Source organism: Serratia sp. szju (genome assembly GCF_044594185.1).
Lineage (GTDB): Bacteria > Pseudomonadota > Gammaproteobacteria > Enterobacterales > Enterobacteriaceae > Serratia > Serratia bockelmannii.
Genome location: NZ_CP172576.1, coordinates 2515173 through 2571623, shown reverse-complemented (window position 1 = coordinate 2571623; position 56451 = coordinate 2515173). Strand labels below are relative to the sequence as shown.

Annotated in this window: 56 protein-coding genes (2 of these 56 running past the window's edge); 14 read left to right on the top strand and 42 right to left on the bottom strand. The window is 61.0% G+C overall.

Going from position 1 to position 56451, the window contains the following annotated elements:
- The 7 genes in view from RE418_RS12080 to RE418_RS12050 are tightly spaced (at most 40 nt apart) and all read left to right on the top strand, a layout consistent with a single transcriptional unit that may run on beyond the window.
- A protein-coding gene (locus tag RE418_RS12080) for a PD-(D/E)XK nuclease-like domain-containing protein (RefSeq protein ID WP_399676239.1) crosses the window boundary here: on the top strand, positions 1 to 173 show its 3' portion. It extends 649 nt beyond the left edge of the window; the window shows 173 of its 822 coding nt (coding positions 650-822); its start codon lies beyond the left edge, outside the window; its stop codon occupies positions 171 to 173.
- The gene (locus RE418_RS12075; protein ID WP_399676237.1) at positions 170 to 1048 is read left to right on the top strand and encodes a RecT family recombinase; all 879 of its coding nucleotides are present in this window, start codon (positions 170 to 172) and stop codon (positions 1046 to 1048) included. Before RE418_RS12080 ends, RE418_RS12075 begins: the two co-directional genes overlap by 4 nt.
- Before the next feature lie 40 nt (positions 1049 to 1088).
- On the top strand, positions 1089 to 1340 hold the full coding sequence (locus RE418_RS12070) for an AlpA family phage regulatory protein (protein WP_313795386.1): 252 nt from the start codon (positions 1089 to 1091) through the stop codon (positions 1338 to 1340).
- Positions 1337 to 1465 (top strand): hypothetical protein, encoded by a 129-nt coding sequence (locus tag RE418_RS12065; RefSeq protein WP_313795387.1) that lies wholly within the window; start codon positions 1337 to 1339, stop codon positions 1463 to 1465. Before RE418_RS12070 ends, RE418_RS12065 begins: the two co-directional genes overlap by 4 nt.
- Positions 1458 to 1775, top strand: coding sequence for a hypothetical protein (locus RE418_RS12060; protein ID WP_313795388.1), 318 nt, complete (start codon positions 1458 to 1460; stop codon positions 1773 to 1775). Before RE418_RS12065 ends, RE418_RS12060 begins: the two co-directional genes overlap by 8 nt.
- Positions 1772 to 2425, top strand: coding sequence for an MT-A70 family methyltransferase (locus RE418_RS12055; protein WP_313795389.1), 654 nt, complete (start codon positions 1772 to 1774; stop codon positions 2423 to 2425). Before RE418_RS12060 ends, RE418_RS12055 begins: the two co-directional genes overlap by 4 nt.
- Positions 2422 to 2706, top strand: a complete 285-nt coding sequence (locus RE418_RS12050; RefSeq protein ID WP_313795390.1) for a hypothetical protein — start codon at positions 2422 to 2424, stop codon at positions 2704 to 2706. The genes RE418_RS12055 and RE418_RS12050 overlap by 4 nt, the downstream gene beginning before the upstream one ends.
- 3 nt (positions 2707 to 2709) lie before the next feature.
- Here RE418_RS12050 and RE418_RS12045 read toward each other — a convergent pair whose 3' ends face one another.
- From RE418_RS12045 to guaB, 3 genes are all read right to left on the bottom strand, one after another.
- Positions 2710 to 3912, bottom strand: a complete 1203-nt coding sequence (locus RE418_RS12045; RefSeq protein ID WP_313795391.1) for a tyrosine-type recombinase/integrase — start codon at positions 3910 to 3912, stop codon at positions 2710 to 2712.
- A gap of 224 nt (positions 3913 to 4136) precedes the next feature.
- Positions 4137 to 5714, bottom strand: a complete 1578-nt coding sequence (gene guaA / locus RE418_RS12040; RefSeq protein WP_197828170.1) for a glutamine-hydrolyzing GMP synthase — start codon at positions 5712 to 5714, stop codon at positions 4137 to 4139.
- A gap of 103 nt (positions 5715 to 5817) precedes the next feature.
- Positions 5818 to 7281, bottom strand: coding sequence for an IMP dehydrogenase (gene guaB / locus RE418_RS12035; RefSeq protein ID WP_004941460.1), 1464 nt, complete (start codon positions 7279 to 7281; stop codon positions 5818 to 5820).
- A 170-nt stretch (positions 7282 to 7451) separates the two neighbouring features.
- Between guaB and xseA the strand changes: the two genes are divergently transcribed.
- A complete protein-coding gene (gene xseA, locus RE418_RS12030) occupies positions 7452 to 8828 on the top strand; it encodes an exodeoxyribonuclease VII large subunit (RefSeq protein ID WP_055312720.1) in 1377 nt (458 codons plus the stop codon).
- 5 nt (positions 8829 to 8833) lie between these two features.
- Here xseA and RE418_RS12025 read toward each other — a convergent pair whose 3' ends face one another.
- A complete protein-coding gene (locus RE418_RS12025; protein WP_399676233.1) occupies positions 8834 to 11200 on the bottom strand; it encodes a TIM-barrel domain-containing protein in 2367 nt (788 codons plus the stop codon).
- Positions 11201 to 11211: 11 nt separating this feature from the next.
- Positions 11212 to 12522: an MFS transporter gene (locus RE418_RS12020; RefSeq protein ID WP_060434365.1), complete on the bottom strand. Its 1311-nt coding sequence runs from the start codon at positions 12520 to 12522 to the stop codon at positions 11212 to 11214.
- Positions 12523 to 12881: 359 nt separating this feature from the next.
- On the opposite strand from RE418_RS12020, the gene RE418_RS12015 reads away from it, so the two are divergent.
- From RE418_RS12015 to RE418_RS12005, 3 genes are all read left to right on the top strand, one after another.
- The gene (locus tag RE418_RS12015; RefSeq protein ID WP_089181215.1) at positions 12882 to 13964 is read left to right on the top strand and encodes a LacI family DNA-binding transcriptional regulator; all 1083 of its coding nucleotides are present in this window, start codon (positions 12882 to 12884) and stop codon (positions 13962 to 13964) included.
- A gap of 62 nt (positions 13965 to 14026) precedes the next feature.
- The gene (locus tag RE418_RS12010) at positions 14027 to 15052 is read left to right on the top strand and encodes a M4 family metallopeptidase (RefSeq protein ID WP_033644087.1); all 1026 of its coding nucleotides are present in this window, start codon (positions 14027 to 14029) and stop codon (positions 15050 to 15052) included.
- A complete protein-coding gene (locus tag RE418_RS12005) occupies positions 15052 to 15393 on the top strand; it encodes a protealysin inhibitor emfourin (RefSeq protein WP_016929750.1) in 342 nt (113 codons plus the stop codon). The genes RE418_RS12010 and RE418_RS12005 overlap by 1 nt, the downstream gene beginning before the upstream one ends.
- Before the next feature lie 4 nt (positions 15394 to 15397).
- On the opposite strand, the gene RE418_RS12000 is transcribed toward RE418_RS12005, so the two are convergent.
- From RE418_RS12000 to trmJ, 22 genes are all read right to left on the bottom strand, one after another.
- The gene (locus RE418_RS12000) at positions 15398 to 15619 is read right to left on the bottom strand and encodes a zinc ribbon domain-containing protein (protein WP_004941446.1); all 222 of its coding nucleotides are present in this window, start codon (positions 15617 to 15619) and stop codon (positions 15398 to 15400) included.
- A gap of 13 nt (positions 15620 to 15632) precedes the next feature.
- Positions 15633 to 16589, bottom strand: a complete 957-nt coding sequence (locus RE418_RS11995) for an AEC family transporter (protein WP_033648913.1) — start codon at positions 16587 to 16589, stop codon at positions 15633 to 15635.
- A 99-nt stretch (positions 16590 to 16688) separates the two neighbouring features.
- Positions 16689 to 18179 carry a ribosome biogenesis GTPase Der gene (gene der, locus RE418_RS11990; protein WP_004941442.1) on the bottom strand — a complete coding sequence of 497 codons (1491 nt, stop codon included), beginning with the start codon at positions 18177 to 18179 and terminating at the stop codon, positions 16689 to 16691.
- A 255-nt stretch (positions 18180 to 18434) separates the two neighbouring features.
- Positions 18435 to 19616: an outer membrane protein assembly factor BamB gene (gene bamB / locus RE418_RS11985; protein WP_025303907.1), complete on the bottom strand. Its 1182-nt coding sequence runs from the start codon at positions 19614 to 19616 to the stop codon at positions 18435 to 18437.
- An 11-nt stretch (positions 19617 to 19627) separates the two neighbouring features.
- Complete coding sequence (locus tag RE418_RS11980) at positions 19628 to 20248, bottom strand: YfgM family protein (protein ID WP_049204897.1); 621 nt, start codon at positions 20246 to 20248, stop codon at positions 19628 to 19630.
- Positions 20249 to 20261: 13 nt separating this feature from the next.
- Positions 20262 to 21536 (bottom strand): histidine--tRNA ligase, encoded by a 1275-nt coding sequence (hisS, locus tag RE418_RS11975; RefSeq protein WP_089181216.1) that lies wholly within the window; start codon positions 21534 to 21536, stop codon positions 20262 to 20264.
- A gap of 139 nt (positions 21537 to 21675) precedes the next feature.
- A complete protein-coding gene (gene ispG / locus RE418_RS11970; RefSeq protein WP_016929756.1) occupies positions 21676 to 22797 on the bottom strand; it encodes a flavodoxin-dependent (E)-4-hydroxy-3-methylbut-2-enyl-diphosphate synthase in 1122 nt (373 codons plus the stop codon).
- Positions 22798 to 22842: 45 nt separating this feature from the next.
- Positions 22843 to 23817: a cytoskeleton protein RodZ gene (gene rodZ, locus RE418_RS11965; RefSeq protein WP_025303910.1), complete on the bottom strand. Its 975-nt coding sequence runs from the start codon at positions 23815 to 23817 to the stop codon at positions 22843 to 22845.
- Entirely contained in the window at positions 23807 to 24556 is a 750-nt protein-coding gene (pilW, locus tag RE418_RS11960; RefSeq protein ID WP_049209609.1) for a type IV pilus biogenesis/stability protein PilW, read from the bottom strand. The genes rodZ and pilW overlap by 11 nt, the downstream gene beginning before the upstream one ends.
- 98 nt (positions 24557 to 24654) lie before the next feature.
- The gene (locus tag RE418_RS11955) at positions 24655 to 25851 is read right to left on the bottom strand and encodes a bifunctional tRNA (adenosine(37)-C2)-methyltransferase TrmG/ribosomal RNA large subunit methyltransferase RlmN (RefSeq protein ID WP_004941426.1); all 1197 of its coding nucleotides are present in this window, start codon (positions 25849 to 25851) and stop codon (positions 24655 to 24657) included.
- Between the two features lie 236 nt (positions 25852 to 26087).
- Complete coding sequence (gene ndk / locus RE418_RS11950) at positions 26088 to 26513, bottom strand: nucleoside-diphosphate kinase (protein ID WP_004941424.1); 426 nt, start codon at positions 26511 to 26513, stop codon at positions 26088 to 26090.
- Between the two features lie 162 nt (positions 26514 to 26675).
- On the bottom strand, positions 26676 to 27506 hold the full coding sequence (sseB, locus tag RE418_RS11945) for an enhanced serine sensitivity protein SseB (RefSeq protein ID WP_089181693.1): 831 nt from the start codon (positions 27504 to 27506) through the stop codon (positions 26676 to 26678).
- 88 nt (positions 27507 to 27594) lie between these two features.
- On the bottom strand, positions 27595 to 28890 hold the full coding sequence (pepB, locus tag RE418_RS11940; protein WP_043138092.1) for an aminopeptidase PepB: 1296 nt from the start codon (positions 28888 to 28890) through the stop codon (positions 27595 to 27597).
- Between the two features lie 83 nt (positions 28891 to 28973).
- On the bottom strand, positions 28974 to 29174 hold the full coding sequence (gene iscX, locus RE418_RS11935) for a Fe-S cluster assembly protein IscX (RefSeq protein ID WP_006327336.1): 201 nt from the start codon (positions 29172 to 29174) through the stop codon (positions 28974 to 28976).
- A gap of 32 nt (positions 29175 to 29206) precedes the next feature.
- A complete protein-coding gene (fdx, locus tag RE418_RS11930; RefSeq protein WP_004941417.1) occupies positions 29207 to 29542 on the bottom strand; it encodes an ISC system 2Fe-2S type ferredoxin in 336 nt (111 codons plus the stop codon).
- A gap of 2 nt (positions 29543 to 29544) precedes the next feature.
- On the bottom strand, positions 29545 to 31395 hold the full coding sequence (gene hscA / locus RE418_RS11925; protein WP_089181218.1) for a Fe-S protein assembly chaperone HscA: 1851 nt from the start codon (positions 31393 to 31395) through the stop codon (positions 29545 to 29547).
- A 32-nt stretch (positions 31396 to 31427) separates the two neighbouring features.
- Positions 31428 to 31949 (bottom strand): co-chaperone HscB, encoded by a 522-nt coding sequence (gene hscB, locus RE418_RS11920; RefSeq protein WP_060439408.1) that lies wholly within the window; start codon positions 31947 to 31949, stop codon positions 31428 to 31430.
- A 62-nt stretch (positions 31950 to 32011) separates the two neighbouring features.
- The gene (gene iscA, locus RE418_RS11915; RefSeq protein ID WP_004941410.1) at positions 32012 to 32335 is read right to left on the bottom strand and encodes an iron-sulfur cluster assembly protein IscA; all 324 of its coding nucleotides are present in this window, start codon (positions 32333 to 32335) and stop codon (positions 32012 to 32014) included.
- 54 nt (positions 32336 to 32389) lie between these two features.
- A complete protein-coding gene (gene iscU, locus RE418_RS11910; protein ID WP_004941408.1) occupies positions 32390 to 32776 on the bottom strand; it encodes a Fe-S cluster assembly scaffold IscU in 387 nt (128 codons plus the stop codon).
- Positions 32777 to 32800: 24 nt separating this feature from the next.
- Positions 32801 to 34015 carry a cysteine desulfurase gene (gene iscS, locus RE418_RS11905; RefSeq protein ID WP_043138101.1) on the bottom strand — a complete coding sequence of 405 codons (1215 nt, stop codon included), beginning with the start codon at positions 34013 to 34015 and terminating at the stop codon, positions 32801 to 32803.
- A 54-nt stretch (positions 34016 to 34069) separates the two neighbouring features.
- Positions 34070 to 34564 (bottom strand): Fe-S cluster assembly transcriptional regulator IscR, encoded by a 495-nt coding sequence (gene iscR, locus RE418_RS11900; protein WP_004941404.1) that lies wholly within the window; start codon positions 34562 to 34564, stop codon positions 34070 to 34072.
- A 193-nt stretch (positions 34565 to 34757) separates the two neighbouring features.
- Positions 34758 to 35492 carry a tRNA (cytosine(32)/uridine(32)-2'-O)-methyltransferase TrmJ gene (trmJ, locus tag RE418_RS11895; protein WP_025303916.1) on the bottom strand — a complete coding sequence of 245 codons (735 nt, stop codon included), beginning with the start codon at positions 35490 to 35492 and terminating at the stop codon, positions 34758 to 34760.
- A gap of 119 nt (positions 35493 to 35611) precedes the next feature.
- On the opposite strand from trmJ, the gene suhB reads away from it, so the two are divergent.
- Entirely contained in the window at positions 35612 to 36415 is an 804-nt protein-coding gene (gene suhB / locus RE418_RS11890) for an inositol-1-monophosphatase (protein ID WP_025303917.1), read from the top strand.
- A 56-nt stretch (positions 36416 to 36471) separates the two neighbouring features.
- On the opposite strand, the gene RE418_RS11885 is transcribed toward suhB, so the two are convergent.
- A complete protein-coding gene (locus RE418_RS11885; protein WP_049204903.1) occupies positions 36472 to 37494 on the bottom strand; it encodes a nickel/cobalt transporter in 1023 nt (340 codons plus the stop codon).
- Entirely contained in the window at positions 37485 to 38120 is a 636-nt protein-coding gene (locus RE418_RS11880; protein WP_025303919.1) for a DUF1007 family protein, read from the bottom strand. Before RE418_RS11880 ends, RE418_RS11885 begins: the two co-directional genes overlap by 10 nt.
- A gap of 182 nt (positions 38121 to 38302) precedes the next feature.
- Between RE418_RS11880 and csiE the strand changes: the two genes are divergently transcribed.
- Entirely contained in the window at positions 38303 to 39568 is a 1266-nt protein-coding gene (csiE, locus tag RE418_RS11875) for a stationary phase inducible protein CsiE (protein WP_089181219.1), read from the top strand.
- On the opposite strand, the gene RE418_RS11870 is transcribed toward csiE, so the two are convergent.
- Together RE418_RS11870 and glyA are read right to left on the bottom strand one after the other, a co-directional pair.
- The gene (locus RE418_RS11870; RefSeq protein WP_025303921.1) at positions 39569 to 40714 is read right to left on the bottom strand and encodes a 3-phenylpropionate MFS transporter; all 1146 of its coding nucleotides are present in this window, start codon (positions 40712 to 40714) and stop codon (positions 39569 to 39571) included.
- 156 nt (positions 40715 to 40870) lie between these two features.
- Positions 40871 to 42124 (bottom strand): serine hydroxymethyltransferase, encoded by a 1254-nt coding sequence (gene glyA, locus RE418_RS11865; RefSeq protein WP_025303922.1) that lies wholly within the window; start codon positions 42122 to 42124, stop codon positions 40871 to 40873.
- A gap of 357 nt (positions 42125 to 42481) precedes the next feature.
- Here glyA and hmpA point away from each other — a divergent pair, with 357 nt between their 5' ends.
- The gene (gene hmpA / locus RE418_RS11860; RefSeq protein WP_043138113.1) at positions 42482 to 43672 is read left to right on the top strand and encodes an NO-inducible flavohemoprotein; all 1191 of its coding nucleotides are present in this window, start codon (positions 42482 to 42484) and stop codon (positions 43670 to 43672) included.
- 37 nt (positions 43673 to 43709) lie between these two features.
- Here the strand turns inward: hmpA and RE418_RS11855 are convergent, their stop codons facing one another.
- The 11 genes from RE418_RS11855 to RE418_RS11805 all read right to left on the bottom strand — a co-directional run.
- The gene (locus RE418_RS11855) at positions 43710 to 44894 is read right to left on the bottom strand and encodes a cytochrome c (RefSeq protein WP_089181222.1); all 1185 of its coding nucleotides are present in this window, start codon (positions 44892 to 44894) and stop codon (positions 43710 to 43712) included.
- Complete coding sequence (locus RE418_RS11850) at positions 44891 to 46801, bottom strand: FAD/NAD(P)-binding protein (RefSeq protein WP_043138121.1); 1911 nt, start codon at positions 46799 to 46801, stop codon at positions 44891 to 44893. Before RE418_RS11850 ends, RE418_RS11855 begins: the two co-directional genes overlap by 4 nt.
- Before the next feature lie 85 nt (positions 46802 to 46886).
- Positions 46887 to 48311, bottom strand: a complete 1425-nt coding sequence (gene patD, locus RE418_RS11845) for an aminobutyraldehyde dehydrogenase (protein ID WP_089181223.1) — start codon at positions 48309 to 48311, stop codon at positions 46887 to 46889.
- 35 nt (positions 48312 to 48346) lie between these two features.
- Entirely contained in the window at positions 48347 to 49153 is an 807-nt protein-coding gene (locus RE418_RS11840) for an ABC transporter permease (RefSeq protein ID WP_004941378.1), read from the bottom strand.
- Positions 49143 to 50087 (bottom strand): ABC transporter permease, encoded by a 945-nt coding sequence (locus RE418_RS11835; protein ID WP_025303927.1) that lies wholly within the window; start codon positions 50085 to 50087, stop codon positions 49143 to 49145. Before RE418_RS11835 ends, RE418_RS11840 begins: the two co-directional genes overlap by 11 nt.
- A gap of 1 nt (position 50088) precedes the next feature.
- Positions 50089 to 51117 (bottom strand): ABC transporter ATP-binding protein, encoded by a 1029-nt coding sequence (locus RE418_RS11830; protein WP_015378790.1) that lies wholly within the window; start codon positions 51115 to 51117, stop codon positions 50089 to 50091.
- Between the two features lie 53 nt (positions 51118 to 51170).
- Positions 51171 to 52325 carry a putative ABC transporter substrate-binding protein YdcS gene (ydcS, locus tag RE418_RS11825; RefSeq protein WP_025303928.1) on the bottom strand — a complete coding sequence of 385 codons (1155 nt, stop codon included), beginning with the start codon at positions 52323 to 52325 and terminating at the stop codon, positions 51171 to 51173.
- A gap of 73 nt (positions 52326 to 52398) precedes the next feature.
- Complete coding sequence (locus RE418_RS11820; RefSeq protein ID WP_049209560.1) at positions 52399 to 53862, bottom strand: gamma-aminobutyraldehyde dehydrogenase; 1464 nt, start codon at positions 53860 to 53862, stop codon at positions 52399 to 52401.
- Positions 53863 to 53977: 115 nt separating this feature from the next.
- Positions 53978 to 54901: a LysR substrate-binding domain-containing protein gene (locus tag RE418_RS11815; protein ID WP_015378793.1), complete on the bottom strand. Its 924-nt coding sequence runs from the start codon at positions 54899 to 54901 to the stop codon at positions 53978 to 53980.
- A 214-nt stretch (positions 54902 to 55115) separates the two neighbouring features.
- Positions 55116 to 55454 (bottom strand): nitrogen regulatory protein P-II, encoded by a 339-nt coding sequence (gene glnB / locus RE418_RS11810; RefSeq protein ID WP_004847623.1) that lies wholly within the window; start codon positions 55452 to 55454, stop codon positions 55116 to 55118.
- A gap of 11 nt (positions 55455 to 55465) precedes the next feature.
- Positions 55466 to 56451, bottom strand: partial view of an NAD+ synthase gene (locus RE418_RS11805; protein WP_025303930.1) — the 3' portion only. The gene runs 637 nt beyond the window's last position; only the last 986 of its 1623 coding nucleotides appear in the window; the start codon falls outside the window, past its right edge; it ends in the stop codon at positions 55466 to 55468.

The following is a 56451-nucleotide window of genomic DNA, read 5'->3' as shown; positions in this document are numbered from 1 at the left end:
GCCGCTACCCGGTACGCGTTTTTGAACTCGACGCAGCAGACGTAGACGAGGGTCACCGACTCTACCGCCGGGATCTTAATACCTATCACCAGTGCCGCATCACCGATGAATGGGGCGGCGTCGAAAAAATTCAACGCCCAGCATGGGCGCGCAAACAGGACCAATACGCATGAGCAACGAACTCTCTTTGACATCTCAACACAGCGCCACAGTAGGAACTGCAGCGGCCATATTCAGCCCGGAGGGGATGGATCGGCTTGTTCGCTTCGCCGAACTGATGGCGCAAAGCAAAGCCACCGTTCCGCAGCACCTGGCAGGGAAGCCAGCGGACTGCCTGGCAGTAACGATGCAAGCGGCGCAGTGGGGTATGAATCCATTTGCTGTAGCGCAGAAAACCCACGTAGTTAACGGATCGCTTGGCTATGAGGCGCAGCTTGTTAACGCAGTAGTCTCATCATCCAATCTTTTGGCCACCCGCCTTAATTACAAATGGGATGGCGACTGGTCGAAGGTAAACGGCAAAAATGATAAGTCTGCTGATCTGACGGTAACGGTATGGGCAACTTTACGCGGAGAAACCGAACCTCGCTACCTCACTATCAGCATGAAAGATGCCGGCGTGCGCAACTCACCGCTTTGGGAACACGATCCAAAGCAACAACTGGCATACCTGTGCACCAAACGCTGGTCACGCCTACATGCCCCCGATGTTCTTCTGGGTGTCTATACCCCGGACGAGCTTGAGGAAACCAAACCACGCGTTGAACGCGACGTCACCCCACCCGCCACCAGCGCCGCCGGCGTAAATAGCCTTATCAACGGCAAGAAGCCGGAAAAAGAGATCAAGGCAGTGAACCAAGATGATCGGTCGCCTGATGATCTGCTGGCTGCGTTTACCGAAGCGGCAAACAAAGCCGCAAGCGTGGAAGAACTGGACAAAGCCTATAAATACGGCGCACACGTTCTGGCACCGCATGAACAGCAGTTGCAGGCAGCCACCGACGTTTACAACATCCGTCGCGATGAGTTGAGCGAAATCCATATGTAACCAACAGCCGCGGGGCCACAGCCCCGCCAAAGGAGAAGCAATGAAAGCAGCAATTCGAAAAACACAACTCCTGGCGATGGTTCCCATGTCGGAGTCGCAGATCACCAAACTGGAAAAGGCAGGAGAGTTCCCGCAGCGCTTTGCACTGACCAACCGCACGGTAGCCTGGAACTTGGATGAAGTAGAAGCTTGGCTCGATAAGCAACAGGCCGAGAACACCGGCCGCACTCCGGATTATTCTCCCGACGTACACCAGCGCAAGCAACGGCCAGTACAGGAGCGCGCAGCATGAATATCAAACGTCACATGATGCGTAATGTGTGGGCCTATATGCTTGCTGGCCTGTTCTTGTTTTGGTTTCTGTCGATCGGCCTGACTGTGCTGATCGTTAAAATGGCGGAGGTGATTAGTGGATAATCAAAAGTTAACCAAGAAATTTATTGGCACCCCTGGCCCATGGAATATTTCATTCCATGGCTCTGAAAACTGCTGGGTAGTTGATAGTGAAAATGACCATGCGATTGCAAAGGTCACCTGCTACCGAAAAGATGGCGATACCCAGAGGGCAAATTTTAAGCTGATCGCCGCAGCACCTGACATTCTTATAGCACTACAAGATTTTTTATCTGTCGCAGAAAATGAATTAAGAGGGTTATCGGTGATTCAACCAGAAGTAAAGCAAGCTAAAGCGGCAATCAGCAAAGCTATTTGGGGGAATATCGAATGATATATGACCTCATAATGGCAGATCCGCCATGGCAGTACGGCAACAAGATCAGCAACGGCGCCGCAGGCAACCACTACAGCACGATGACGCTGCAGGACTTGAAGCGGCTTCCTGTCTGGTCAATCGCAGCAGAAAACAGCGTATTGGCAATGTGGTATACCGGTACGCATGCCGACCAAGCCAAGGAACTTGCAGCAGCTTGGGGATTCGACGTTAGGCAGATGTTCTTGTTTACCTGGGTGAAGTTCAACGAACTTGCAGAGCGTACCGTCAACGCCGCAATCGAAGATGGCCTGGTCGACTTTTACGACTTTCTCGATCTGCTAAACGGCGTCACAAGAATGAACCCGGGTAATTACAGTCGCGGCAACCAAGAATCAATGCTCGTTGCTGTTCGCGGCGCCGGCCTTGAACGACAGGATGCATCTGTGAAACAGGTTATCTACGCGCCGATTACTCAGCACAGTGCGAAACCATGGGAGGCGCGGCATCGTCTCGAGCGGTTATATGGTGACGTGTCACGAATTGAACTTTTCAGCAGAGGTGACGCGCCAGGCTGGCACCATTGGGGTAACGAATGCCCTCGGAATGACGTCGAACTGCTCCCCGGCGGATTCAGCATACCAGCAGCAGTGAGGATCGCATCATGAAACACAACCGTGATGATGTTATGCAGATCGTGAAAGACAACGAGAACATCGGCTATGCAAAGATAAAGGAACTGTACGAAATGGAGCACAAGCCAATCTCGCCACATGCCCTTAGCCGCGCGCTGGCGACGTTGGTTGACCACCAGCTCATTGAGCGGAAGCTCCACGGCAATCAGCCATGCACTTACGCATATTCCGGCGGAAAACGCCGGTTCTCGCAAAGTCCAAAAATAGCCATGTTCGATCAGTGCCTGGCATCAGTCAGCGCACGACAAAATTGATTTCTACTTTACCCGCTCCGCTTCAATCCACCCATCCACCATATTGGCCCATTTCTGCAGCATTTCCCGGCGCTGTTCGGCATACTCTGCTTTGTTGTATACCGCGCGCACGCCGCGCTGCTCATGGGCCAAACACTTCTCAATCCAATCCGTATTGAACCCCTCTTCATGCAACAGCGTGCTGGCAGTTCTGCGCAGATCGTGAACGGTGAAGTGCGCTATTTCTTTTCCTTCTTCCCTGATTTTTTCGTTTGTCGTATTGATCACCCGGTTAAGAGCCGAGTTAGACATAGATTTTCTTGGGTTATACCTGGCAGGCAAGATGAAATCGGAACCACACGCTGCCACTTGCAGTGCAACCATAATGTCGATCGCCTGCTGGGACAGATAAACAACATGCGGCCGCCCCGCCTTCATGCGTTCCGCTGGTATCGTCCAGCGCGCTGAAGAAAAATCAACCTCCTTCCAGGTGGCATCTGTTAGCTCCCCCTTGCGCACCATCGTGATCAGTATCAGCTTCAAAGCCAGCTTTAATGAAGATGCGGCGCCGGTAGAGTTTAGGGCGTTGAAGAACAACCCTATCTCATAAGGCTCCAGTGCGCGATCGCGCTCTTCAAATGTGGCAATGCTGGAGGCTTTGATATTTGCCGCTGGGTTTGGCACTGCGTGGCCACGGTCAATAGCATGGGTGAAAACAGCACTGACAATTTCCCGCACCTGGATCGCCGTCGCCCTGGCTCCGCGGTCGACTATCTTATCGCACAGTGTGCGGAGCATTGGCGTAGTGATTTCATGCAGAAGCTTTTTCCCCAGCGTTGGCAGGATGTCTCTGTCGATCACTGCCTGTTTCATCGCCCGAGTGCTATCCGCCAGGCGGACGTGTTTCATATAGGCGACGGTATAATCAGAGAAATTTTCCGCCCCCTTTATTTGCATGATACCGTCGCGCTTTGCTGCAGCCGGCGACTGGCCTGCATCCACCATCTTTTTGGCGGTATTGAGTTGCTCGCGTGCTTCAGCCAATGTGATACCGTCAGGGCCATACCGGCCGATCGTCAGCGTCTCACGCCGGCCATTAATTCGATAGTCATATCGGAAGGAGACTGATCCGCTTGGTTGCACGGCAACATAGAGGCCATCGCGATCGGTGACCTTGTATAATTTCTCTCTTGGCTTCAGGTTTTTAAGTTTTGTATCTGTGAGCATTCCGGTAACTCTCTGCTGTGATTTATACCGTCAATATTTACCAAAAAGGTGGCGAACGGATTAGGCCGAGAGTACAGCGAAAATGGATATACCGTCAAAGGTACCGTCAAAAATTGAATGCTTTCACGAATAGTAATTGATAGTCAGAAAGAGAAAACCCCCACACAGCTAAGCCGCATCGGGGGTTTTTAAATAATCACTGATAGTCAGTAATTAACTGTTCATCATTCCCACTCGATCGTCGCCGGCGGCTTGCCGCTGATGTCGTACACCACGCGGGAGATGCCGTCCACTTCGTTGATGATGCGGTTGGAGACGCGGCCGAGGAAGTCATACGGCAGGTGCGCCCAGTGCGCGGTCATGAAGTCGATGGTTTCTACCGCACGCAGGGAGACCACCCAGTCGTATTTGCGGCCGTCGCCCATCACGCCGACCGAACGCACCGGCAGGAATACGGTGAACGCCTGGCTGACTTTGTTGTACAGGTCGGCTTTGTGCAGCTCTTCGATGAAGATGGCATCGGCGCGGCGCAGCAGATCGCAGTACTCTTTCTTCACTTCGCCCAGCACGCGCACGCCCAGACCCGGGCCCGGGAACGGGTGACGGAACAGCATGTCGTACGGCAGGCCCAGCTCCAGGCCGATCTTGCGCACTTCGTCTTTGAACAGCTCTTTCAGCGGCTCGACCAGGCCCAGCTTCATCTCTTTCGGCAGGCCGCCCACGTTGTGGTGCGATTTGATCACGTGCGCTTTGCCGGTGGCGGAAGCGGCGGATTCGATCACGTCCGGGTAGATGGTGCCCTGTGCCAGCCATTTCACCTGCTCTTGCTTGCAGGCTTCTTCGTCGAACACTTCAACGAACACACGGCCGATGATTTTACGCTTGGCTTCCGGCTCGTCCACGCCCGCCAGTGCGGTCAGGAAGCGGTTTTCCGCCTCAACGTGCACGATGTTCAGGCCGAAGTGGTCGCCGAACATTTCCATCACCTGCTTGGCTTCGTTCAGGCGCAGCAGGCCGTTGTCGACGAACACGCAGGTCAGGCGTTTGCCGATGGCCCGGTGCAGCAGCATCGCGGTCACGGAGGAGTCGACGCCGCCGGACAGGCCGAGGATCACGTGGTCTTCACCCACCTGCTCGCGGATGCGCTCGACCGCATCTTCGATGATGGTGGCTGGCGTCCACAGGGCTTCACACTGGCAGATGTCCAGTACGAAGCGCTCCAGCATGCGCTGGCCCTGGCGGGTGTGGGTCACTTCCGGGTGGAACTGCACGCCGTAGAAGCGTTTTTCTTCGTTGGCCATAATAGCGAACGGGCAGGTATCGGTGCTGGCGATGGTCACGAAGTCGGACGGGATCGCGGTCACTTTGTCGCCGTGGCTCATCCACACGTCCAGCAGCGGTTTGCCGGCCGGGCTGATGGCGTCTTCGATGTCGCGCAGCAGCGCGCTCTCGTTGACGATTTCCACCTGCGCGTAGCCGAACTCGCGTTCGTTGGAGCCCTGCACATGGCCGCCCAGCTGCATCGCCATGGTCTGCATGCCGTAGCACACGCCCAGCACCGGCACGCCGGCGTTGAACACGTAGTCCGGGGCGCGCGGGCTGCCGGCTTCGGTGGTGCTTTCCGGGCCGCCGGACAGGATGATGCCGCTTGGGTTGAATTCGCGGATCTGCGCTTCGCTAACGTCCCAGGCCCACAGTTCGCAGTAAACGCCGATTTCGCGCACGCGGCGGGCGACCAGTTGGGTGTATTGCGAACCGAAGTCCAGTATGAGGATGCGATGCTTATGGATATTTTGTGTCATGTGAGGCGAATTCCAGCAACAAGAGAAAAAGAGCGAAAATGTATGTTTTCGGGATGGGGCTTGGCGCCCCACCCCGGCCTCTCACTCAGGAGAGGTTAAGGCATCAGCCCATGCGGTAGTTCGGCGACTCTTTGGTGATGGTCACGTCGTGCACGTGGCTTTCCTGAATGCCGGCGCCGCTGATGCGCACGAACTCCGCCTTGGTGCGCAGATCGTCGATAGTGGCGCAGCCGGTCAGGCCCATGCAGGAGCGCAGGCCGCCCATCTGCTGGTGCACGATGGCTTTCAGCATGCCTTTATAGGCCACGCGGCCTTCGATACCTTCCGGCACCAGTTTGTCGGCGGCGTTATCGGTCTGGAAGTAACGGTCGGAAGAGCCTTTGGACATCGCGCCCAGCGAACCCATGCCGCGGTAAGATTTGAACGAACGGCCCTGATACAGCTCGATTTCGCCCGGAGATTCTTCGGTGCCCGCCAGCATGGAGCCGACCATCACGCAGGATGCGCCTGCGGCGATCGCTTTGGCGATGTCGCCGGAGAAGCGGATGCCGCCGTCGGCGATAACCGGAATGCCAGTGCCTTCCAGCGCTTCCACCGCGTCGGCGATGGCGGTGATCTGCGGCACGCCCACGCCGGTCACGATACGGGTGGTGCAGATGGAGCCAGGGCCAATACCGACTTTCACCGCGCTCACGCCGGCCTCAGCCAGCGCTTTGGCGCCCGCTGCGGTCGCGACGTTGCCGCCGACGATCTGCAGATCCGGGTATTTGGCGCGGGTTTCGCGAATGCGCTGCAACACGCCTTCGGAGTGGCCGTGCGAGGAGTCGATCAGCAGAACGTCAACGCCCGCCGCCACCAGCGCGTCAACGCGCTCTTCGTTGCCGGCGCCGGCGCCGACCGCCGCGCCTACGCGCAGACGGCCGTGCTCGTCTTTACAGGCGTTCGGCTTACGTTCCGCTTTCTGGAAGTCTTTAACGGTGATCATGCCCAGCAGGTGGAAGCTGTCGTCCACCACCAGCGCTTTCTCTACGCGCTTTTCGTGCATCTTCTGCAGCACCACGTCGCGCGCTTCACCTTCTTTCACGGTGACCAGGCGATCTTTCGGCGTCATCACCGCAGTCACCGGCTGGGTCAGATCGGTCACGAAGCGCACGTCGCGGCCGGTGATGATGCCGACCAGCTCGTTGTCTTCGGTGACGACCGGATAACCGGCGAAGCCGTTGCGCGCGGTCAGCTCTTTCACTTCCTGCAGCGTGGTGGCCGGAGTAACGGTCTGCGGGTCGGTGACTACGCCGCTTTCATGTTTCTTCACGCGGCTGACTTCTTCAGCCTGGCGCTCGATGGACATGTTTTTGTGGATGAAGCCCAGGCCGCCTTCCTGCGCCAGCGCGATGGCCAGGCCGGATTCGGTAACGGTATCCATGGCTGCGGACAGCATAGGGATGTTCAGGCGGATGGTTTTGGTCAGTTGAGTGCCGAGCTCTGCGGTGTTAGGCAGAACCGTGGAGTGGGCTGGAACCAGGAGGACGTCGTCAAACGTCAGAGCTTCTTTAGCGATACGTAGCATGGGCAATATCTCACCAGGGTGGGCTGTGAAAAAGATAAAATATTGCCGCGGCATTATACAGAGCGGAATCGGTTGCCTCCAGCACTTTCTTACAAAAAGTCTTGATTACCTTTTTCAGCCATGTAGTATCGACCAATTAAGTGATTGTTTTGAAATTTGATCTGGGTCACATGTCGCTACCTGTTTCGCCTTCCATTTTTACCGTAAGCCGCCTGAATCAGACGGTTCGCCAACTGCTGGAAATGGAAATGGGGCAGATTTGGCTCTCCGCCGAGATCTCCAACCTCTCCCAGCCCGCCTCCGGCCACTGGTATTTCACGCTGAAGGACGACCGCGCCCAGGTGCGCTGCGCGATGTTCCGCAACAGCAACCGCCGCGTCACCTTCCGGCCGCAAAACGGCCAGCAGGTCCTGGTGCGCGCCAGCATCACGCTGTATGAACCGCGCGGCGACTACCAGCTGATCGCCGAGAGCATGCAGCCCGCCGGCGACGGCCTGCTGCAGCAACAGTTCGAGCAGCTGAAACAGCGCCTGAGCGCCGAAGGGCTGTTCGATCAGCAGTTCAAGCAGCCGCTGCCCGCCCCGGCCAAACGCGTCGGGGTGATCACCTCCGCCAGCGGCGCGGCGCTGCACGATATCCTGCAGGTGTTGCAGCGGCGCGATCCATCGCTGCCGATCGTCATCTACCCCACCTCGGTGCAGGGCGCGGAAGCGCCGATGCAAATCGTGCGCGCCATCGAGACCGCCAACCGCCGCGATGAATGCGACGTGCTGATCGTCGGCCGCGGCGGCGGTTCGCTGGAAGATCTGTGGAGCTTCAACGACGAACGCGTGGCGCGGGCGATCTTCGCCAGCCGCATTCCGATCGTCAGCGCCGTCGGCCATGAAACCGACGTCACCATCGCCGACTTCGTCGCCGATCTGCGCGCGCCGACCCCTTCCGCCGCCGCCGAACTGGTCAGCCGCAATCAGCTTGAGCTGTTGCGCCAGCTGCAGTCGCAGCAGCAGCGGCTGGAGATGGCGATGGATTACTATCTGGCGCAGCGCCAGCAGCAGTTCACCCGCATTCACCACCGTTTACAGCAGCAGCATCCGCATCTGCGCCTGGCGCGCCAGCAGACGCTGCTGTTCAAGCTGCAGCGCCGGATGGAAGACGGCATGCAGCAACAGCTGCGCCTGGCCGCCCGCCGCAGCGAACGCGCCCAGCAGCGGCTGGCGCAGGTGCAGCCGCAGGGCCGCATTCACCGCTACCAACAGCGCGTACAGCAGCAGGAATACCGTCTGCAGCAGGCGATGGAGCGGCAGCTCAACGCCTACCGCCAGCGCTTCGGCGTGGCCTGCAGCCAACTGGAAACCGTCAGCCCGTTGGCGACGCTGGCGCGCGGCTACAGCGTGACGCAAACTCCGCGCGGCGAGCTGCTGAAAACCACCAAGCAGGCGCAGGTCGGCGAACTGCTGAAAACCCGCCTGCAGGATGGCTGGGTGGAAAGCGAGGTGAAAACCATCACCGTCGCCAAAAAGCCGCGCAAGAAGCGCGCGGCCGAGTAACCCTCCTACTCCAGCGTAAAACGCTCGCCCGGTTCGCCGTTCACCCACAGCGCGCGCGTTTCACCTTCCGGCAGGCTGAGCGTCAGCGTGCGCCAAGCCGGGCGGAAACGCCCTTCCGTCGTGATATCCAGCATAATGCGCTGATTGTCGCAGCGCATTTCCCAGCGCAGCCACAGCGCATCGCCCTGCCGCCAGCCGTCGCTTTCACCGTCGTCCTCAAACAACAACCCACTGCTTGCGCCGCAGCCCTTGAGCGGAAACAGCCGCAGCTCGCGCCGATCGTCGGCGGCCACGTCCACATGCGCCAGCCGCTGCGACAGCGGCAGCGCCGCCCCGGCGCGCACCAGCAGCGGCAGACGCTCCAGCGGCGCCGCCAGCGTCACCGTCTGGCCGCCGCCGAACCACTGGCCGCTGTAGAAGCAGTACCAGCCTTCGCCGTTGTCCGGCAGATACACCGAACGGCGACGTTGCCCCGGCTCCACCACGCTGGCCACCAGCAGATCGCGGCCAATCAGAAAATCGTCGTTCTCGCCGAAGGTGCGCGCATCCTGTTCGTGATCGAGGAAGGTCGGGCGCAGCATCGGCTCGTCGTCCGCGCAGGCCTGCCATAGCAGGGTGTAGAAATACGGCAGCAGCCGGTAACGCAGATTGATCGCCTCGCGCACCGCCGGGGTGGCGGCCGGGTACATCCAGGGCTCGTTGACCGTGGCGTCGTCGTTCCAGGAGTGGATAGTGAAACGCGGATGCATCACGCCGTTTTGCACCCAGCGCACCAGCAGCTCCGCGTCCGGTTTGTCGCCGGAGAAGCCGCCGACGTCGTGGCCGAGGTTATACAGCCCGGACAGGCTCATGCCCAGCCCCATGCGGATGTTGTAGCGCAGCGTCTGCCAACTGGTGCGGTTGTCGCCGCTCCAGGTCTGCACATAGCGCTGCATGCCGGCGCAGCCGGAGCGCGAGATCAGGTACGGCCGCTTCTGCGGCGCGAAGCGCTGCTGGGCCTCCATCGAGGCGCGCATCATCAGCAATGGCATCACCGGGCGAATATGCTTGATGGCGATCGGCCGCCCGAAGCCGTGGCAGCGCGCTTCGCCGTCCCACACTTCGTATTCGTTGTTGTCGTTCCAGGTCGAGTCGATGCCCATCTCCAGCAGCTGCTGCGTGACGCCCTGCTGCCACCAGCGCACCGTCGCCGGGTTAGTGAAGTCGAGGTGCGATCCTTCGTCGTCCCAGAAGCTGGAGCGCTCCGGCGCGTCGCTTTGCGAATCGCGGATAAACAGCCCCTGCGCCGCCACCGCCTGATACTGCGGGTGATCCTGCAGCAGGCACGGCTTGATGTTGGCCGCCAGCCTGAGGCCGGCGTCGTGAAACGCCTGGCTGAGCAGCTTGGGCTGCGGCACCTTGTCGTAGTTCCAGTTGAACACGTAGCGCTTGTTGTTGATCGAGGTGTAGCCCGACGACAGCTGGAAGGAGTCGCAGGGTATGGCGTGTTGGCGGCACAGCGCGATGAACTGCTGCAGCTGCTGCTGGGCGTCCGGCGCGTCGGTGTAGTGCATGGTCGAACCGCTGTAGCCCAGGCTCCACTTCGGCCCGAAGTGGGTGCGGCCGGTCAGGCGCACGAAGGCCTTGGTGACGTCCAAAACCTTCGGCCCGAGGAACAGGTAGTAATCCAGATCGCCCGCTTCGGCCTGATAGCGGCGGTAGGCCGCGTGGTAGTTGTCTATCTCGTTGCCCAGATCCAGCCAGCAGCTGCTCAGGTTATCGTAGAACAGGCCGAAACTCGCCTCCGGCCCACGGGTGATGGTAAACGGAATGTGCTTGTACAGCGGATCGGTGCTGGTGGCGTTGTAGCCCATGGCGTCCAGATTGCGCATCTCAAAGCGGCGGCCGGTGCGTTCCAGATCGCCGGCTTTCTCCCCCAGGCCGTAATAGCGCTCATCGGCGAAACGCCGCTGGTAGTGCGCCACGCCGTCGCCGTGCGCATTGAGCAGGTAGGCGCTGGTTGGCCGATCCGCCGCCAGCGGCCGCCACTCGCCGTCGGCGGTGCAATACTCCCACGCCAGCCACAGCGGCTGATGCACCGTCACGCGCAGCAGCGGCGTGCTGACCACCAGCCGATCGCCCACCCGGCGCAGCTGATAGCCCGGCAGGCTGAAACCGGCGACGCTGAGCCGATCGCGCCCCTCCCAGGGCACATCCTCCTGCGGCGCAATGCTCCAGGTGCGATCCAGCGCCAGCCCGCCTTCGCGTTTGATCAACACGCGGAACAGACCGTCTTCCAGCACGTACAGGCAGAAACGGTGGCGTTCATCGACCAGCAACTCGACGTGGTCGGCATGCTGCGCCGCCAGCGTCCAATTTTTCAACGTTTTCATAAATATTCCACTTAGCTGTGTGAAGGGGTTTTCTTACCGCCGCGCTCGGCGATCAGGGCGACCAGGAACAGGGCGCCAATCAAATCGAAGAAGCCCATCGCAATAAACAGCGGGTTAAAGCCGAGGGTGTCGGATACCGCGCCGATCAGGAGCGTGAACAGGAAGCTGGCGATCCAGGCGCTGGAGCCGCGCATGCCGTTGACCGTCGCCATTTGGTTTTTATCGAACGATTCCACCACCAGGGCGCTGAGCATGCAGGAGATCACCTGATGGCCGAATCCGCCGATCGAGATCAGCGCGATCGCCACATAGGGATCTTGGGTGATCGCCACGAACGCCAGCGACACCATCAGGAAAGCGCCGGTCACCGAGCTGGCGACCACCGAGTTGACGCGGCTGCAGCCGAACCATTTGCGGTACAGGGTGGTGAGATAGCCGCTGGCGACGCTGCCGATATCCGCCGCCAGGAACGGCAGCCAGGCAAACATCGCGATCTGCTTCAGATCCATGCCGCGTTCGGTGGCCAGGTACAGCGGCACCCAGAAGCTGAAGACCGCCCAGGCCGGCTCGGCGAGAAAAGCCGGGATGGCGATGCCGTAGAATTTCTTGTTCTTGCACAGGCTGGCCAGCGAGGTGAGAAATGGCAGCTTCGGCAGTACCGGTTCGTTGTCTTCGCGGATCAGATCCAGCTCCTGCTGGCTGAGGTTCGGGTGCTGCTGCGGCGAGTGGTAGAACAGCCACCACAGCACGACCCAGATCAGCGCCAGCCCGCCCGAGAACAGGAACGCGCCCTGCCAGCCGAAGGAGACGTGAGCGATGACGATGATCGGCGGGGCCAGCATGGCGCCGATGGAGAAACCGACGCCCGCCCAGCCGGCAGCGATCGGCCGCTCCTTCTTCGGGAACCAATCGGAGATCGCCTTGGCGTTGGCCGGGGTGGCCGCCGCCTCCGCGCCTCCCATGAAGAAGCGCAGAATGGCCAGTTGCAGCCAGCTGCCGGCGCCGGCGTGCAACATGCATACCACCGCCCAAATGCCGGCGCAGATCAGAAAGCCCATCTTCAGGCCGATAACGTCGATCAGCCAGCCGCAGATCGGCTGAAACACCGTGTAGGCCAGCTGGAACGACGCCACCACCCAGGCATATTGCTCGGTGCTCATGTTCAGGCTGGTTTTCAGCTCCGGCGCCAAAATGCCCAGCGAGTTGCGGGTGATGTAGTTGACCGTGACGCCCAGCAAGAACAGCGCCAGCATCCACCAGCGCAGCGATTTGAACTTGCGCCGGCCGCTCTGCGCGACCGCCTGATTGATCTCCACACTCATCGGTTCTCTCCCCGCGGCCGCCGGCTACGGCGACGCGCGTTTTGGTAGGGTACGTTGCGCTATCAAACACGGGACGATGAAAACGGGTCGGCGCCGTATCATTGGCCGACAGACAATCACAACCCCATGATTTATTTTTTGTTTTCTTTTTCGCACACCGTTAAAATTGGACTGACAGGTCGCTAAAATTGGTGTGCCAATGCAGACTACTCAGCGAGAGCGCGCAGCGAAACGGGGTTTTTTGCAAAGATTTTCACAGGTGGGTAAAAAAATAGTCATAATGGGCATGAAAGCCGGTCAAGACGCTGAAAATCCGCGGTGAAAATATTCTCATGGACGAATTTGAAGGAGATCACAGAATGAACGGAAAGCTGAAAATTCAGGAGATCGCTCGCCAAACCGGGTTGTCGATCAGCACCGTTTCCCGCGTGCTGGCGGGCAAGGCCAACACCAGCGCCGAGGCGCGCCGCAAGGTGCTGGACTGTGCGCAGCAAAACGGCATTCTGCAGGGTATTTCCAGCGGCCGGCTGATGCTGAACAACGTGATGGTGTTCGCGCCGCAGCGCGCGTTCGACGTACGCACCGACATCTTCTACTACAAGGTCATTCAGGGTATCGCCGCCGCGCTGATGGAGCACGAGGTGCGCATCCGCTACTGCGGGCTGGAAGAGCAACACAGCGACGGCGTGCTGTTTCTGGAAAAGATGAGCGACCCGCACACCGAAGCGGCGCTGATCATCGGCATCGACGACGAGCATATCCACACCCTGGCCGCCGATCTGCACAAGCCCTGCGTGCTGATCAACTGCAGCGATCGGCAGATGCGGCTGGACAGCGTCTCGCCGGATCATCAGCTGATCGGCGACTATTCCGCCAGCTACCTGTTTCAGCAGGGGCACAGCCATATCCTCAACCTGCAGTGTCTGCGCCGCCACACCATGGAACTGCGGCTGGCGGGCATCCGACAGGCCTACGCCCGGCATCATTTGCCGTTCGACGACGGCCGCCATCTGATCACCACCTCGGGCTTCGGCGGCGAAGAGGCCGAGCAGGCGCTGACCACCTATCTCGATGGCCTCCACGGCCACTCTCCGCTGCCGACGGCGATCCTGGCCGGCGGCGACTACATGGCGGTCGGGGCGGTCAAGGCGCTCAACAAGCGGGGGCTGAGCGTGCCGGGCGACGTCTCGGTGATGAGCACCGACGGCTTCAACCTGGCGGAAATCCACGACGTGCCGCTGACCTCAGTGCAGGTGCCGCGCGACGAACTAGGTTACGAGGCGATCCAGCTGCTGCAGCGGCGCATGCTGCGCGCCGACGCGCCGCCGTGCAATCTGTTGCTGCACGGCCGGCTGGCGGTACGCGCCTCGGTGCGGCGCATCAGCCCGCACAAGACCGCGCCGGCGGTGAGCACGCATGACCACAGGCTTTATGACGAGTAGGCTACACTTAGGCTCAGTGCATTCATTCGATGAGGTAAATTTTTTGCCTAAGGAGAGCCACTATGCCAGCCCAGCGCATGCGTTCCGTCATTCCTCCCTACATGCTGCGCCGCATCATTGAACACGGTAACGCCCCGCAGCGCGACTGCGCGCTGCACACCCTGAACCACGTGCAAAGCCTACTCGGCAACAAGCCGCTGCGTTCACCGACCGAGAAAAACGCCCGAGCCGGCGAAGCGCTCCGCGATATCTACGACGCCCAGAACGGCACCCAACTGCCCGGCAAACAAGTGCGCAAGGAGGGCCAGCCCAGCAACCACGACGTGGCGGTGGACGAGGCCTACGACTATCTCGGCGTCACCTACGATTTCTTCTGGCAGGCCTACCGGCGCAATTCGCTGGATAATAAAGGGCTGCCGCTAGTCGGCAGCGTGCACTACGGCAAGGAGTACCAGAACGCTTTCTGGAACGGCCAGCAGATGGTGTTCGGCGACGGCGACGGCGAGATCTTCAACCGTTTCACCATCGCCATCGACGTGGTCGGCCACGAGCTGGCGCACGGCGTGACCGAGAGCGAGGCTGGGCTGATCTACTACCAGCAGTCCGGCGCGCTCAACGAATCGCTGTCTGACGTGTTCGGTTCGTTGGTCAAGCAATTCCACCTGCAGCAAACCGCCGATAAAGCCGACTGGCTGATCGGCGCCGGTCTGCTCGCCAAGGGCATCAAAGGCAAAGGGCTGCGCTCGATGTCGGCACCCGGCACTGCCTACGACGACCCGCTGCTGGGCAAAGACCCGCAGCCCGCCAGCATGAAGGATTACATCCAGACCAAGGAAGACAACGGCGGCGTGCACCTCAACTCCGGCATTCCCAACCGCGCGTTCTACCTGGCGGCAACCGCGCTGGGTGGCTTCGCCTGGGAAAAAGCCGGCTACGTGTGGTATGACACGGTGTGCGACAAAGCGCTGCCGCAAAACGCCGACTTCGCCACCTTCGCCCGCGCCACGGTGAAACACGCGCAGGCGCGTTTCGATCAAAGCGTGGCGGACAAGGTGCAGCAGGCCTGGCATCAGGTGGGGGTGGAGTAATGAAACCGCTGCCGACGCTCAATCAGGATACGGTCATTGAGCTGGCGCGCGAGGGAGGCTTCGCCTACATTCCCAAACTGGCGGGCCAGCGCCGCATTGCGCTGGCCGATATCACGCCGGAGCAACGGCAGCGCCTGAATCAGTTGCTGAATCAGACGCTGCCGTACGCCCAGGAAGAGGGCCAACCCAACTCCCCCGGCTGCGGCGACCAGCGCTACTACCGCGTACAGATCAACTACACCAGCCCCACCCTGAGCACCGAGATCGTGCTGTTAATCCCGGAAAGCAGCGCGCCGCAGGCGCTGGTGGATTTGTGGAAAACCGGCCAGGTGGATGAGTGAGGGCTTACAGCGGCTGATAGCTGAAATTCACCCGTTTTTTGGAGATCAGCCCGTGCCCGTTCTGGCACAGGTAATCCACCGCCCCGCAGGCCTTCAACTCTTGCAGCGGCTGCCCGCACTCCGGGCAGCTCGCCAGCTGCCGATAATCGCGCTGACAGGCGGCACAATGGTAGTGACCCGCTACCCAATTCATGGTCTGACGACAGTGCGGACAATGCGCATCCATAACGGCTCCCAGGTTAAATCGCGCCCCATGAGCGCAAGAAATAGATCCCCAACGCGGTGGTGAAGAACGAACCGACGGTGGTAATGGCGATAATGTTGGCCGCCAGCGTGGCGTTGCCGCCCATGGCGCGCGTCATCACATAGCTGCCCGAAGCGGTCGGCGTGGCGGAAAACAGGAAGATAATGCCCAGCGCCGCACCCTGAAACCCGCACAGCCAGCCGGCCAGCGTCATCAGGCACGGCACCAGAAACAGCTTGGCCGCCGACGACAGCGCCGCCACGTTGGACGAGCGGAACATGGCGCGAAAATCCAGGCTGGCGCCGGTGCACAGCAGTGCCAGCGGCAGCGACAGCGCGGAGATATAGCTGCCGGTCTGGCGGATCACGGTCGGGATGCCCAGCCCGGTTTGCGCATACAGCAGCCCGCACACCAGGCCGATGATCAGCGGGTTGGTAACGATGCTGCGCAGCAGCGACAGGTGGCTGATTTTCTTGCCCTGCCCACCCTGTAGGCTGCGCGTGAGGGTGATAACCGACAGTATGTTGAACAGGATCACCGTCACCGTCAGGTACAGCGAGGCGAGCGCAATGCCTTCGCTGCCATAGGCGGTCATGGCGTAGGCCAGGCCGACGATGGCGGTATTGGCGCGGAAGCCGCCCTGCACGAACACCCCGCGCTCACGCGGTTCTTTCACCAGCCACTTGGCCGCCAGCTCCAAGAGCAGGAAGGTCGCCAGCGTGCCGACCGCGCCGAACAGCACCAGCGGCAGGTTGCCGAGCAGCTGCGGGTGGTTGGTGGCGATGCTGAAAAACAGCAGGCACGGCAGCGCCAAATTGAACACCAGGCGGGTCGCGCCGTCGACGAAACGGTCATCCATCAGGCGCCAATGGCGCAGCAGGATCCCCAGCAGCATCATCAGCAGATTCGGCACGGTGACGTTAAACGCAAAACTCCAGGTTTCCCAGGACATGGTGTTCCTTCAGGCAGGCGAGGTAATCTTCAGATAATAAAACGATTTCGGGCCAATAAAAAAGGGGCGCGGCATCACTGCCGCGCCCCTCATGAGCAATTACTTGCTCTTTTTCAGGTGGCTCATCAGGCGCTTGCGCTTACGCATCTGGGTCGGCGTCAGCAGGTTGCGTTTGCCGGCGAACGGGTTGTCACCCTCTTTGAACTGGATGCGGATCGGCGTCCCCATCACGTTCAGCGAGCGGCGGAAGTAGTTCATCAGATAGCGCTTGTACGAATCGGCCAGATCGCTGACCTGGTTGCCGTGGATCACCACGATCGGCGGGTTGTAACCGCCGGCGTGGGCATATTTCAGCTTCACGCGGCGGCCGCGCACCAACGGCGGCTGGTGATCGTCAACCGCCATCTGCATGATTTTGGTCAGCATCGAGGTGTTTACGCGACGGGTTGCGCACTCGTAGGCTTCCTGTACCGATTCGAACAGGTTGCCGACACCGCTGCCGTGCAGGGCGGAAATAAAGTGCACGCGCGCGAAGTCGACGAAGCCCAGACGCAGATCGAGCATCTCTTTCACGTGCTCGCGATCTTCTTCGCTCATGCCGTCCCACTTGTTGACCGCAATCACCAGTGAGCGCCCACTGTTGAGGATAAAGCCGAGCAGCGAGAGATCCTGATCGGAGATGCCTTCACGCGCGTCGATCACCAGCAGCACCACGTTGGCGTCTTCAATCGCCTGCAGGGTCTTGATCACCGAGAACTTCTCGACGGTTTCAGTCACCTTGCCGCGTTTACGCACCCCGGCGGTGTCGATCAGCACATATTCGCGTTCGTCGCGCACCATCGGAATGTAGATGCTGTCGCGGGTAGTGCCCGGCATGTCATACACCACCACGCGCTCCTCGCCGAGGATACGGTTAGTGAGCGTAGACTTACCGACGTTCGGGCGGCCGACGATCGCCAGTTTGATCGGCAGATCCTGCGGGTTGAACGCTTCTTCCGGCTCTTCGTCTTCTTCGCCTTCCAGCGTTTCACCGTTTTGCTCGGCCCAGTAAGCGGCGTTGGCCTCTTCCTCGGTCAGCTCGACGTCTTCCGGTTTTTCCGGCACGAACGGCACCAGCACGTGTTCAATCAGCTGGGTCACGCCACGGCCGTGAGAAGCGGCGATAGCGAACACTTCACCCAGGCCGAGCGAGTAGAAATCGGCGGTGGCGGTGTCCGGATCCAGACCGTCGGTCTTGTTGGCCACCAGGAAGGTCGCCTTTTGGCGGCTGCGCAGGTGCTGGGCGATGCCCTGATCCGCCGGCATCAGGCCGGCGCGGGCGTCGACCATGAACAGCACGATGTCCGCTTCTTCGATCGCCAGCAGCGACTGACCGGCCATGCGCGTTTCGACGCCGTCTTCGGTGCCGTCGATGCCACCGGTATCGACGATGATGAATTCATTGCCTTCGATTTCAGCACGACCATACTTGCGGTCACGCGTCAGCCCCGGGAAATCCGCCACCAGCGCATCACGCGTATGGGTTAAACGGTTGAACAAGGTGGATTTACCCACATTCGGGCGCCCGACCAGCGCGACGACAGGTATCATTGTTGAAGCCTCATTACTTAATAATCAATGCGTTACTGCACTGTGGATAGACACCAGCGGTGCAGCTTATAAAATACGAAACGGCCCCTGAACATTCAGGAGCCGTTTTCCCCTTCATCTTTCGCGCCACAGCGGCGTTGTCTGCGCACCTTCGCCTCGGTCACTTAGCTCACTAAGCTCCCGAGGACTCATGCGCTTGCCGCCTGGCTGCAACCCGAAATCTTTCGGGCGCAAGAAGGATCACGACGAGCGGCGTTAGCGGGTGAAAGCGTAAACTTTCCCGCCGCGAGCCTGGATGACCAGCTTGTCGCCGGCCACCATCGGCGCAGACAGGAAGCCGGAGCTGTCCACTTCCTGCTGGGCGACAAAACGGCCATCGGTGGTGTTGACCCAGTGCAGATAGCCTTCGGCGTCACCGGTCACCAGATAACCATTATACATCACCGGCGGCGTCAGGTTGCGGTGCAGCAGATCGCTTTGCGTCCACACGGTCACGCCGCCTTCGGTGCTGAGCGCCACCACGCGATCGTTCTGGTCGATCAGGTAGATGCGGCCCGCGTCGACGATGAAATCATTCACCGAACCCAGCTCGCGTTTCCAGATGATCTGACCGGAACGCAGATCCAGCGCCGTCAGGTTGCCGTTGTAACCCAGCGCGTAGACCACGCCGTCAACGATTACCGGCGTGGTGTCCACGTCGTTCAGGCGATCGATTTCGGTCGCGCCGCTCGGCTGAGAAATGCGCTGTTGCCAGATCAGTTGGCCCTGCTGCATCAGCACGGCGCTGACGCGGCCGTTGTCACCGCCGACGATGGCGGCGCCAAAGGCGACGGCCGGCGCGGATTCACCGCGCAGCGACAGCGAAGGCATGTCCAGGTTAACCGTCCACTTCACCGCGCCGTCGGCTTCGTTCAGCGCCTGCAGCATGCCGTTGGAGGTGTGCACCAACACCATGCCGTCGCTGATAACCGGACGTGAAATCGCTTCGCCGGCCACTTTGGTCTGCCAGGCGATGGCGCCGTCGGCGGTGTTCAATGCGTAAACCACCGCTTTTTCGCTGCCGACGTAAACCTTGTCGCCCGCAACCGTCAGGCCGCCCGACAGCAGCGCAGACAGGTTGCTGGAGAAGAAGCCGGTCTTCTCGGAGAGGTTGACCTTCCACTTCTCGTTGCCGCTGTCGGCGTCCATCGCTTTCACGATGCCAAAGCGATCGGCGGCGTAAATGGTGCTGTCCTGATAGGCCGGACGCAGGTGGGAGTAATACTCACCGATGCCGTCGCCCACCGAGGTGCTCCACGCCTTGCTCGGCGTGAACTGATTTTCAACTTTCGGCAACGGCGACATGGTAACCACGTCTTCTTCGCTGTTAAACAGCGAGCAACCACTCAGCAAGGCAGCGGAAACCAGTCCGACCAAGAGTGTTTTACGCAATTGCATGGGAATTCCCCTTAGCTGGACAAGTTATTCAATTTCATGCGCAGCAGAACCTGCAGCGCCTGAGAAGCATTGGACTCAATGCCTTTGCTGTAAGCTTCGCGCGCGCCCTTGGCGTCGCCCTTGGCCAGCAATACATCGCCGCGCACATCCTGCATCATCGCCGCCCAGCCTTCGCCTTTCACGCCATCCAGCGTTTTCAGCGCTTCATCCAGCTTTTTCTCCTGCAGCTGGACGCGCGCCAGACGCAGGTCGATCATCGCCAACAGGTTGTCGTCTTTGGTCTGGCCCTGCGCCAGCACCAGCTGCTGTTCAGCCTTGGCGAAATCATTCTGTTCGACAAAGTGCTTGGCCAACTGCAGCGCGGCCAGTACGCCGTAGCTGTTGCCGTTAGCCTGGACAAATTTCTCTGCGGCAGCCACGTCATCCGGCTTGCCGGCCGCCAGACGATCGCTGGCTTCCTGATAGGATTGCGATGCCGCCATCATGTTGGAGTTTTCATGGCTCTGCCAGTAACGCCAGCCAACCAGGGCACCAATTCCGAGCACCACGCCCACCGCCAGCGCTTTGCCGTTCTCGGCAAAGAACCGACGCAGTGCGTCGACTTGTTCGTTTTCAGTGGTATAGACTTCCACGGTGTCCTTCTCCTTAACCTAACATCAAAGCCAGACGCGCAGCGACTTCGCTTTGCGCCAGCGTTTCTTGTTCACCACTGCGCAGGTCTTTCACCACCACCTGCTGCGCCGCCACTTCGCTCTCACCCAGGATCAGCGCGATGCGCGCGCCCCATTTGTCCGCACGGGTGATCTGCTTCTTGAAGTTGCCGCCGCCGTAATTGGTCATCAGCTTCAGCTGCGGCGCCGCGTCGCGCACCTGTTCAGTCAGCTGCATTGCCGCGCTCTGGGTGCCCGCGCCGGAAGAGATGACGTACACGTCGATAGCCGACGGCGCCTTGAATTCCGGGTTAACCGCCTGCACCAGCAACACCAGACGCTCGAGGCCCATGGCGAAACCGACCGCCGGGGTGGCGCGGCCGCCCAATTGCTCGACCAGGCCGTCGTAACGGCCGCCCGCGCAGACGGTGCCCTGCGCGCCCAGGCTGGTGGTCACCCACTCAAACACGGTGCGGTTATAGTAATCCAGACCGCGCACCAGGCGCTCGTTAACGGTATATGGGATACCTGCCTGCGCCAAAAGTTCACACAGACCGGCGAAGTGAGCACGGGATTCTTCATCCAGGTACTCGGACAGGCGCGGCGCGTCGTTCAGCAGCGCCTGCACCTCAGGATTCTTGGAGTCCAGCACGCGCAGCGGGTTGCTGTACATGCGGCGTTTGCAGTCTTCGTCCAGCACCTCGACGTGCTGCTCCAGGAACGCCACCAGCGCGTCGCGGTAGTTGGCGCGCGCTTCCAGCGAACCGATCGAGTTCAGCTCCAGCTTGACGTGCTCGGCGATGCCCAGCGCTTTCCACCAGCGGGCGGTCAGCAGGATCAACTCGGCGTCGATATCCGGGCCTTGCAGGCCGAACACTTCTGCGCCCAGCTGATGGAACTGGCGATAACGGCCCTTCTGCGGGCGCTCGTAGCGGAACATCGGGCCGATGTACCACAGACGCTGTTCCTGATTGTACAGCAGACCATGTTCGATGCCGGCGCGCACGCAGCCGGCCGTCCCTTCCGGACGCAGCGTCAGGCTTTCGCCGTTGCGGTCTTCGAAGGTATACATCTCTTTTTCCACGACGTCGGTCACTTCGCCGATCGCGCGTTTGAATAACGGGGTCTGCTCTACAATCGGCAACCGGATTTCGCTGTAACCGTAGCCGCCCAGCACCTGCTTGAGGGTGCCTTCAATACGCTGCCATAATGCCGTTTCTTCCGGCAGGTAGTCGTTCATGCCGCGAATGGCTTGAATGTTCTTTGCCACGTGAGTTCTCTGTCCGTTGTCTGTAAAAATGAACCCGATTATAGGGACTTTGCCGCCCGGTATTCAACGCGGATGCGGTTTTCTGCCCTTCAGGCTCATAAACAAGCGGGCCAACTGGCCCGCCGTGTAGCGATAACGCTTATTTTTCCAGCAGGTTGACCGTGATGCGGTTGCTTTCGTCCATCATCGCGGCCTTAGCGCGAATTTTCGCTTCCAGCTGGTCGATCATCTGTTCGTTGTCGAAACGCTCTTTCTGGCGCACGCCGTCTTCATAGAAGCCGCTCTTCTTGTGGCCGCCGGTCACGCCCATGGTGGACACCAGCGCTTCGCCCGGGCCATTCACCACGCAACCGATGATCGAGACGTCCATCGGCGTGATGATGTCTTCCAGGCGCTGCTCCAGCGCGTTCACCGTGCCAATCACATCGAACTCCTGACGCGAACAGGTCGGGCAGGCGATGAAGTTGATGCCGCGCGCGCGGATGCGCAGCGACTTCAGAATGTCGAAACCGACCTTCACTTCTTCAACCGGATCCGCCGCCAGCGAGATGCGCAGGGTATCGCCGATGCCTTCAGACAGCAGCATGCCCAGGCCGATGGCCGATTTGACCGACCCGCTGCGCGCGCCGCCGGCTTCGGTGATGCCCAAATGCAGCGGCTGATCGATGCGCGACGCCAGCAAGCGGTAGGATTGCACCGCCAGGAACACGTCCGACGCCTTGACGCTGACCTTGAACTGGTCGAAGTTGAGACGATCGAGGATGTCCACGTGGCGCATGGCGGATTCCAACAGCGCTTCCGGCGTAGGTTCGCCGTACTTTTCCTGCAGGTCTTTCTCCAGCGAGCCGCCGTTGACGCCGATGCGAATCGGGATGTTCTTGTCGCGGGCGCAGTCCACCACCGAGCGAATGCGCGATTCGTTGCCGATGTTGCCCGGGTTGATGCGCAGGCAGTCTACGCCATATTCGGCAACCTGCAGCGCGATGCGATAATCGAAGTGGATATCGGCGACCAGCGGCACGTTGACCTGCTGCTTGATCAGTTTGAACGCCTCGGCGGCGTCCATGGTAGGAACCGAAACGCGGACGATGTCGACGCCCACGCGCTCCAGCGCTTTGATCTGATTAACCGTTGCTTCAACATCGGTGGTACGGGTGTTGGTCATCGACTGCACGGCAATCGGCGCGCCATCACCAATAGGCACCTTGCCGACGTAAATGCGTGTAGATTTTCGACGGTTGATGGGCGCTTGGTTATGCATTACTTACTCTCCATTGCTGCTCTGACATCACGACCAGCCGCGCGATTACTGCGCGGCGACGGTCAGGCGAGCAACACGGTTTGACTTAACGAACCGGCTTAAATCAACCGGTTTACCCTGATACTGGATCTGAACTGCCGCCGGCGCGCCGATGGTCAGTTTATACGGCGCAGTGCCGGTCAGGTTCAGCTTGCCACCTTGCTTCTGGGTGCCGCTGAACAGCGTTTTACCGCTCGCGTCGGTCACCTGCAGCCAGCAGTCGGCGGAGAAATCCATCACCAGCGCGTTCGGATCGGCCGCCGGCGCAGCCACGCCCGCATCGGCGGTCGGCAACGGCGCTTGTGCCGCCGGCGCGGTTTCCGGCAGGGTTGTCTGGCTTGGCGACACCACGGCAGGCTGCTGCTGGGCCGCGCTCGGCGCCTGGGCGGTCGCCGCAGGCGTCTGAGCCGCTGCGCCGGTATCAGCCGGCGTAGCGCTGTTGTCGACCAACGGCACGTTGGTGCCGGCGTCGGCATTGCCGTCGGTCAGCGGCACGGACTGCCCTTCGTTATTCTGTGAAAGCTGCGCCGAGGATTGATCGGCCATGGTGGCGATCTCTTCCTGCTGCGCCTTGTGGTTTTGCCACCACCAAGCGCCGGTCAGGCCGATCACCACGAACACGATAAGCCAGGTGAAGCTCATCAGCCAGCCGTCGCGTTTCTTGCGGCGCTTGCCCAGCGAGAAGCTTTGCATCGGCGCCACTTTCGCCATCTTCAACGGCGCCTGCTTGGCCAGCATCGGCAGCAGTTCGTCTTCCGGCAGATGCACCAGCTTGGCGTAGGAACGGATGTAGCCGCGCACGAAGGTGGACGCGAGGTCAGCAGACACGCTGTCTTCCTCGATATCGCGCACGGTGGACATTTTGAGACACAGGCGTTCTGCAACGGTCTGTTGGCTCAGCCCGAGTTGCTCACGGGCCTGACGCAGGCGCTGGCCCGTCGTCATGGATACGGTTTTATCTTGGGAGGCTTCAGTATTCATTAGCTAAGAACTGCTGGTACTGTTTGGATTGTGGAAAACTTCGCGCTAGCTGCTTGCCATAGCGTTGAACGCTATCCTGGCGGCCGGCTGACGCGGCGAAACGAATCTGTAACCATAAGCTGCTGGCGCTGGCCGGCAGAACATGCTGATAAACATCCAATAAAAGTTGCGACTGGGCGCGCTTCCCTTCTCCAAATTGCTTTTCGGCCTCCGCCAACAGCGGAGTGCCTTTGTCCGGATCGACTTTTAGCGCGCGGCTCAACAGCGTGCGCGCCTCATCGTTTTGTCCGGCCTTGAGAAAACAGTAACCTGCGTTTTCCAGGCTGTCGGCGACCTGGCCATAATCGGGCACCAGCGCCGCAGCGCTAAACTGCTGTTGCGCCGGTACATACTGCCCTAAACCGCAAAGAAACGCACCGTAATTATTCAATACGGTGCCATTGCCCGGCGCAAGTTTGAGCGCTTGCCGATAACGCTGTTCGGCCTCGGCGTTTTCACCGTTCCGCTGCGCGTAGAGCGCCATGCCCAACTGCGTGCGGTAATCCTGCGGGGCCGCGTCCAGCGCCTTTTCCAGGTTCTGGCGCGCGGCGTCCATGTCGCCTTGCTGCAGGTACTCCAGGCCCAGTTGCAACCGCGTCTGGCCCGCCTCAGCGACCTGTGCTTCCTTTTCCGGCGCTGAACCGGAACACCCGGCCAACAACCCGGCCGCCAGCCACATACCCCACAGTTTCAGCTTCATGCCCGCATTCATTTCCTTATCGGCCGTCAGCTAACGCCCGCCAGCGACATGCTTGCGCATAACAGGCTGTTAGATAACAAAAAATGGTGCTATAGGATTCAGACCGCCCGTACGTTGATAGGTTCCCCGGCCATTTTCTTCTTCAGGGTACGCTTGGTACGGTCGATCACTTCACCCGCCAGTTGCCCGCAGGCGGCGTCGATATCGTCACCACGGGTTTTACGAACAATAGTCGTAAAGCCGTATTCCATCAACACCTTGGAGAAACGATCCACCCGGCTGTTGGAGCTGCGGCCGTAGGGGGCGCCCGGGAACGGGTTCCATGGGATCAGGTTAATCTTGCACGGCGTGTCTTTCAGCACTTCCGCCAGCTGATGCGCATCGTCGGTGCTGTCGTTGATATGATCCAACATCACGTACTCGACGGTCACGCGGCCCTGGTTGGCGTTGGATTTCTCCAGATAGCGACGCACCGCGGACAGGAAGGTCTCGATGTTGTATTTGCGGTTGATCGGCACGATCTCATCGCGGATGGTGTCGTTCGGCGCGTGCAGCGAAATAGCCAGCGCCACGTCGATCATGTCGCCCAGCTTGTCCAGCGCCGGCACCACGCCGGAGGTAGACAGGGTCACACGGCGTTTGGACAGGCCAAAGCCGAAGTCGTCCAGCATGATTTCCATCGCCGGCACCACGTTGTTCAGGTTGAGCAGCGGCTCGCCCATGCCCATCATCACCACGTTGGTGATCGGGCGTTGGCCGGTCACCTTCAGCGCACCGATGATTTTCGCCGCGCGCCACACCTGGCCAATGATTTCCGACACGCGCAGGTTGCGGTTGAAGCCCTGCTGCGCCGTCGAACAGAATTTGCACTCCAGCGCGCAGCCTACCTGCGAGGAGACGCACAGCGTCGCGCGGTCGGCTTCCGGGATGTACACGGTTTCGACCTGCTGATCGCCGACTTTAATCGCCCACTTGATGGTGCCGTCGGCCGAACGCTGTTCTTCCGCCACTTCCGGCGCGCGGATTTCCGCCACGCGCTGCAGCTTGCCGCGCAGGACTTTGTTGATGTCGGTCATCTGCTCGAAATCGTCGCAGCAGTAGTGGTAAATCCACTTCATCACCTGATCGGCGCGGAACGGCTTCTCGCCCATTTCGGCGAAGAACTCGCGCATTTGCTGGCGGTTCAGATCCAGCAGGTTGATTTTGGCCGCAGCCGGTTGCTCCACGTTAACGGAGGGGGTAGTCAGCGAATTATTTTCAGACACGGTGTGCTCGGACGTGATGGGTTCTAACATAATGATCTCTGGCCTCGTTATTACACGTTATGGCGCTAAAGAATGGACAGTAAGTTGTGCATTTCAGCCCGCATGATTCGGGTGGCGGCACTAAAAACACGCCCCTGACAAGTCGTCTTATCAGGGGCGCGGCATTGTACAAATTTTAGTAGCGGGTGGCTACGGCTGAAAGGCATTCAGGGCATTTTTATTGTTTCAGCCGGTGAATGCCTGGCTATCAGCTCAGAAACGCGCGATTAACGTGCGCAGATTTCGCTTTCGTTGAAGAAGTAAGCGATTTCGCGCTGTGCGGATTCAACGGAGTCGGAACCGTGAACGGCGTTAGCGGTGAAGCTGTCCGCGTAGTCGGCGCGCAGGGTGCCGGCCAGTGCGTTGTCCGGGTTGGTTGCGCCCATGATGTCGCGGTTGCGCTGCACGGCGTTTTCAGATTCCAGAACCTGCACCATGATTGGGCCAGAGGTCATGAATTCGACCAGACCGTCGAAGAATGGACGGCCTTTGTGCTCAGCGTAGAAGCCTTCAGCTTGTTCGCGAGTCAGACGCAGCATTTTAGCGGCGATGATTTTGAAACCGGCGCGCTCGAAACGCGCGTAGATAGCGCCGATGTCGTTGTTGGCTACAGCGTTTGGTTTAACGATGGAAAAGGTACGTTCTACGGTCATGATGGCCTCTGTATGACTTCCAAAACAGGCCGGTCTGCAATGTTGCCGGCCTTCTCAAGTGGCGCAGATTATATGTGCGCCGTTAACGCTTGCCTACGGGAAAATCAACATTTCATTAAAAAAATATGATCTTCATGGGGCATTTTCGACCACGCGGCGGCGCTACTGGGTCTTGTCGGTAGACGGGATCAAATTGCGTAGCCAACTGCCCCAGCGGCGCTGATAAAACGGCTGCGTATGGGAGATCAGATAGTGGCTGATGCCGCGCTCGTTCTCCGACACCAGGCAGAAATCCACTGGTTCGTCGTTCGGCGCCGTTTCGCTGGCGACGCTGCCGGCCTCGTTGATCAGCGCCTCGATCTCCGCCGGCTCGGCGTCCACTTCCAGTCCGACCAGCAGATTCGGCTTCTCGTCCGCCGCCTGGTCATGCATCAGCGCCAGAAACGCGCGGCGCACCGGTTTGCGCTGGCTGAACAGCGTGGTCAACGCATCCACCATCGCCGACGGATATTCCTCGGGCTGCCCCAGCAGGATTTGGGTCTCTTTATCGACGTAATGCTCCACCGGTTTGACGACGCCGCCGGTCGCCAACAGCATCGCCACCTCTTCCGGATAGAACTCTTTGCCGTACTCCGCCTTCGGGTTGAGGAACAGATCCGCGCCCTGGGTGATTTCGAACAACACCCGCGCCGGCATGGCGATGAACGGCTGTTCGTCCTCAACGGCCTTCTGCAGTGCTTCCAGCGAAGTGAAGAACGGAATGATGCTGCCGCCGTCCTGCTTTTCCCAATGCTGGATATTGACCGGCGTATCCGCGTTCAGCGTGATGTCGCCGTCCTGCTGCACCTGTTCGCTGTCGCCGAGGATCAGCACCGTGGCCTCGAGCAGTTCACGGAAGAACGCCGGGCGGTGGGCCGGCTCCGTCACCGCCAGCTTCAGCAGGCGTTCAAGTTCGTTCTCGCTCGGGGCGGCATCGTGATGATGGGCACTCATGGCAAACTCCAGGATCAAATAGCGAGGCCCAGCATGCTGGGCCCCGAAGATAATGCGCATTCTAGCGCCCGACGCGGCGGGCGTTCAATTATTTGGCTTTGCTCAGCAGCAGGTTGGCCAAGGTACGCACGCCCAAACCGGTCGCGCCGGCCGACCACTGATCCACCGCGCCTTTGCGGTAAGTGGCGGAGCAGTCGATGTGCAGCCAGCCCTGTTGGTAATTCTTGACGAAGTGCGACAGGAAGGCCGCCGCGGTGCTGGCGCCGGCGGTGTAGGCCGGGCCGGCTACGTTGTTCAGCTCGGCGAAGTTGGACGGCAGCTGGCTACGGTGGAACTCGGCCAGCGGCAAACGCCAGAACGGCTCTTGCTCGGCGGCGGCGCTGCTCAACAGTTCCTGCGCCAGCGCATCGTCGAAGCTGAACAGGGCGTGGTAGTCGTTGCCCACCGCGGTTTTGGCCGCGCCGGTCAGGGTGGCGCAGTCGATAATCAGCTGCGGATCCTGCTCAGAAGCGTCGATCAGGCCGTCGGCCAGCACCAGGCGCCCTTCCGCATCGGTATTCATCACCTCAACGGTTTTGCCGTTGCGGTAGCGAATGATGTCACCCAGTTTGAAGGCGTTGCCGCTGACCATGTTGTCGGCGCAGCACAGGTACAGCTTCACGCGCTGCTTCAGGCCGCGCGCCGCCGCCAGCGCCAGGGCGCCGGTGATGGTGGCCGCACCGCCCATGTCAGCCTTCATCGAATCCATAAAGGCGCTCTGTTTCAGGCTATAACCGCCGGTATCGAAGGTGATGCCCTTGCCGACCAGGCAAGCGAACACCGGCGCGTCCGGGTTACCGGTCGGGTTGAAGTCCAGCGCCAGCAGCACCGGCGGGCGTTCGGAACCGCGGCCGACGGTGTGGATGCCAGCATAGTTCTGCTCGCGCAGATCTTCGCCCTTGGTGATACGGTAGCTGACGGCATCGCAGCCGACGTCGCACATCAAATCGACAGCGCGAGTCGCCAGTTGCTCCGGCCCCAGCTCTTCCGCCGGCATGTTGATGGTGTCACGCACCCAGTCGACGATCTTCAGGCGCTTATCCAGCTCCTGACGCGCGGCTTCCGGCAGTTCAGCCCATTCGACGTTGCGCTGCCCTTTCGGCCCGCGATAGCCTTGCCAGAACGCCCAGCTGTTTTCCAAATCCCAACCGTCGCCGGCCAGCTTGACGTTTTTGATGCCCTGGCCATCAATTTTGCGGCCCGCGCGCTGGATCGCGCCCAGCTTGTCGGCCCCGGTCAGGTGGATGGTCATCCCTTCGCCGTTGGTGCTCAGCAGCGCTTTCTCGCCCCAGCGGGCGTCGGCAGGTTGTTGCGACAGCGTGACCTGCATGAATTCTGTTGTCATAGCCTTCTTACTCCGGATTATTCTTTTATTAATCTTGTCGGATACAAAATAAACGGGCCGCCCATGGCAGCCCGTTACGCTATTTACTCCGCTTCATCTAACCAGACCAGCAGGATCGCTTCCAGTATTTTTTCGTTGGAAGCCTGCGGATCGTCGTCGAACTCTTCGAGATCGCAGATCCACTGATGCATGTCGGTAAAACGCACGGTTTTCGGATCGGTGTCCGGGTATTGGTCGTACAGGGCTTCGCCGATTTCACGGCTGTCGGTCCACTTCAGTCCCATTATGATCTCCGGGTTGACGCTGCGGCTAACAATTAATGCTCACGCGCGTGGTTGACGGTGTAGCGCGGCATTTCGACCACCAGATCTTCGTCGGCGACCAGCGCCTGGCAGCTCAGACGGCTTTCCGGCTCCAGCCCCCAGGCTTTGTCCAGCATGTCGTCTTCCAGCTCGCTGCTCTCTTCCAGCGAATCGAAGCCTTCACGCACGATGCAGTGGCAGGTGGTGCAGGCGCAGGATTTCTCGCAGGCGTGCTCGATTTCAATGCCGTTGCGCAGCGCAACGTTGAGGATCGACTCCCCTTTTTCGGCTTCCAGAACCGCCCCTTCCGGGCAAAGGTCTTGATGGGGCAGGAAAACAATTTTAGGCATGGTTAAACCTCATCCACAGAATGGCCAGCCAGCGCGCGGCGAATGGAAGCGTCCATGCGGCGCGCGGCAAAATCTTGCGTTTGTGCATCTAATGTTTTGATGGCGTCTTCGATAGCGGCGGGATCTTCACCCTGCGCCGCCTGCTGCAACGCCTGGGTCGCGGCGGCGATCGCCTGGCTTTCCGTCTCGCTCAGCAGCGCGGCGTCGGTGGCCAGCGCACCCTGCAGGCTTTCCAGCACCCGCGCGGCTTCCACGCGTTGCTCCGCCAGCTTGCGCGCGCCCACGTCGCTTTGCGCGTTGGCCATCGAATCCTTGATCATGCCGGCGATTTCGCTGTCCGACAGGCCGTATGACGGCTTGACCTGGATCGAGGCTTCAACGCCGGTGGATTTCTCCATCGCGGTGACGCTCAGCAGACCATCGGCATCCACCTGGAAGGTGACGCGAATGTGCGCGCCCCCGGCAGGCAATGGCGGCAGGCCGCGCAGCGTGAAGCGCGCCAGCGAACGGCAATCCTGCACCAGCTCGCGCTCGCCCTGCAGCACGTGGATCATCATCGCGCTCTGGCCATCTTTAAAGGTGGTGAACTCCTGCGCGCGCGCCACCGGAATGGTGGTGTTGCGCGGGATCACTTTCTCCACCAGACCGCCCATGGTTTCCAGGCCCAGCGACAGCGGGATCACGTCCAGCAGCAGCATGTCGCTGTCCGGCTTGTTGCCCACCAGGATGTCGGCCTGGATCGCGGCGCCGATGGCGACCACTTTATCCGGATCGATCGACGTCAGCGGCGTGCGGCCGAAGAAGGCCCCCACCTGCTCACGCACCAGCGGCACGCGGGTGGAACCGCCGACCATCACCGCTTCCAGCACCTCGTCGGCGGCGACGCCGGCATCTTTCAGCGCACGGCGGCAGGCCATCAGCGTACGTTTCACCAGCGGAGCGATCAGCGCTTCGAACTGGGCGCGGGTCACCTCGCCCTGCCAGCCGGCTACCTCAACGCACACGCTGTCGGCATCGCTCAACGCGATTTTGGCGGCGATGGCGGCGTCCAGCAGTTGGCGCTGCACACCGTGATCGCTGCGATCGGCCACGCCGGCCTGCTCGCGCAGCCAGTCGGCCAGCAGGTGATCGAAATCGTCGCCGCCCAGCGCGGAATCGCCGCCGGTGGCCAGCACTTCGAACACGCCGCGGCTGAGGCGCAGAATGGAGATATCAAAGGTGCCACCGCCCAGATCGTAAACCGCGATCACCCCTTCCTGGCCGGAATCCAGCCCGTAGGCGATCGCCGCCGCGGTCGGTTCATTCAGCAGGCGCAGGACGTGCAGGCCGGCCAGACGCGCCGCGTCTTTGGTGCCCTGGCGCTGCGCGTCGTCGAAGTAAGCGGGAACGGTAATCACCACGCCATCCAGCTCGCCTTCCAGCGCCGCTTGCGCGCGCGCGGACAGAGCCCGCAGGATATCGGCGGAGACGCCAACCGGGTTAACCGGGCCGGCGGCGGTGACGATCAGCGGCAGGCCGTTGTCGCTGGCCTGAAATTGATACGGCAGGTTCGGGTAACGTTGCTGCACGTCCGCCAACGAACGACCCATCATGCGTTTGATGGAGCTGACGGTATTGGCCGGATCCTGCGCCGCCTGTTGGCGCGCATCCCAGCCGACGCGCTGCGCGTCCGCCTGATAATGCACCACCGAAGGCAGCAAATGGCGTCCCTGATCGTCGGCCAGCGTTTCCGCTTGCCCGCTGCGCACCGTGGCGACCAGCGAGTTGGTGGTGCCTAAGTCGATGCCGGCGGCCAGGCGTCGCTGGTGCGGCGCGGCGCTGAGGCCAGGCTCACTAATTTGTAATAAGGCCATGTTGAAGCTTCCACAATCAGAATCAGAAGGTGTTACTCAAAACCCAGCAGTTTTTCTTCGAGTTGTTCAACCTGTTGCTGGAGTTTGTCCAAAAAGCGCAGCTTGCGCACGGTGTCGGCGGCATCCGCCCACTGTTCACTGTCCAACTGCTGCAGCATCAGCGCGCTGCGCTGCTTGATGGAGGTGGCCAGCCGCGCGCCGAAATCGGCCAGCAGGCTTTCCGCCTCCGGCTTGCGCTCAATGGCGTCGAGCTCTTCACGCAGCTCCAGCTGTTCCATCAGAAAGGCGGTGTCGCGCATCGTATGCTGTTCGTTGCCCAGATCGAAGCCGTGCAAAGATAGCATATACTCCGCGCGTTTTAACGGGTGCTTCAGCGACTGGTAGGCTTCGTTGATGGTCGCCGCCTGCTGCAACGCCATCAGGCGTTCGCGCTCCGGCTGGTTGGCGAAACGATCGGGGTGGAATTGGCGCTGCAGATCCTGGAAGCGGGACGCAAGCAGGCTGCCGTCCACGGTGTAGCGAACGGGCAGCCCGAATAAAGTAAAGTAATCCATAGCGTGCTCTGGGCGTTAGCGGATGAAGTTCCCCCGCCGAAACGGGGGAGCACGATGGACTGTCAGACGTTGAAACTCTCGCCGCAGCCGCACTCGCTTGAGACGTTCGGGTTGTTGAACTTGAAGCCTTCGTTCAGGCCTTCCTTAACGAAATCAAGCTCGGTGCCGTCAAGGTAGACCAGGCTCTTGCCGTCGATGATCACCTTGATGCCTTTGTCTTCAAACACGATGTCGTCATCGTTGGCTTCGTCAACAAATTCCAGCACATAGGCCATCCCGGAGCAGCCGGAAGTTCGCACTCCCAGACGCAGGCCGAGACCCTTGCCGCGGTTCGTCAAAAACGCCTGAACACGCTGCGCAGCGCTGTCGCTCATGGTAATAGACATCACAACCTCACACTTCACATCAAAGCCCGGCGCGGCCGGGCCGATTCAGACAAATTACTTGGCGCTATGCTTGCTCTTATAGTCGGCAATCGCTGCTTTGATGGCGTCTTCAGCCAGGATCGAGCAGTGAATTTTGACCGGCGGCAATTCCAGCTCTTCGGCGATCTGGGTGTTTTTGATCGCTTCAGCCTGATCGAGCGACTTGCCTTTCATCCATTCGGTCACCAGCGAGCTGGAGGCGATGGCGGAACCGCAGCCGTAAGTTTTAAAGCGCGCGTCTTCGATGATGCCTTCATCGTTAACCTTGATTTGCAGCTTCATCACGTCGCCACAAGCCGGTGCCCCTACCATGCCGCTGCCGACGGTAGGATCTTCGTTGTCGAAAGAACCCACGTTACGCGGGTTTTCATAATGATCGATTACTTTTTCGCTGTAAGCCATGACCTTGCTCCTGAAACCTGAGAATTAATGATGCGCCCATTCGATGCTGTTGATGTCCACGCCCTGCTTGAACATCTCCCACAGTGGGGACAGATCGCGCAGACGGCCGATGGATTTACGCACCAGTTGAATGGTGTAGTCGATCTCTTCTTCCGTGGTGAAACGCCCCAGGGAGAAACGGATCGAGCTGTGCGCCAATTCATCACTCATGCCCAGCGCGCGCAGCACGTAGGACGGCTCGAGGCTGGCGGAGGTACAGGCTGAACCGGAAGAAACGGCCAGGTCTTTCAGCGCCATGATCAGCGACTCGCCTTCAACGTAGTTGAAGCTGACGTTCAGGATGTTCGGTGCGCCGTGCTCCAGATCGCCGTTCAGATACACTTCTTCCATATCTTTCACGCCGTTCCACAGACGATCGCGCAGGGTGCGCAGACGCGACATCTCTTCGGTCATCTCTTCTTTGGCGATGCGATAAGCTTCGCCCATGCCGACGATCTGGTGGACAGGCAGGGTACCGGAACGCATGCCGCGCTCGTGACCGCCGCCGTGTACCTGCGCTTCGATGCGGATGCGCGGCTTACGACGCACGTACAGAGCGCCGATGCCTTTCGGACCATAGATTTTGTGGCCGGAGAACGACATCAGGTCGACTTTCAGCTTGCTCAGATCGATAGGCAGTTTGCCCACGCTCTGGGTGGCGTCAACGTGGTAGATGATACCGCGCGCACGGCACATTTCACCGATCGCTTCGATGTCCTGCACCACGCCGATTTCGTTGTTGACGTGCATGATGGAGACCAGGATGGTGTCATCGCGCAGCGCCGCTTCGAGATCCTGCAGGCTGATGATGCCGTTGCTCTGTGGCGCCAGGTAGGTGACTTCAAACCCTTCGCGCTCCAGTTGACGGCAGGTGTCCAGCACGGCTTTGTGTTCGGTTTTGCTGGTGATGATGTGCTTGCCTTTTTTCTGGTAGAAATTGGCAGCGCCTTTAATCGCCAGGTTGTCGGATTCGGTCGCCCCGGAGGTGAAGACGATTTCGCGTGGGTCGGCGCCCACCAGTTCGGCGATTTGGTTACGGGCGATGTCTACCGCCTCTTCCGCCTGCCAACCGAAACGGTGGGAACGGGAAGCCGGGTTGCCGAAAGTGCCGTCCAGGGTCAAAAACTGCATCATCTTCTCAGCAACGCGCGGGTCAACCGGCGTCGTTGCTGAGTAATCCAGATAAATCGGTAATTTCATTGCTCTTGTGCTCCGTACATCACTTCCAAAAACTAAAATAATTTCGCCAGCTGCTTATGCGCGCAGATTAACGTTGATAGTTTCTTGCGGACGACCGTTGGCCGTGCGGCGCGTATCGTTGTTTTGACGATCCGCCACCACCAGCACTTCCTGGTTATTGACCAGTTCTGCCAGCGTAATGTTGTTCAGGAACCCGCTGATGCGCTCGCTCAGATCGCGCCACAGGGCGTGGGTCAAGCAGCGATCGCCGCCCTGACAGCCTTCTTTGCCCTGGCAACGGGTTGCATCTACCGATTCATCGACGGCAGTGATGACAGCGCCAACGGCGATCTCACCCGCGTCTTTACCCAGCAGATAACCACCGCCCGGACCGCGCACGCTGGCCACCAGGCCATTCTTGCGCAGACGGGAGAATAATTGTTCCAGATAAGAGAGCGAAATACCCTGGCGTTCGGAAATGTCCGCCAGTGGCACCGGCCCTTCCTGGGAATGCAGCGCTACGTCAAGCATAGCGGTTACGGCATAACGGCCTTTGGATGTCAGTCTCATAGCTCAATGGTTACCTGTTGGTCAAATATGGCCGAAAGTCTGACATTCCTGAGTAAAACAGTCAACTATTTAACCTAGTAATTAACTCAAGTATTAGCACGTTTTGAACTTAGCAAGAACAAAGGTATATAAAATACATGTTATAACCTTTGGATAACTAATACTATTGTCGCCAACCGTTATGCCACATCAATTAATTACCTTGATGTTTATCCTGTTTCTCGATCGACGTCAGCATGCCGCGCAGGATATTCAGCTCCTGCCCTTCCGGGCGCGCGCGGGTGAACAGCCGGCGCAGGCGGCTCATCACCTGGCCCGGATGGGACGGGCGAATAAAGCCGGTGCGCTGCAGCGTCTGCTCCAGATGCTGATAAAAACGCTCGAGGTCATCCACCAGCGGATACGGCGTCTCTTCCAGCTGCGGCGCGCCCGCCTGTTGGCGATCGAGGTAAGCCACGCGCACTTCATACGCCAGGATCTGCACCGCCATCGCCAGGTTCAGCGAGCTGTAGTCCGGGTTGGCCGGAATGGCGACATGGTAGTGGCACTTCTGCAATTCATCGTTGGTCAGCCCGACGCGTTCGCGGCCGAACACCAGCGCCACCGGCGCGTGCTCGCCTTCGTGTACCGCGCGCACGCCGCATTCACGCGGCTCCAGCATCGGCCACGGCAAGGTGCGAGAACGTGCGCTAGTGCCCACCACCAAGCTACAACCGGCGATGGCGTCATCGAGGGTATCGACGATGGTGGCGTTGCCGATCACGTCGCTGGCGCCGGCGGCCAGGGCGATGGCCTGAGAATCGGGTTTGATCAGCGGATTAACCAGATAAAGGTTGGTTAACCCCATGGTTTTCATGGCTCTGGCGGTCGAGCCCATGTTGCCGGTATGTGAAGTCTCTACCAGAACAATGCGGATATTGTGCAGCATACAAACTCTGAGCGTGGCGGAAAATCGCAGCATCTTAACACAGCCGTAGGCAATTTGCCGAACAGCTGCTATACTTCGCGCCGTTTCCTGTTCTTTAACATCCTAGTTGGAAGATACCCATGCATCCGATGCTGACTATCGCCGTGCGCGCTGCGCGCAAGGCCGGTAACCTGATTGCCAAAAACTACGAAACCCCGGACGCTGTAGAAGCGAGCCAGAAAGGGACCAATGACTTCGTCACCAACGTCGATCGCGATGCAGAGCATCTGATCATCGACGTCATCCGCAAGTCTTATCCGCAACACAGTATCGTGAGCGAAGAACGCGGTGAGCTGATCGGCGAAGATCGCGATGTGCAATGGGTGATCGATCCACTGGATGGCACTGCAAACTTCATCAAACGTTTCCCTCATTTCTCCGTTTCCATCGCCGTACGCATCAAAGGCCGTACTGAAGTGGCCGTGGTTTACGATCCGATGCGCAACGAACTGTTCACCGCCACTCGCGGTCAGGGCGCACAGCTCAACGGCTACCGCCTGCGCGGTACCAACGCCAAAGATCTGGATGGCACCATCCTGGCGACCGGCTTCCCGTTCAAAGTCAAACAGCACGCAACGCCTTACATCAACATCGTCGGCAAGCTGTTCACCCAGTGCGCAGACTTCCGTCGCACCGGTTCCGCCGCGCTGGATCTGGCCTATGTGGCCGCCGGCCGCGTAGACGGTTTCTTCGAGATCGGCCTGAAGCCGTGGGACTTCGCCGCGGGCGAGCTGCTGGTGCGTGAAGCCGGCGGCCTGGTGACCGACTTCGTCGGCGGCCACAACCACTTCAGCTCAGGTAACCTGGTCGCAGGTAACCCACGCGTGGTGAAAGCCATGCTGGCCACCATGCGTGAAGAACTGAGCGAAGCGCTGAAGCGTTAATCGCCAGAAGCGAATCGAAAAAAAGCGCTGCCGATGCAGCGCTTTTTTTATGCCCGTTAGCGGGAGAAGGGGCGGATGCCGCCGCCGAATTCCGGCTGCGCGCTGACGTACAGCAACAGCCCGGCGGCCAACAGGATCAGACCGCCGGCCAGCGCCAGCGAGCCCCAGGCCACCGCGCTCCAGGCGGCGGGCGCGCGCGAACGGCTGAGGCGCACCGCCAGCCGGCGGCTGTAATGCACCAGCAGCGCCAGCATGGAGATGGTCAACGAGGTGCCGAACGCCATCGCCAGCGCGGAGATCACTCCCCAGCCGAACACGCCGATCACCTTGGAGAACAGCAGCACTAAAATCGCCCCCGAACAGGGACGCATGCCCATCGCCAGCACGATGGCGGCCTGAGTGCGCCAGTCGCTTCCCGCCTGCAGCTCGCTGTCGCTCGGCAGATGCCGGTGGCCGCAGCCGCAATTGGCGCTGTGCACATGATCCGCCGCCAATGGCGTCAGGCTGTTGATGCGCAGCGCCGGCGCCGGGCGCATCGCCTTGATCGCCGCAAACAGGCGTTTCAGCGCGCGCCAACTCAGCAGCACGCCAAGCAGCATCACCAGAATAAAGCTGCCCTTCTCCAGCCAGAAACTGCTTTGGTGCAGCTGGCGCGAAGAGAGCTGTAACACCACCAGCATCAGCGTGACCAGCGCGATCGCCACCCCGCCCTGCACCAGCGAAGCCGCGAAGGTCAGCTTCAGGCTGCTTTTCAGCCGCGCCGGATGGGTGGCCAGGTAGGTGGCGATCACCACTTTGCCGTGGCCGGGGCCGAGCGCATGCAAGACGCCATAGCCGAGGCTGAACAGCATCAGCGCCAGCCCGGCCTGCTGCGGCGCGGCCTTCACCTGCTGCAACAGCCCCGACATCTGCTGGTGCAGCGCTTTTTGCCACACCACGCTCTGCATCAGCAGCTGCGGCCAATAGTGCCACGCCAGCAGCGCGGCGGCAGCCAGCACCAGTGTGAACGGCAGCAGCGGCCACAGGCCGAAGGCCCAGTGACGCCGGCTCGTCGTCGGTTGCGAGAGATTTAACGACATTGCAGCGTCACCCGCTGGGCGAACTGTTGCCCCAGCGCCAGGTCTTCGCCGGGCGAGTCGTTCTTGTCGAGCGACAGCGCATAGGCCTGCAGCGACGCATTCGGCTGCGGCGTCATCAGCTTGTAGCTGCACAGCGGCGCCATCTCCGGCGGCAGATGCAGTGCATTTTGGTCTTTATAGGTCATATCCACGAAATAAGTCGGATCGTAAGTAGAAAGTTCGAACGGCTTGCCCGCCAGCGGCTGCGGTTCGGCCAACGGCAGCACGAACTCCAGCACCGCCTGATTGCCCTGGCGCGACAGGTGATATTCGCTGGGCAAGTTCAGGTATTTCACCGGTTTGCCGTCGCGGTAAAGATCGGTGAAATAGTGCTGCCCCAGCACGTTGGCCATCACTTCCGCCGCCAGCTTTTTCCACACTTCCGAATCGCTCTTGGCGTTTTTCGCATCGTAAAGCAGATCCGCCGAGGTGATTTCATCCATCACCCACACCATTTTCAGGCCGACCAGCCGCTGGTCTTTGGCGACGAAGGTGGTGTTCATGTCGATAAAGCTGTGCGGATGCGCGATCGCACCGGCGCTGAACACGGCGCCGAAAGCAGCCAAAAGACGACGTAACTTCATCATTATCCTGCCTTACCTGTATTTGTTATAACGTAACACAAATAACTGCCGAACGGCCCGCCTCTCCCGGCGATATTTGTGACGAAAGTTGTAAGCCGAAGTAAAAGCTGCGCGGTAACCCTGCCGTCACAAAGCCTTTTGCTATGCTTAGGCATAATCGCAACCTTTTATGCCGGAAGGTGATAATGAGCCTGGACACCACTCCCGTGCCCGCGCTCTCCGGACAACAACGGCGCTGCCATCTGCTGCTGATGCTGTACACGCCGGAGCCCGAGTTACAGCTGGAGACCCTAAGCCGAATCAACGGCGTCGCCCCCCCGATAACCCGGCAAGATATAGCCGAGGTGGCCAGTGAAATCCAGCGTTTCCATCACCTGGAGATCGCCGTCGATCCCGACCATGGCTACCACCTGCGGGGCAGCGCGCTCAACCAGCGCCTGTGTCTGATCCATTGGCTGCGGCGGGCCCTGCGCTGCAGCCCGCAGTTTGTCGAAGACGATTTCGCCCCGCGCCTGCGGCAAGCGCTGGCGGCAGATGCCGCCCCAGCGTCTGCGCTGGCTCAAGCGATCGACGCCTGCGAGCCACTGCTCAGCCGCCACTTTGACGCGCGCGACCGCCAATTCCTGGAGCATTACCTGCTCTACTGCGCCTGGCAAAATCGCCTGCAGCGCCATCCGCATTTCGACGCCGTTCAACGCGACTGGCTGCGGCAAAAGCCGGAGCAGCAGGCCGCCGCTTGGCTGCATCAGGCCTGCAACCGACTGTTTAACCAGCAGCCGCAGGCAGACGAGCGCGATTTTTTGGCGCTGACCTTCACCATGTTGAAAAATCACAGCTACCACAGCAATGACTCGGCGCAAGAGCAGAGATTGATGGCGGCGATCGACAGCATGGTCGAGCGTTTCCAGCAGCTTTCCGGCATGGCCTTCAGCAGCAAGACGGAGCTGGTCAGCCAGCTGTTCGCCCACCTGGCGCCGGCGCTGGAGCGCTGCCGTTTCGCCATCGGCATCGACAATATGCTGCTGGAAGAAGTGGTGCGCAAATACCCGCGGCTAATGCGCACCACGCAGGAAGCGCTGATACCGCTGGAACAGGAATACGGCGTGCATTTTTCCAACGAGGAGGCGGGCCTGGTGGCCATCAGCTTCGGCGCCTGGCTGATGCAGGACAACGCGCTGCAGGAAAAACAGGTGCTGCTGCTGACGCTGGATAACCCGCAGTTGGAAGAGGAAGTGGAATACCAGATCCGCGAGCTCACGCTGCTGCCGCTGAACATCAAGTATCTGCCGTTGAGCGACTATCTGCGCGGCGAAGCGCCGCAGGGCGTCATGCTGGTGATCACCCCTTATGCGGCGGTGCACAGCGATCCGCACCCGCCGTTGATCTATACCGAATTGCCGCTGGAAACCCGGCAGCGCCAGGCCATCCGCGCGCTGCTGGAAGCGCCTTAATCAGCGGCTGACGCTGACCGCCGGCGGCCGGATGAACAAGGCCGGCACCGCGACCGCCGCCATCACCCAGAATACCCCACCCTGCCAATGTTCGAACAGGAACCCGGCAATGACCGTCATGACGGCGATACCGCCGCCCATCGCCAGCGCCGAATACACCGCCTGCAGCCGGATCACCTCTTGCCCCTGGCGCGCGGCGATAAAGCGCATCGCCGCCAGATGGCAGACGGTGAAAGTGCCGCAGTGCAGGATCTGGATCAGCAGCAGCCAGCCCAGCTCGGTGCTATAGGCCATCAGGCTCCAGCGCAACACGCCGCAGCAGGCGGAGAGCAACAGCAGGTTGCGCGCATTCCAGCGGCGGAACAGCACGTTGCTGCTGGCGAAAATAATCACCTCCGCCACCACGCCCAGCGACCACAGATAGCCGATGGTCGAGGCCGAATAGCCCGCCTCCTGCCAGTAAATGGAGCCGAAGCTGTAGTAGCCGGCGTGCGCCCCCTGCAGCAGCGTGACGCACAACAGGAAGCGCCAGACCGGCCCCTCTTTCAGCAGTGCCCACAGCGAACGTTCGGTATCGCTGTGCGTACGCGCTTCGCCCTGCGGCATGACGCTCGGCTTCAGCAACATGCCCAGCAGCATCGCCAGCACGCTGAAGATCAGGCTGTAGAGAATGGCGTTATGGCCCCACACCGCCACCAGCTGCCCGGTCAGCGCCGAGCCGATGACGAACGCCAGCGAGCCCCACAGCCTTACCCGGCCGTAGTCCATACGGATCTGCTTTTGCCAGGTGGCGGCCAGCGCGTCGGTCAGCGGCACCAGCGGCGAGAAGAACAGGTTGAACCCCGCTATCACCAGCATCAGCCAGCCCCAGCCGTTGCCGAAACAGAAGCCAACCGCGAAAGCCAGTGTCAGCAGCGCCAGCAGGCGCAGGGCGGAGACTAAATGAGAGGGATCTTTAACGCGGGGTGCAATCAGTAAACTGCCGAGGAAGCGGGCCACCAAACCGGCGCCGAGCAATATGCCGATGGTTTCCGGCGCGATGCCTTCGCCTTTCAGCCACACGCCCCAGAACGGTAAGAAGATGCCATAGGAAAAGAAGTAGGTGAAATAGCTGAGCGCGAGCCAACGCGTGGATTGCAGAACCATGATCCCTCCGGAGTGAGGGCAATACTTTGACAGAGCTCACACCGCCCCGCAATCTTCATTCCACTTCAATGCGTTAGAGTGCAAGACAGCTCACAGTTTACCGAGAGCGGCCACAAAAAAACCCGCCGCAGCGGGTTTTATCAGGCAAAAGCGGGATTATGCGTAAACCGGCAGGCGGGCGCAGATATCCAGTACTTTCTTCTTGGTGCGTTCGATGGTGGCTTCATCGTTGATGTTGTCCAACACATCGCAGATCCAACCGGCCAGTTCGCGCACGTCAGCCTCTTTGAAGCCGCGACGGGTCACGGCCGGGGTGCCGATACGCACGCCGGAGGTGACGAACGGGCTCTTCGGATCGTTCGGCACGCTGTTTTTGTTGACGGTGATGTTGGCGCGGCCCAGGGCGGCGTCCGCTTCTTTACCGGTCAGGTTTTTATCGACCAGATCCAGCAGGAACAGGTGGTTATGGGTGCCGCCGGAGACCACTTTGTAGCCGCGCTGCAGGAACACGTCCACCATCGCCTTGGCGTTGACCGCCACTTGCTGCTGGTAAACCTTGAACTCAGGCTCCATCGCTTCTTTCAGCGCCACCGCCTTGCCGGCGATCACGTGCATCAGCGGGCCGCCCTGGCCGCCAGGGAACACGGCGGAGTTCAGCTTCTTGTACAGCTCTTCGTCGCCGCCCTTCGCCAGGATCAGGCCGCCGCGCGGACCCGCCAGGGTTTTGTGGGTGGTGGTAGTGACGATGTGCGCGTGCGGTACCGGGTTCGGGTACACGCCGGCGGCGATCAGGCCGGCCACGTGCGCCATGTCGACGAACAGGTACGCGCCGATGCTGTCGGCGATTTCGCGCATTTTGGCCCAGTCAACCACGCCGGAGTAAGCGGAGAAGCCGCCGATGATCATTTTCGGCTTGTGGGTTTGCGCCTGTTTGGCCAGATCGTCATAGTCGATTTGGCCTTTGTCGTCGATGCCGTAAGGCACCACGTTATACAGTTTGCCGGACAGGTTAACCGGGGAACCGTGGGTCAGGTGGCCGCCGTGCGCCAGGTTCATGCCCAGAATGGTGTCGCCCGGCTGCAGCAGCGCGGTGTACACGGCGAAGTTAGCCTGGGAGCCGGAGTGCGGCTGCACGTTGGCGTAATCGGCGCCGAACAATTCTTTGGCACGATCGATAGCCAGCTGCTCAACGATATCCACGTATTCGCAGCCGCCGTAGTAACGCTTGCCCGGATAGCCTTCAGCGTATTTGTTGGTCAGCTGGGAACCCTGAGCCTGCATCACGCGCGGGCTGGTGTAGTTCTCAGACGCGATCAGCTCGATGTGCTCTTCCTGACGCACCACTTCCTGCTCCATGGCACGCCACAGTTCCGCATCGTAATCGGCAATGTTCATTTCACGCTTTAACATCCGGCATCTCCTGACTTAAATCAGCTAACTAAAAAATCACCAAATAACTACCCGTTTGGGTTCTGGGCCACAGTGTAAACCGTTTCGCCCCACCGAAGATAGGTCTTGACAGAGGTTTTTACGCAAACGATTGGCATGAGGTGGCGCAAGGCTTTGATCCGCTAAATGCCGCCGTTTATCAACGGACATTTCCTCATGCGAACAATGCGCTTTTTTCATGTTCTGTGAGCGCGATCGACGCCCGAAGAACACCGCAACGAAAACAAGGGTATTTACAAGCGACGCGGAACCCAATAAGATGTATTTAAAATACATCATTACAATTATCGTCAAGATCCTAACCTAAGGAGCGCTTCCATGCTGGATAGCCAAACCATCGCCACCGTAAAATCCACCATTCCCCTGCTGGCTGCGACCGGGCCGAAGCTGACCGCCCACTTTTACGATCGCATGTTCGCGCATAACCCGGAATTGAAAGATATTTTCAACATGAGCAACCAGCGCAACGGCGATCAGCGTCAAGCGCTGTTCGACGCCATCTGCGCCTACGCCGCCAACATCGAGAACCTGGCGGCGCTGCTGCCGGCGGTGGAGCGCATCGCGCAGAAGCACACCAGCTTCAATATCCAGCCGGAGCAGTACCAAATCGTCGGCGGTCACCTGCTGGCGACGCTGGACGAAATGTTCAGCCCGGGCCAGGAAGTCCTGGACGCCTGGGGCAAGGCCTACGGTGTGCTGGCCAACGTATTTATCCAGCGTGAAGAGCAGATTTATCAGCAGAGCGAAACCGACAACGGCGGCTGGCGCGATCTGCGCGCATTCCGCATCCTGAAGAAACAGCCGCAGAGCGACGTGATCTGCAGCTTCGTGCTGGCGCCGGTGGACGGCGGCCGGGTGGCGGACTTCAAACCGGGGCAATACCTGGCGGTCTACATCAAGCACGACAGCCTGGAGCATCAGGAAATTCGCCAGTACTCGCTGACCACCTCGCCAAACGGCGAGTTCTACCGCATCGCGGTGAAGCGCGAAGATCAGGGGAAAGTGTCCAACTACCTGCACCAGCAGGCGCAGGAAGGCGACGTGATCGACATCGCCCCGCCGCACGGCGACTTCTTCCTCGACGTGGCGCCGACCACGCCGGTGGCGCTGATCTCCGCCGGCGTCGGCCAAACCCCGATGCTCGGCATGCTCAACACCCTGCACGACAGCCAACATCAGGCGCAGGTCCACTGGCTGCACGCGGCGGAAAACGGCAGCGTACACGCCTTTGCCGATGAGGTAGCGGATATTGCCGGCCGTATGCCAAATCTGAGCCGCCATGTGTGGTACCGCGAGCCGGGTGCCGATGACGTGGAAGGCCGCGACTACCACAGCCGCGGATTGATGGATTTGAGCGCGCTGCAAGGCAGCCTGGCCGATCCGCAGATGCACTATTACTTCTGCGGCCCGGTGGCCTTCATGCAGTTCGTGGGCAAACAGCTGCTGGAGATGGGGGTAGAGGCCGAACGCATCCACTACGAATGCTTCGGCCCGCATAAGGTGCTGTAATGCTTGCGGAGCGCGGCCGTCAGACCGCGCTCCCTCTTCATTTCGCCTGCAGTTGGCGCGCGTCCTGGACCTGCTGCACCGTCACCGGCGCCGCCTGGTTGCCCCAGCTTCCCCGCAGATAGCTCATCAGATCCGCCGCCTGCCGATCGTTCAACGCCCAGCCGTAAGCCGGCATGTCGAACGCCATCGCCTGCTGCGTGATCGGCGTATGCGCCCCCTCCAGCACCACCCGCAGCGCGGTCAGCGGATTGTCCGCCGTTACCGTGGCATTGCCTGCCAGCGCCGGAATGGCGAAGTCAGTGCCCTCCCCCTTATTGCCGTGGCAGGTCGAGCAGTACATCGCATAGGTCGCCTTTCCGCCCGGGTTATCCGCCTGCGTGGCTGGCGCAGCGGCTTTGGCGGCGGTTTCCGGTGCCAGGCTGCGCAGGTACACCGCGATGGCGTTCAGATCGCCGTCGCTGAGATACTGCGTGCTGTGGGTCACCACCTCGCTCATCGGCCCGGCGACTGCCGCATGGCGGCTGCGGCCGGTTTTCAGCAGCGCCGTCACCTCTTCCGGCGGCAGGCCGCGCAGATTGGAGGCGTACCAGCCGTCCAGCTCGGCGCCGCTCAGGAATACCGGCTCCTTACCGTCCAGGCCCTTCTCCTGCATCGCCCAGCCGCGCGGCGTGTGGCAACTGCCGCAATGGCCCGCGCCCTGCACCAGATAGGCGCCGCGGTTCCACTCGGCGCTTTGCTGCGGATCTGCCTGATACGGCTGGTCGTCGTGGAACAGCGAGTTCCACACCGCCAGCGGCCAGCGCATCGACAGCGGCCAGCTGATATCGCTGTCGCGGTTGGCGACGTTCTGCGCCGGCACCTCTTTCATCAGATAGTCATACAGCGCGCGCATGTCTTCCGCGCTCATTTTGGCGTAGGAGGTGTACGGCATCGCCGGGTAGAGCCGGTGGCCGTCTTTGGCTACCCCCTGGCGCATGGCGCGATCGAACTCCTCGAACGAATAGGCGCCGATGCCGTGCAGCTTGTCCGGCGTGATGTTGGTGGCGTAGATAGCCCCAAGCGGCGTCGGGAACTTCATGCCGCCCGCCAGTTCAGCGCCGCCCGGCGCGGTGTGGCAGGCGGTGCAGTCGCCGGCTTTGGCGACGTATTCCCCGGCCGACATCGCCTGGGCCGAGCCGCCGGCCGCCAGCAGGCTCAACAGGTACAGCGAACGCAGACTCATGCTCCCTCCTTGGCGGCAACCTTGCCGTAGGCCAGTTCGTTCACCGCGCGCCACGCCTGATCGATCGCCGAGTTGGCGTACGGGCTCCAGTCGGAATCGGAGTTGGCGATAACGATCTTGCCGATCGGCTGCCGCGCCGTTTCGATGATTTTCTTGGCTTCGTCTTCGTCGTCAAACAGCCCGTTGAGGAAGTAGGAGTAACCGTGCGACCAGCGGTTGACGGTGATCGCCTGAATGTCGCGCTGATGGTCGAAACCGGCCTCGCCCAGCATGCCCTGTAGCTGTTCGCGGATCATCTGCTCGTGCACCTCGAACGGCGTGCCCAGCAGCAGCGCGCGCCCTTTGCGCGACTGCTCGCGCGGGCTGAGGCCGCTGCCCGGCAGCGTCGGCACATAGACCATATGCAGGCCGATTGGCCGATCCGGATCGCGCGGGTGCTGGTATCCGCCCATGCTCACCGGATAGTCCAGCTTCACGCGGCTGTACGGCGCGGCCGGCGAATAAATTTCGTGCACGCCCAGCTTAATGAACGGCTGCCAGTTGCGGATCACCACCTTGCTGTACACCAGCGGCGCCTTGACGTTCTGCTTCAGCGCCTCCTGCTGCTCGTGCGACATCTCCGGCACCAGATACGGGATCATCATGTTGTAGCCGGCCATCACCACCTGTCCGGCGCGCACCTTGGTCATCTTCTCGCCGGTCATATAGGTGACTTCCACCTTGTCGCCGACGTTGGCCGCGTGCAGCCCGGTGCTGTTTAAACGCAGCTTCACCGGCGACTCCGGCCGATCGAGCTGGCTGTAGTCGAATTTGGCCAGCACCACGTCGTTCATGTCTTTGCCGGCCGGCGCCACCGCCGGGATCAGCTTGCGCACCATCAGGCGCGCCAGCGTGGCGTTGCCGTCCGGGAAGTGGAACACGTAAGGATCGTCGAGATCCGCCTGCGACTCTTCGTCCAGCGGCGGCAGATTCATGCCGCCGAGGCCCGGCAGATCGCAGATGCGTGCATCGCTGCACGAGGTGCCGTCGATGCCCACCGCCTGGAAGTCGTTGGTGGTCTGCTGGAAATACCGGATCGCCAGCTCGCTCAGGCCCACTTTTTCACGCAGGAACTGGGTGTAGCTGTGGGTATCGAGCCACTCGACCTTCTGCTCCAGCGTCATCTCCGGCAGATAATCTTTCTCCACCGTATGCAGCGCGATCAGCGCCTGGCGATCGCTTTCCGGCAGTGGGAAATCGCCGATGAACGCTTCATAAGAGCGGCCGTTGAGGCGATCGCGCGGAATGTCGTCCGCCACCGTGCGGCCCGGATCGCCGCTCACCACCTTGTCGACGCCGAAGTTCTTGCGATCGAAGTAAACCCCACGGCTCAGGTTCAGATCCGGGTAGAAGGTGGTGTCAAACGCCTGCTCCAGTTGGTCGATATCGACGCCGAGCTTGCGCAGCAGCCCCATCGCCACCGGGCTGAAGTTGGAGCGCGGCGACTGCAGCGATTCACTGCCGCCGTAGCCGAGCAGCATGCCGTCGTCGGTGTTGAATTCGTTGCGCTTGGCGTGGCCGCCGAAGTCGTCATGGTTGTCGATCAAAAGAATGCGCTGCTGCTCGCCTTTCAGCTGCTGCCAGAAACAGGCGGCCGCCAACCCGCTGATGCCGGCACCGACCACCACCAGATCGAACTCTTCAACGGCGGGTACGCTGCCGAAATCAAAGGTTTTGCCGTCGCGCCCCAGTTGATGCGCATGCTCGAACGAGCCCGGATGGTTACCCCGCAGCCCGGTCAGCGCCGGCGGGTAGTACAGGGTTTGATTGGCGGTTTGCGGCGACGCGCGCAAGATTTGCAGCGGCGTCAACCCGGCGGCGATGGTGATCGCCACCCCGTTGAGAAAATCGCGTCTGGTGATACCCATATAGGCTTCCTTTCAATTTTTATTATCATCAGCCGGCCGGAGCCGGCTCGAAGGCCGCGCTATTGTGCGGATAATTACTGTAAAATCAATGTTTGAACATTACATGACGAATGGCCGTGTAATCCTCCAGCCCGTACATCGACATATCCTTGCCGTAACCGGAAAGTTTCTGGCCGCCGTGCGGCATTTCGCTCACCAGCATGAAGTGGGTGTTCACCCAAGTGCAGCCATATTGCAGCCGGGCGCTTAAGCGATGCGCGCGGCCCACGTCGCGGGTCCACACGGACGACGCCAGGCCGTAGTTGGATTCGTTCGCCCAGGCCAGCACCTGCTCTTCGTCGTCGAACGGCGTCACCGTCACCACCGGGCCAAACACTTCGCGCTGCACGATCTCATCGTCCTGGCGCGCGCCGGCCAACAGCGTCGGCTGGAAGTAGTAGCCCGGCCCTTTCACCTTCTCGCCGCCGGTCACCACCTGTACGTGCGGCAACGCTTTGGCGCGCTCGACAAAACCGGCCACCCGCTCCAGATGCTGGGCGGTAATCAACGGCCCCAGCTCGGTGCTCTCGTCGTCCGGCGCGCCGATCTTCAGGCTGGCCACCGCCTCGCCCAGCCGCTTCACCAGCTCGGGATAAATGTTTTTCTGCGCGTAGATGCGGCAGGCGGCGGTGCAATCCTGCCCGGCGTTGTAGAAACCGAAGCCGCGAATGCCGTCCACCACCTGCTGCAGATCGGCGTCGTCAAACACCAGCACCGGCGCCTTGCCGCCCAGCTCCATATGGGTGCGCTTAATGCCGGCGGCGGTGTGGGCGATGATGTGCTCGCCGGTGGCGATAGACCCGGTCAGCGACACCATGCGCACCTTGTCATGCCCGGTCAGCCGATCGCCCACGCCGGCGCCGCGCCCGAACAGCACGTTGAGCACGCCCGGCGGGAACAGCCCGGCGGCCAGTTCGGCCAGTTTGAAGGTGGTCAGCGGCGTCTGCTCCGACGGCTTGATCACCACGCAGTTGCCCGCCGCCAGCGCCGGCGCCAGCTTCCAGGCCGCCATCATCAGCGGGTAGTTCCACGGCGCGATCGAGGCCACCACGCCGAGCGGATCGCGGCGGATCATCGAGGTGTGCCCGGCCAGATACTCGCCGGCCGCCATGCCGGTCAGGCAGCGGCTGGCGCCGGCGAAGAAGCGAAATACGTCGGCCACCGCCGGCAGCTCGTCGTTCAACACGCAGTGATAAGGCTTGCCGCAGTTGAGCGACTCCAGCCTGGCGAAGGTCTCGGCATGCTCGTCGATCAGATCCGCCAGCTTGAGCAGATGCTCGGCGCGCTCCTTCGGCGTGGTTTGCCCCCAGGCGGCGAACGCGGCGTCCGCCGCCAGCACCGCGCGATCGACCTGCTCCGGGCTGGCCTCCGCCACCTGCGCGATCACTTCGCCGGTCGCCGGGTTATACACCGGCTGGGTTGCGCCCAGGCCATTCACCAGTTGGCCGTCAATCAACAGTTGGCTTTGCATAGGGTTATCCTTTTGTCAGAGGTCGGGTAAGGAAATTATTTGCCGCTGCCGGCGACGCTTTCCCCACCTTTGGTCAGGTAGTAAGCGCCGAGGATCGGCAGCATGGTCAACAGCATCACCGACAGCGCCACCACGTTGGTGATCGGCACGTCGCGCGGGCGACCGAGCTGGTTCAGCAACCACAGCGGCAGCGTGCGCTCGTGGCCGGCGGTAAAGGTGGTCACGATGATTTCATCGAACGACAGCGCAAACGCCAGCATGCCGCCGGCCAGCAGCGCCGAGCCGAGATTCGGCAGGATCACATAGCGGAAGGTTTGCCAGCCGTCGGCGCCGAGATCCATCGACGCTTCGATCAGGCTGTACGAGGTGCGGCGGAATCGGGCGATGACGTTGTTGAACACGATCACCACGCAGAACGTCGCATGGCCGACGACGATGGTCAGGATGCCCGGCTCGATGTTCAGCGCCTTGAACGCCGCCAGCAGCGCCAGGCCGGTGACGATCCCCGGCAGCGCGATCGGCAGCAGCAACAGCAGCGAAATGCTGTCTTTGCCGAAGAAATCGCGCCGATACAGCGCCGCCGCCGCCAGGGTGCCGAGCACCAGCGCGATGGCGGTCGCCAGGCAGGCGATCTGCGCCGACAGCAGCACCGCATCTAGGATGTCCTGCCGTCCGGCGGCGACGTTAAACCAGTGCAGCGTAAAGCCCTTCGGCGGGAAGCTGAAGGCCGCATCCTCGGTGTTGAAGGCATAGATGGCGATGATCGCCAACGGGAAATGCAGGAAGACAAGTCCGCCCCAGGCGGCCAGCTTCAGCCCTAAGGGCGCGCGTTCAGAGTGCATCGAAAGCCCCCAGACGTTTGACGATGGAAAGGTAGATGGCGATCAGGACGATCGGCACCAGCGTAAAGGCCGCGGCCATCGGCATATTGCCGATCGCGCCCTGCTGGGCGTACACCATGCTGCCGATGAAATAGCCCGGCGGCCCCACCAGCTGCGGCACGATAAAGTCACCCAGCGTCAGCGAGAAGGTGAAGATCGATCCGGCGGCGATACCCGGCACCGCCAGCGGCAAAATAACGTGGCGGAAAGTCTGCGCCGGTCGCGCGCCCAGATCCGCTGAGGCATGCAGCAGCGAGGGCGGCAGGCGCTCCAGCGCCGCCTGGATCGGCAGGATCATGAACGGCAGCCAAATATAGACGAACACCAGAAAACGCCCCAGCCCCGAGGTCGACAGCGTGTTGCCGCCGACGCCGGGCACCGTCAGCAGCGAAGCCAACAGCGGCTCCAGCCCCAGGTGCTGCAGGAACCACTGCGCCACGCCGTCTTTCGCCAGCAGCAGGGTCCAGGCATAGGCTTTAACGATATAGCTGGCCCACATCGGCATCATCACGGCGATATAAAAGAACGCCTTGACGCGGCCGCTGGTGTAGCGCGCCATATAATAGGCGATGGGGAACGCCAGCACCGCGCTGGCCAGCGACACCAGCACCGCCATGGTCAGCGTGCGCAGGATGATGTCGTAGTTGGCCGGGTTGAACAACGCCGCCAGGTTGGCGAAGGTCAGGTCCGGCGTCACCGCCATGGTGAAATCGTCGAAGGTGTAAAACCCCTGCCACAGCAGCGTCAGCAGCGAACCGAGGTACACCGCGCCGAACCACAGCAGCGGCGGCACCAGCAGCAAAAGCAGATACAGCGTCGGCCGGCGATAAAGCCAGGTCGACAGCGCGCGCACGGTACCGCCGCGCGCCGAGGGGGAATCGATGCTCATGTCCATCTCACCTCTCCTCCAGCAGCGGCACCATCGCCGCGCGCGGCCAGCAGGCGACGATCGGCTGGCCGATCTGCCGCTGTTGCCCTTCGGCGATCCACTGCGGATTGGCCTGGCTGACCAGCAGCTTTTCGCCGCCGTTCAGCGCGATTTCATAGCGTGTGGCCGCGCCCTGGTAATGGATTTCCTGCAGCGTGCCCTGCACCTGAATCTCGTCCTGCGCCGCGCCGCCTTGCTCCAGCAGGCGGATATGTTCCGGCCGGATCGAGAAGGTTCGACTTTCGCCGAGCAGGCGCTGCGCCAGCTCGCTACGTACCACGTTGGAGGTGCCGACGAACTCGGCGACGAACGGCGTCTTCGGCCGCATGTAAAGCTCGCGCGGCGTATCCACCTGTTCGATGCGGCCGTTATTGAACACCGCCACCCGATCGGACATCGACAGCGCTTCGCTTTGATCGTGGGTGACGAAGATAAAGGTGATGCCCAGCTGGCGCTGCAGCTTCTTCAGCTCGCCCTGCATCTGCTCGCGCAGCTTGAGATCCAGCGCGCCGAGCGGCTCGTCCAGCAGCAGCACCCGCGGCCGATTGACCAGCGCGCGCGCCAACGCCACGCGCTGACGCTGGCCGCCCGACAGGTGCGCCGGCTTGCGTTCGGCGACGAAACCGAGCGCCACGCTCTCCAGCGCCTCTTGCGCCCGCGCCAGCCGCTCGCGTTTGGCGACGCCCTTCACCATCAGGCCGTAGGCGACGTTTTCCAGCACCGACATGTGCGGGAACAGCGCGTAATCCTGAAACACGGTGTTCACGTCGCGCTGGTACGGCGGCAGGTTGGCGGCTTCCTGGCCGTGGATGCGAATCGAGCCGGAAGTGAGCTGTTCAAAGCCGGCGATCAGGCGCAGGCAGGTAGTTTTGCCCGAGCCGGACGGCCCGAGCATGGAGAAGAATTCCCCGTCCTGAATATCGATGGATACCCGATCCACGGCGCGAACATCGCCGAAAGTCCGCGAAACATCGATGAATTGCACGGCAATGGTCATTTTCTGTGCTCCATACGGATGTGATTCGGGCGCAGCGCGCTGCGCCCCGCGGCTTAGCGGCCGCCCATGATGGCGATGTAGTCCTGGGTCCAACGGCTGTACGGCACGAACTTGCCGCCCTGCGCCTGCGGCGTTTTCCAGAAGGCGATTTTGTCGAACTGGTTGAAGCCGTTGGTTTCGCAGCCCTTCTCACCCAGCAGCGCGCTGGCCTTGCAGCCCGCCGGCGAAGCCGGCACCGACCCGAACCAGGCCGCCACGTCGCCCTGCACCTTCGGCTCCAGCGACCAGTTCATCCACTGGTAGGCGCAGCTCGGGTGTTTGGCGTCGCTGTGCAACATGGTGGTATCCGCCCAGCCGGTCACGCCCTCTTTCGGGAACACGGTGGCGATCGGCTGCCCCTCGCCCTTCAGGGCGTTGGCCTGATACGGCCAGGCGCTGGAAGCCACCACGCCTTCGTTTTTAAAGTCGCTCATCTGCACCGAGGTATCGTGCCAGTAGCGGTGGATCAGCGCGTGCTGGCTGCGCAGCAGCTTCAGCGCCGCCTGATACTGCTCTTCGTTGAGCTGGTAAGGATCGCTGATGCCGAGCTGCGGCTGGGTGGCCTTCAGGAACAGCGCCGCGTCGGCGATGTAGATCGGGCCGTCGTAAGCCTGCACCCGCCCCTGGTTGCTCTTGCCGTCCGGCAGGTTCTGCTGCTGGAAGATCACCGCCCAGCTGTCCGGCGGCGTCGGGAAGGTTTTGGTGTTGTACATCAGCAGGTTTGGCCCCCACTGGTACGGCGTGCCGTAGGTTTTGCCGTCCACGGTGTACCAGGCGCCGTTCAGCAGGCGCGGATCGATGTTCTTCCAGTTCGGGATCAGCGCGGTGTTGATCGGCTGCACCCGCTTGCCGAAGATCAGGCGCAGCGAGGCGTCGCCGGAGGCGGTCACCAGATCGTAGCCGCCTTTGGCCATCAGGCTGACCATTTCATCGGAGGTAGCGGCGGTCTTCACGTTCACCGCGCAGCCGGTTTGCTTCTCAAACTGGGTGACCCAGTCGTAGTTTTTGTCGGACTGGCCGCGTTCGATGTAGCCGGGCCAGGCGATGATATCCAGCCGGCCTTCGCCTTTGCCCAGTGACTGCGGCAGATCGGCCGCCTGGGCCAGGCCGCACAGCACGGTGAGACAGAGCGCGGAGACGGTGGTGGTGACTGCGGTAGTTTTTCTCATCGTAATTACCCCTGTGTTGCGTATCTGTGTGCGGCAGGGAACGGCTGCCGCCCGATTTTGCTTTATAGAACCGCTAGAAGCTGGCTTTGAACTTCGCCATTACGTGCCTGACAACGCTGTAATCCTGCAGCGAATCGCTGGACAGATCCTTGCCGTAGCCGGAGCGTTTCAGGCCGCCGTGCGGCATCTCGCTCGCCAAGGTGAAATGGGTGTTGATCCAGGTGCTGCCGTACTGCAGATGGGCGGCAATGTGCAGCGCCCGATCGATATTTTGCGTCCACACCGACGAAGCCAGCCCGTATTCCGAGTCGTTGGCCCACTCGACCGCCTGCTCCAGATGCTCGAAGCGCGTGACGCTGACCACCGGGCCAAACACCTCGCGCTGCACGATTTCGTCGCTTTGCAGGCAGCCCGCCAGCAGGGTCGGCTGGTAGTAGAACCCCGGCCCGGAGTGGGCCGCGGCGCCGGTGATCAATTCGATATGCGGTTGGCTGAGCGCGCGCTCGACGAAGCTGGCGACGCGATCGCGCTGGCGGCTACTTATCAACGGGCCGATCTCGTTGTCCTGATCGCGCTTGCGGGCGAAGCGCAGGCTGGCGACCGCCTCGCCCAGCGCGTCCACCAGTTTGGGATAGATGCCCGCCTGCGCATAGATGCGGCAGGCGGCGGTGCAGTCCTGGCCGGCGTTGTAATAGCCGTAGGTGCGAATGCCGTTGACCACCTCGTCGAGATCGGCGTCGTCGCAGACGATCACCGGCGCCTTGCCCCCCAGTTCCAGGTGGGTGCGCTTGACGCTTTTGGCCGCCGCCTGAAGAATTTTTTGCCCGGTAACGATATCGCCGGTGACCGACACCAGCCGCACCTGCGGGTGCCCCACCAGCTGGCTGCCGACCCCTTCACCGCCGCCGTAGACGATATTCAGCACGCCCGGCGGCAGGATCTCCTGCAGCGCCGGCACCAGCGCCAGAATGGTCAGCGGCGTATGTTCGGACGGTTTAAACACCACGGTATTGCCCGCCGCCAGCGCCGGCGCGATTTTCCACGCCGCCATCATCAGCGGATAGTTCCAGGGGGCGATCGAGGCCACCACGCCAATGGGATCGCGGCGGATCATCGAGGTGTGGCCGGGCACATACTCGCCGGCCAGCTGCCCTTGCTGCGTGCGCACCGCGCCGGCGAAGAAGCGAAACACGTCGACCGCCGCCGGCAGATCGTCATTGAGCGCCTGATGCAGCGGTTTGCCGCAGTTGAGGGCTTCCAGCTGCGCCAGCTGCGGCGCCTGCCGCTCGATGGCGTCGGCGATGCGCAGCAACAGCGTGGCGCGCTGGGCCGGCGTGGTGCGCGACCAGTGGCTGAACGCCTGCTGCGCGGCTTTCACCGCACTGCCGACCTGCGCCGAAGAGGCTTCGGTCAGGGCGATCAGCGTCTCGCCGTTGGCCGGATTGACGATGCATTCCTGCTGGCCTTCGCCGTCGATAAGCTGACCGTTAATGAACTGCTGACAGGACAAACCTGAGAGAACCTGCACATCCGCCATCGCCTGACGCCCCTAAGTGACAAAAACGTTAACCAAATGTGAATAAGTTAGTTTTAATCAGCCTAAGCGAGCCTCTGGCGGGCAACAAATTCTAAATACTGAACGACGCGTTCGATTAAATCGAATGCTTAAGCCCGGCGGCGTGTTTGCTGCCGTTCTCGCGCGCGATGGTGAGGAACGGCGTCACCAGCTCCGGCCGCGCGCTGCCGCGCCGCCATGCCAACCCGATATCCAGCGGCTCCAGCAGATCGTCCAGCTTGCGCGCCTCGATCATGTTGCCCTCCAGCGACCAAGCGCGGTACGCCATGTCCGGCTGGATGGAGACCCCCATCCCCGCCGCCACCAGACTGCGCACCGCCTCGGTCGAGGCGGTCTTCATGGCGATCTCCGGCTTCAGCCCGGCGCGCGCCCAGATGCGCCGCGCGTGCACGTCCATTTCATCGGCGTTGAGCTGGATCAGCGGCTGTTTGGCCACGTCCGCCAGGCTGATGCTCTCGTGCTCCAGCAGCGGGTGCAGCGGCGGCAGCCACAGGCGGTACGGCGAGTGCATCAGCACCTCGGTCTGCAGCGCGTCGCGGTCCTCGATGTTCGACAAGATCAGTACGCCGATGTCGATCTCGCCGCTGACCAGCAGATGCTCGATGTACGGGCGTTCATCTTCTACCACCTGCACGGTGACGTTGGGATAGGCCGATTTAAAGCGCGTGAGCAGTTCCACCAGGAAGTAGCCGGCCACCAGGCTGGTGACGCCGATGGTCAGCTTGCCGGTCAGGCTTTCGGTGCCGATCTGCAGGCTGCGCTTGGCGTTGTCCACCGTCGCCAGGATCAGATACGACTGGCGCAAAAACTGGTGCCCCTGATGGGTCAGCGTCATGCCCTTGGCGTGGCGATCGAATAGCCGCACGCCGATCTCGGTTTCCAACTGCTGGATAGCGAGCGTCAGCGAAGACTGGGAGACAAACACCGCCTGGGCGCCGGCGGAGATCGACCCGGTTTCCGCCACGGCGATGAAGTGGCGGATTTGGCGTAACGTCATCATGGGGGGATTCCTCAAGCAAAAACATTGCGTTGAGTGTAGACGCCGGCCACGAAGCGATCGGGAAAAGTATCAAAAACGCGATAGCGTTCGCTTTTTTAGAATGCCGACGGGCAAAAAGGGGGAAACGGCGAGGCGAAGAAGCATGATGCGCGGGGGACAGAAATGACAAGGGCGCAGCACGCTGCGCCCTGATGGCCGATGATCCTGCGGAGGATCAGATCGCTTCTTCGTCCTGCTCGCCGGTACGGATGCGCACCACGCGCGCCACGTCGAAGACGAAGATCTTGCCGTCGCCGATCTTGCCGGTCTGCGCGGTCTGCATGATGGTTTCCACGCAGGTGTCGACGATGTCGTCGGCAACCACGATCTCGATCTTCACCTTAGGCAGAAAGTCGACCATGTACTCGGCGCCGCGGTACAGCTCAGTGTGGCCCTTCTGGCGGCCGAAACCTTTCACTTCGGTGACCGTCATGCCGGTGATGCCCACTTCGGCCAGCGCTTCGCGGACGTCATCCAGTTTGAACGGCTTGATAATCGCGTCGATCTTTTTCATCTTCTTTCCTTTTACCAATTTTTGCGGCCAAAACCGGATGTGATGGGGTAGCGGCGGTCTTTGCCGAAGTTACGGGCGGTGATGCGCGGCCCGACGGCGGCCTGACGCCGCTTGTATTCGTTGATGTCCACCAGGCGGATCACCTTGCGCACGATCGCTTCGTCGAACCCTTCGGCCACCAGATCGGCGACCGACTTGTCGCGCTCAACGTAGCCTTCCAGGATCGCATCCAGGATATCGTACGGCGGCAGGCTGTCCTGATCGACCTGATCCGGCGCCAGCTCGGCGGACGGCGGACGATCGATCACCCGCTGCGGGATCACGTAGGAGACGGTATTACGGTATTCGGACAGCTTGAACACCAGCGTTTTCGGCACGTCTTTCAACACGTCGAAACCGCCGGCCATATCGCCGTACAGCGTGGCGTAACCCACCGCCATTTCGCTCTTGTTACCGGTGGTCAGCACGATGCTACGGCGTTTGTTGGACAGCGCCATCAGCACCACCCCGCGGCAACGCGCCTGCAGGTTTTCTTCGGTGGTGTCACGCTCGGTGCCGGCGAACATCGGCGACAGCTGGCCCATAAAGGCGTCGAACATCGGTTCGATGGAGACGATATCGAACTCCACGCCGAGGATTTCCGCCTCTTCCTTGGCGTCGGCGATGCTGATATCCGCGGTATAGCGGAACGGCATCATCAGCGCCTGCACCTTGTCTTTACCCAACGCATCCACGGCGATCGCCAGCGTCAGCGCCGAGTCGATGCCGCCGGACAGCCCCAGCACCGCGCCTTTAAAGCCGTTTTTGGTCACGTAGTCGCGCACCGCCAGCACCAGCGCCTGATACACCTGCGCCAGCTGCGGCAGTTCAGCGGCCGGATCGGCCATCGGCACCACGGCCAGCTCGTTGAATTCCAGACGAGTCACCTGCTCGTCGAAGGCCGCCAGACGGTGGGTCATGGTGCCGGCGGCGTCGAATACCTTGGAGCAGCCGTCGA

Coding starts and splice junctions, on each gene's coding strand:
- RE418_RS12005 (WP_016929750.1), top strand. CDS start 15,052: ATGAAACCGCTGCCGACGCTCAATCAGGATACGGTCATTGAGCTGGCG.
- RE418_RS12020 (WP_060434365.1), bottom strand. CDS start 12,522: ATGAGTGTGGAGATCAATCAGGCGGTCGCGCAGAGCGGCCGGCGCAAG.
- pilW (WP_049209609.1), bottom strand. CDS start 24,556: ATGAAGCTGAAACTGTGGGGTATGTGGCTGGCGGCCGGGTTGTTGGCC.
- RE418_RS12015 (WP_089181215.1), top strand. CDS start 12,882: ATGAACGGAAAGCTGAAAATTCAGGAGATCGCTCGCCAAACCGGGTTG.
- RE418_RS12075 (WP_399676237.1), top strand. CDS start 170: ATGAGCAACGAACTCTCTTTGACATCTCAACACAGCGCCACAGTAGGA.
- RE418_RS12010 (WP_033644087.1), top strand. CDS start 14,027: ATGCCAGCCCAGCGCATGCGTTCCGTCATTCCTCCCTACATGCTGCGC.
- bamB (WP_025303907.1), bottom strand. CDS start 19,616: ATGCAATTGCGTAAAACACTCTTGGTCGGACTGGTTTCCGCTGCCTTG.
- RE418_RS11880 (WP_025303919.1), bottom strand. CDS start 38,120: ATGATGAAGTTACGTCGTCTTTTGGCTGCTTTCGGCGCCGTGTTCAGC.
- hscB (WP_060439408.1), bottom strand. CDS start 31,949: ATGGATTACTTTACTTTATTCGGGCTGCCCGTTCGCTACACCGTGGAC.
- patD (WP_089181223.1), bottom strand. CDS start 48,311: ATGCAAAGCCAACTGTTGATTGACGGCCAACTGGTGAATGGCCTGGGC.
- RE418_RS12070 (WP_313795386.1), top strand. CDS start 1,089: ATGAAAGCAGCAATTCGAAAAACACAACTCCTGGCGATGGTTCCCATG.
- csiE (WP_089181219.1), top strand. CDS start 38,303: ATGAGCCTGGACACCACTCCCGTGCCCGCGCTCTCCGGACAACAACGG.
- RE418_RS12050 (WP_313795390.1), top strand. CDS start 2,422: ATGAAACACAACCGTGATGATGTTATGCAGATCGTGAAAGACAACGAG.
- pepB (WP_043138092.1), bottom strand. CDS start 28,890: ATGACAACAGAATTCATGCAGGTCACGCTGTCGCAACAACCTGCCGAC.
- glnB (WP_004847623.1), bottom strand. CDS start 55,454: ATGAAAAAGATCGACGCGATTATCAAGCCGTTCAAACTGGATGACGTC.
- iscA (WP_004941410.1), bottom strand. CDS start 32,335: ATGTCTATTACCATGAGCGACAGCGCTGCGCAGCGTGTTCAGGCGTTT.
- RE418_RS12055 (WP_313795389.1), top strand. CDS start 1,772: ATGATATATGACCTCATAATGGCAGATCCGCCATGGCAGTACGGCAAC.
- RE418_RS11830 (WP_015378790.1), bottom strand. CDS start 51,117: ATGACCATTGCCGTGCAATTCATCGATGTTTCGCGGACTTTCGGCGAT.
- hmpA (WP_043138113.1), top strand. CDS start 42,482: ATGCTGGATAGCCAAACCATCGCCACCGTAAAATCCACCATTCCCCTG.
- trmJ (WP_025303916.1), bottom strand. CDS start 35,492: ATGCTGCACAATATCCGCATTGTTCTGGTAGAGACTTCACATACCGGC.
- RE418_RS11815 (WP_015378793.1), bottom strand. CDS start 54,901: ATGATGACGTTACGCCAAATCCGCCACTTCATCGCCGTGGCGGAAACC.
- suhB (WP_025303917.1), top strand. CDS start 35,612: ATGCATCCGATGCTGACTATCGCCGTGCGCGCTGCGCGCAAGGCCGGT.
- RE418_RS11855 (WP_089181222.1), bottom strand. CDS start 44,894: ATGAGTCTGCGTTCGCTGTACCTGTTGAGCCTGCTGGCGGCCGGCGGC.
- RE418_RS11885 (WP_049204903.1), bottom strand. CDS start 37,494: ATGTCGTTAAATCTCTCGCAACCGACGACGAGCCGGCGTCACTGGGCC.
- xseA (WP_055312720.1), top strand. CDS start 7,452: ATGTCGCTACCTGTTTCGCCTTCCATTTTTACCGTAAGCCGCCTGAAT.
- RE418_RS11850 (WP_043138121.1), bottom strand. CDS start 46,801: ATGGGTATCACCAGACGCGATTTTCTCAACGGGGTGGCGATCACCATC.
- RE418_RS11835 (WP_025303927.1), bottom strand. CDS start 50,087: ATGGACATGAGCATCGATTCCCCCTCGGCGCGCGGCGGTACCGTGCGC.
- RE418_RS11870 (WP_025303921.1), bottom strand. CDS start 40,714: ATGGTTCTGCAATCCACGCGTTGGCTCGCGCTCAGCTATTTCACCTAC.
- RE418_RS12045 (WP_313795391.1), bottom strand. CDS start 3,912: ATGCTCACAGATACAAAACTTAAAAACCTGAAGCCAAGAGAGAAATTA.
- rodZ (WP_025303910.1), bottom strand. CDS start 23,817: ATGAATACTGAAGCCTCCCAAGATAAAACCGTATCCATGACGACGGGC.
- RE418_RS12025 (WP_399676233.1), bottom strand. CDS start 11,200: ATGAAAACGTTGAAAAATTGGACGCTGGCGGCGCAGCATGCCGACCAC.
- RE418_RS11820 (WP_049209560.1), bottom strand. CDS start 53,862: ATGGCGGATGTGCAGGTTCTCTCAGGTTTGTCCTGTCAGCAGTTCATT.
- RE418_RS11955 (WP_004941426.1), bottom strand. CDS start 25,851: ATGTTAGAACCCATCACGTCCGAGCACACCGTGTCTGAAAATAATTCG.
- RE418_RS12065 (WP_313795387.1), top strand. CDS start 1,337: ATGAATATCAAACGTCACATGATGCGTAATGTGTGGGCCTATATGCTT.
- fdx (WP_004941417.1), bottom strand. CDS start 29,542: ATGCCTAAAATTGTTTTCCTGCCCCATCAAGACCTTTGCCCGGAAGGG.
- sseB (WP_089181693.1), bottom strand. CDS start 27,506: ATGAGTGCCCATCATCACGATGCCGCCCCGAGCGAGAACGAACTTGAA.
- RE418_RS11995 (WP_033648913.1), bottom strand. CDS start 16,589: ATGTCCTGGGAAACCTGGAGTTTTGCGTTTAACGTCACCGTGCCGAAT.
- iscS (WP_043138101.1), bottom strand. CDS start 34,015: ATGAAATTACCGATTTATCTGGATTACTCAGCAACGACGCCGGTTGAC.
- guaA (WP_197828170.1), bottom strand. CDS start 5,714: ATGACACAAAATATCCATAAGCATCGCATCCTCATACTGGACTTCGGT.
- ndk (WP_004941424.1), bottom strand. CDS start 26,513: ATGACCGTAGAACGTACCTTTTCCATCGTTAAACCAAACGCTGTAGCC.
- glyA (WP_025303922.1), bottom strand. CDS start 42,124: ATGTTAAAGCGTGAAATGAACATTGCCGATTACGATGCGGAACTGTGG.
- iscU (WP_004941408.1), bottom strand. CDS start 32,776: ATGGCTTACAGCGAAAAAGTAATCGATCATTATGAAAACCCGCGTAAC.
- RE418_RS12000 (WP_004941446.1), bottom strand. CDS start 15,619: ATGGATGCGCATTGTCCGCACTGTCGTCAGACCATGAATTGGGTAGCG.
- RE418_RS11840 (WP_004941378.1), bottom strand. CDS start 49,153: ATGCACTCTGAACGCGCGCCCTTAGGGCTGAAGCTGGCCGCCTGGGGC.
- hscA (WP_089181218.1), bottom strand. CDS start 31,395: ATGGCCTTATTACAAATTAGTGAGCCTGGCCTCAGCGCCGCGCCGCAC.
- guaB (WP_004941460.1), bottom strand. CDS start 7,281: ATGCTACGTATCGCTAAAGAAGCTCTGACGTTTGACGACGTCCTCCTG.
- ydcS (WP_025303928.1), bottom strand. CDS start 52,325: ATGAGAAAAACTACCGCAGTCACCACCACCGTCTCCGCGCTCTGTCTC.
- iscX (WP_006327336.1), bottom strand. CDS start 29,174: ATGGGACTGAAGTGGACCGACAGCCGTGAAATCGGCGAAGCCCTGTAC.
- ispG (WP_016929756.1), bottom strand. CDS start 22,797: ATGCATAACCAAGCGCCCATCAACCGTCGAAAATCTACACGCATTTAC.
- iscR (WP_004941404.1), bottom strand. CDS start 34,564: ATGAGACTGACATCCAAAGGCCGTTATGCCGTAACCGCTATGCTTGAC.
- der (WP_004941442.1), bottom strand. CDS start 18,179: ATGATACCTGTCGTCGCGCTGGTCGGGCGCCCGAATGTGGGTAAATCC.